Below are 57,671 nucleotides of genomic sequence, written 5' to 3' on the forward strand. Positions count from 1 at the left end.
GGCGGCGGTAAAACCGATTCGGTCGTTGATGGCCCGGGCGTTCCACGGCTCGCCGACACAAAAGCCGACCATGTTGCCAATGCGCATGTTCATCACCATCTGCGGCGGCGGCACCACCACCGTGCGCACGTCGTCAAAGGGGTTAATGCCCGCACTGGCCAGCCAGTAGTAGAGCCACATGGCGTGCGTCCCGGTCGGGAAAGTGTGCGCGAAGGTGTAGGTGCCGGGCGCCTGCTGCCCAATGAGCTTTTTCAGCCCGTCCAGGTCGCGAACGCCCTTATCCGCCAGATCGCTTGAAAGCGTAATCGCCTGGCCGTTCTGATTGAGCGTCATCAGGTTCGCCATCTGCTGCGGCTTGCCGGCGATGCCCAGCTCCAGGCCGTACAGCAGGCCGTAGAGAATGTGCGCGGCGTCGAGCTCGCCCGCCACCAGCTTGTCGCGCACCGCCGCCCAGCTCGCCTCTTTGGTGGGCACGATGGTAATACCGTATTTTTTATCAAAGCCTTTCAGCGCTGCGATAACCACCGGGGCGCAGTCGGTCAGCGGGATAAACCCGATGCGCACCGTTTCCTGCTCCGGTTTATCCGAGCCTGCCGCCCATGCGGCCTGCATGACACCCGGTAACAGCATTGCGCCACTCGCCAGCACGCTGGCCTGCAAAAAACGCCGTCTCGACAAATCCGCCATGACCACTCCTGAAAAAAAACCAAAAAAAAAGCGCCCACGGTGCCGAAGCACCAGTGGACGCCTTTATCCCGAAGACGCATGCGCCGCCGTTGGCGCATCGTCAAAAATGGTTAATCCGATAATGCAAAGTGAATGCCAGGTTTTAACCCGCTGTTTCCAGGGCGCTAACCGAACTCCCCTCGCCTGCACGCACCTTAATCAGGCACAAAATGCCCGCTGACCGTGCAGCTACTCCTTTGGTATTACCTGCCATAAATTCTTCACCATCAGCAGCGCGCGGGCGATATCCACCATCCTTTGGTTCTTGTCCATCGCCATTTTGCGCAGCGCCGTCCAGGCCTGTTCCTCACTCATATTCTGGTGGGTCATCAGCACGCTTTTCGCTTTATCAATGACTTTGCGCTCTTCAAGCGTGTCGCGCAGCGACGCAAGCTGGCGCGAGAGCTGTTCTATCTCGCGTGCCTGCTGGCGCACCAGGGTGAGCAACGGTTTTTCCGGATACTGTATCAGCGGATCGTCCCGCTCATCGGCGGGAGGCACGTACTCATCGTTACGGTAAATACGCTCCTCCACCGCCGTCATCAGATCGGCGATGAGCGTCTCCTCCAGCGTGCGCAGATGCTCAAGGCGCGCGGTTTGCAGAGCAAACCAGGCCAGAGCGGTAAGGCCATCATCCGCGGCAGGCTGGCGGGTACAGGCTACGCGCCGGAGTTGCTCCGTTTCACGATCGGGCTGGCAGTGCAGGGAAAAGGTGGTCTGGACGTCAGCATGGCTGTGCGAAAGAAAGATCTCAAAGCAGGCCTGCTGCCCGTCGATGCGGTCAACCAGCCTCTGGCGAGTCACATCATCGAAAAAGCCCTGCGTGAAGCCAATTGCCCCCAGGGCCCGTTCCTGTCCCGCCAGCTCTTTCCCCTGCATCAGGCTATAAAGGGCAACAAAACGCCCGGCGATTTGCGGATCGTCAATGCTGTCATTGAGCTGCGGCACGATACTGAGCAGATGGCGAAGCATGCGGGAGTAATGTTCCATCGCCTGCGGCGCCGTTACCGTTTGCTGAATAACACCGTCGCGCAGCGCGGGAAGCATATCAAGGTTCTGAAGCGCGCCGCCGATACGTTCACAGACGCTACTTCCCGCTATCGGCGACTGTTTTTCAAGAATGGCATAAAGTGCAGCGAGGTTTTCATCCACCAGCGCCCGGCTGGCTTTGCATTCGGGGGCGTAAAGCTTACCCTGTGAGCAGAGCCAGACGTTGGACGCCCCACGCTCGCACTGTAACATGTGCACCAGTTGGCTAATGCCGTGCACAAGTACGCCCAGCTGTGCCAGCTTGCTGAGCTGCTCCCGGCGCATCATCCTTGCGCGCTCGAGCCATTCGGCAGCGCCTGGCGAAATGCCAGCCATTAATGTCATGCTTACTCTCCAGAATAGCGAAACTCGGGAAAGCTAAGCAATATTCGTGCCTTTCTAAGAACAGGAGTCAACATGCAAAATATTGTGATCGTCGCCAACGGTGCGGCTTACGGCAGCGAATCCCTTTTCAACAGCCTGCGCCTGGCGATTGCGCTGCGTGAAAAAGAGAGTGGCCTGGCGTTACGACTCTTTTTGATGTCGGACGCGGTCACCGCGGGGCTGAAAGGTCAAAAACCGGCAGAAGGCTATAACATTCAGCAGATGCTGGAGATCCTCACCGCGCAAAACGTGCCGGTGAAGCTGTGCAAGACCTGCACCGACGGCCGTGGCATTACCGGTCTGCCGCTGATTGATGGCGTAGAAATCGGTACGCTGGTTGAGCTAGCCGAGTGGACGCTGTCCGCCGATAAAGTATTAACTTTTTAATAATAAACTCGTAAAAATATTATTTTCTTATGGACGCGGTTTCAGCATCAAGTTTACCTGCGGGGTTGCCGATAGGCATGGAAACAACACAGCAGGTATTTCACTTATGTTCAGATCGATTCGTGCACGCATCATCGCGACGACGGCAGGCTGTCTGGTCGTCGCCCTTCTCCTTAACACCGTTATCAACTTCCAGGTCACGCGCCAGGATAACCAGCAGTCCCAGCGCGATATTCTGACCAGCACCAGCGCCAGCCATAACATGGCGATTGCCGACTGGGTAAAAAGCAAGATGTCGGTGATCGCCTCCGCGCAGACCGTTGCGCTGAGTGACGACCCGGTTCCGGTGTTTAAACAGCTTGCGCAGGCGGGTGGATTCACCAACGTCTATGTTGGCTACGCCAGCAAAACGGCGAAATTCTCTGAACCGGCGGGCGTTCCGGCGGACTATGACCCCACTATTCGCCCGTGGTATCAGCAGGTGGTCAGCACGGACGGTCCGGTTGTCACCGCGCCCTACGTTGACGCGGGGACCGGTAAACTGGTGGTCACCTTTGCGGTGCCGGTGAAAGAAAATGGCACGCTAAAAGCGGTGGTGGCGGGCGATGTGGCGATGGACAGCGTGGTGGCTAACGTGCGCGGGATCCATCCAACCCCGGCCAGCAGCGGGCTGCTTCTGAACAGCGACGGCAGCGTGATTGCCGCTAACGATCCGGCTCTGACGCTGAAACCGTTTGGTGAGACGATCAAAGGCATTGATTTTGCTGCGCTGAAAAGCGGTAACCTCGTCGACGGAACGCTGAACGACGCTGAAAAAACCTTCGTGGCGACAGCCGTGCCGGGCACAAACTGGCTGTTAGTCGTCGCGCTCGACAGCGGTGACGCCACCTCCGGCATGCGTTCCCTGCTTAAAGCCTCGGGGATTTCGCTGGTGATCCTCGCACTGCTGAGCGGCGCCATTGTGCATTTCCTGATTGCCCGCTTGCTCAAGCGCTTGTCCGACATTCGCGACGCGATGCACAACATTGCTAACGGGACTAACGATCTGTCCCAGCGCCTGCCGGACAGCGGCGAAGATGAGGTTGCGCAGATTGCGCAGGCCTTTAACGCCTTCAGCGATAAGCTGTCGGTAGTGATGGTGCAGCTCCGTGACGCCAGCGAATCGGTGAAAAACGCCGCGCAGGAGATTGCCGCAGGTAACCAGGATCTTTCCGGACGTACCGAGCAGGCGGCATCCAGCCTGCGCGAGACGGCCAGCGCCGTGGAGCAGATCACCGCCTCCGTGACCCAGTCGAATGAATCGGCGGCAGAAGCGAACGATCAGGCGAGCAAAGCCTCAGCGGCCGCGGCGCGCGGCGGCGAGGTGGTATCGCAGGCGATCAGCACCATGCAGTCCATTGAAGTCGCGTCGGCTAAAATTGGCGATATCACCAGCGTGATTGACGGCATTGCTTTCCAGACCAACATCCTGGCGCTGAACGCCTCCGTCGAGGCGGCGCGTGCCGGTGAGCAGGGGCGCGGGTTTGCCGTCGTAGCTGGCGAAGTGCGTAACCTGGCGAGCCGTAGCGCTCAGGCGGCGAAAGAGATCAAATCCCTGATCGATTCCACCACCGACAGCGTGGCGACCGGCTCCCGCTACGTGCATCTGGCGGGGGAAAGCATGGATGAGATCCGCTCCAGCATCGGCAGCGTCTCCGGCATCATGCGCGAAATCTCCATCGCCACCAGCGAGCAGATGAAAGGGATTCATGAGATCAACCACGCGGTGACCCATCTCGACAGAATGGTTCAGCAGAACGCCGAGCTGGTGGTGGAATCCGCCGCCGCCGCGGGCGCTCTGCAGAGCCAGGCGGGCGACCTTGCTGAAACCGCAGGCCATTTCCGCATTTAATTTTCTTCTGGCGCGGGTTAACCGGGTAAAACACGCGCCAGCTGAATGCTTTCAGGTATTTTGTCATTTTTGTTTAAACGTTATGCCATTTTTTGATCAAAATCAGCATCCCACCCCCTCCCCTTTGGTGTTATGCCATGAGTGAATTGTGAACAATATCACGCTCGGGATGGGCAAAATCGACGGGGTAAAAAATGGCACTGGTGAAGACAAGTTTGAAACTGTTTGGCGGGGATACGGTCGTGGTACGTTGCTCAGAACGCTGCCGCATTCATCTCATGAGTTCAAAAGCGCAGAAGCAATCGCAGGCGGATATTCTGACGGTGCAGGATGACAAGGCGTGGCTGACCGTGCCTTATACTGGCACCTGGGATGTGCTGATCGACAGCCACAGCCAGTCGCTGGAGCATTCGGTTAGCTACGTTGCCGCATAAAACGAACGCCCGGTTTAGCCGGGCGTTTTTTCAGGCAAAACCCGGACGTAGCGGGTTATTAAGCAGGTTCCCTTCCAGCAGCGCCTTCACCTTCGCCACCAGCTCATTCAGACAATCGTCCTGCATCCCGAGGCGGGTCAATTCCTGATCGAGGGAGAAGAGATACTGCGCGTTGGTGCCCAGCGGCCCGCTCGCGGCGGCAATCAACGGGGCAATCACCTGCGTGCGGGTATCCGCTTCATACAGCGGATGGCGCGGGTCCATAATAAACACCAGCGCATTGACGGTGCGTCCGTCGTCCAGTTCCAGCTTGCACCAGCTCGGCATATAGCAGCCGGTGATCATCTCGCGCTTCCAGAGCAGCGTAAGCTCCTCTTCCAGCGTGGCATCAGGCAGGCGATACGCCACGCCCGTGGTGCGCCCGCCCTCTTTCAGTGCAAGCATGCGCCCCGGCTGGCACGCGCTACCGCGTCCGGCCGTCAGGCGCAGGCAAAATGCGCGATGCCAGCCAGGCAGCGTTCCCGTTGCCGATTCGACAAATTCGAGCGCCGGGTTCCACATCAGGGAGCCGTAGCCAAAAATCCATACCGGGCCATCATCCGGGCGGCAGGCAAGCGTGGCAGCGAGCGACGCCGCACGTTGTTCAGCTGACCAGAGAAGCGATTCCTCAATAGCACCAAATGCCGTCTTACAATCTGCCTTCATTAAGAAATCACGCGTTAACACTTTACACCTCCGCCACTGCATGCTTCCTTGCGACATCTGTAATTCGCCTTCCCGGCATTTTTTTGCTGGTCATTTTGCCAGCAGTTAAATAACGATAAGCAATTAGCGGACCAGTTGCAATACAACGGAAGTTCAACCGCCTGAAAAGTCAAAATGAAGGCAGCGAATCATTTCACGGCTATTTCTTTTTATGCCATTTATCGTCGTCTCCTTTCTCATATTCATGTTTTACTGCGGCCCAGGCGACCTTGTGGGCCGTCTCTTCACGGCTGGCATCATCCCGGCGATCGTCCTTGTCTTTGTACTGATCCCAGGCGCTGTTAAACGCCTCTTTGTAGATATCCTGCGCGTGAGCGGGCAGCACGTTTTGCACGTTATCCGGTAATTCACGTTTCGCTTTATAGGGCATCACTAACCTCTCTTCTGGTTAAAGAGATAAGTGTGGACGACGATACGCCATGGTGCCACCCGACAATAATTTATGAATACATTACATTTTTAATTTATTGTTATTTAATGATTAATAAATAAAAACACCGCATTATAGACATCAAGAATGAAAATAATGACAAAGGGTAAAATTAAGTAAAAAATAAAGGGTATTTAACAGAGATCTGTTAGTTTAATGACCTCAAAAATCTATCTATAATTACAAGCACCTGCATTGATGGAGAAGCACATGACAGCAACACACGAGGCGGTAAAGACCCGCCACAAGGAGACGTCACTCATTTTCCCGGTTCTGGCACTGGCTGTGCTGCTCTTCTGGGGAAGCAGTCAGTCACTGCCAGTGGTGGTTGGTATCAATATTCTTGCCCTGGTCGGCATCTTAACCAGCGCATTTAGCGTTGTTCGCCATGCGGACGTCCTGGCCCACCGTCTGGGCGAGCCGTACGGATCGTTAATTCTCAGCCTTTCCGTTGTTATTCTCGAAGTCAGCCTGATTTCCGCGCTTATGGCGACCGGCGATGCCGCGCCGACGCTGATGCGCGACACGCTCTACTCGATCATTATGATAGTGACGGGCGGCCTGGTGGGCTTCTCTCTGCTGCTGGGCGGGCGCAAATTTGCGACCCAGTATATGAACCTGTTCGGCATTAAACAGTATCTGATCGCCCTCTTCCCGCTGGCGATTATCGTGCTGGTCTTCCCGATGGCGCTGCCGGGTGCAAACTTCTCCACCGGTCAGGCGCTGCTGGTCGCCCTGATTTCCGCCGCGATGTACGGCGTGTTCCTGTTGATTCAGACCAAAACGCACCAGAGCCTGTTTGTGTACGAGCATGAAGATGACGGCGACGATGATGACCCGCACCACGGCAAGCCGTCGGCCCACAGCAGCGCGTGGCATACGGTTTGGCTGATCGTACATCTGATTGCGGTGATTGCCGTCACCAAGATGAACGCTAACCCGCTGGAGACGCTGTTAACCGAGCTGAATGCGCCGGTGGCGTTTACCGGCTTCCTGGTGGCCCTGCTGATTCTGTCGCCGGAAGGGCTGGGCGCGCTGAAAGCGGTGTTGAATAATCAGGTGCAGCGCGCAATGAACCTGTTCTTCGGCTCCGTACTGGCGACGATTTCACTCACCGTCCCGGTGGTAACGCTGATTGCCTTTATGACGGGCAACGAGCTGCAGTTTGCGCTGGGCGCGCCGGAGATGATTGTGATGGTCGCCTCGTTGCTGCTGTGCCAGATTTCGTTCTCAACCGGGCGTACCAACGTGCTGAACGGCGCGGCGCATATGGCCCTGTTTATTGCGTATCTGATGACGATATTTGCGTAATTTTATCCGGTGCGGGCTGAGGCCCTCACTCCAACCCTCTCCCACAGGGAGAGGGAAAACAAAAAACCCGCCGAAGCGGGTTTTTTTATTAGTTGCTGGTATCCAGCTCGTCGAAGCTCTTCACCAGATCGTCAATCGCTTTGATCTGCTTCAGGAACGGCTCCAGCTTGTCCAGCGGCAGCGCGGATGGGCCGTCGCATTTCGCGTTAGCCGGATCCGGGTGCGCTTCAATGAACAGGCCTGCCAGACCAGTCGCCATGCCGGCGCGCGCCAGCTCGGTCACCTGGGCGCGACGGCCGCCGGACGCGGCGCCGAACGGGTCGCGGCACTGCAGAGCGTGGGTCACGTCGAAAATCACCGGAGACTGGCCGGAGACATTTTTCATCACGCTGAAGCCCAGCATGTCGACAACCAGGTTGTCGTAGCCGAAGTTTGCGCCACGGTCGCACAGGATCACCTTGTCGTTGCCACCTTCGATAAACTTATCGACGATGTTACCCATCTGCCCAGGGCTTACAAACTGTGGTTTCTTCACGTTGATAACGGCACCAGTTTTCGCCATCGCCGCAACCAGGTCGGTCTGGCGAGCCAGGAATGCCGGGAGCTGAATCACGTCCACCACGTCTGCCACCGGTTGCGCCTGAGAGGCTTCATGCACGTCGGTGATCACTTTCACGCCAAAGGTCTGCTTCAGCTCCTGGAAAATCTTCATCCCTTCTTCCAGGCCCGGGCCACGGTAAGAGTTGATGGAGGAGCGGTTGGCTTTGTCAAAAGAGGCCTTAAACACGTACGGGATGCCCAGCTTCTGGGTCACGGTCACGTAGTGTTCGCAGATACGCATGGCGAGATCGCGGGATTCCAGCACGTTCATGCCGCCAAACAGTACGAACGGCAGGTCATTTGCTACCTTGATATCACCAATGCTAACCACTTTTTGTTTCATAGGATCGCCTTATTCAGGTGTGAATCGGAATTAAGATTAATGCAGTGTAATTTGTTTGTGCGAGATCGCGTTGATCTGCGCACGAATCATTTCGCTAATGGGGTCTTCCGGACACTGCTCGACGAAATAATTCAAATCGTTCAGCGCCACGTGCTCACAGTCGAGCTGCGCGTAGATCAGCCCGCGATCGCGAATTTCGTACGGATCTTCCGGGTTGAACTGCAGCAGCACTTCGCTGGCGCGCAACGCCAGCTCCATCTGACGCTCTTCCATTAACGCAGACTTCAGCGTATCCAGCAGCTTGCGGATCACTTCTGCGTTATCCGCCTCGTCGAGATCTTCGTTGAAGAGTTCAGCCACCGGGCTGATATTGCCTTTCAGCCACACGTCCAGCGTATGTTCATCCAGCGTGTCGCCGTTGAAAGGATTAATGAGCCACATTTCGCCGTCCAGCCACTCTGCACGCAGGATCATCTGCGTCGGGAAAATGACCGGGACCAGCGGAATATCCAGACGGTGCGCGACCCACAGCAAAATAGAGCCCAGCGCCACGGCGCTGCCCTGACGATTTTTTAAGACCTGGTCCAGCCATAACGCGTCAGACAGGCGATACACGCCCCGCGTGTCGCAGAAACCCCATTCGCCGTAGAAAAGCTCCAGCAGCTTCTCTAATTGCCAGTCTTGCGGGCGAGCCTGATTAATCTCTTCACGCGCCAGGCTGACCAGATTCTCCAGCTCATCGTAGACAAACTGCGACGTAAAATCGTCGCGAATCATCTCAGAAATCAGGATCATGCCATCGCAAAGCGGCACTTTATTAAATTCGAAATCGGCTAAGGACCTCATGACTTACCCCAGTAACGACTGAGCGAACAATGACGCTCAGGCGCGATAAAACTCAAAACGATGTAGATGATAACGCCAAACAGCTTTTCAGTCAGCCATGCGCCTTTATCAGTAAATGGCAGATAGCCTGTTTTCATGGCCACTGCCCCAGCGTCAGGCGTTCGTTGCCGCCGTAGTCGCGGCAGGTTTCGACAGCGGCGTAGCCAGCTTGCGTAAACAGTGCACGCACGGCTTCTCCCTGCGTCCAGCCATGCTCCACCAGCAGCCAGCCGCCGGGAAGCAAATGTTTACGTGACGTTGTCACAATGTGATCGAGATCGGCTAATCCCGCGTTGGCGGCCACGAGCGCCGTCAGCGGTTCGAAGCGCACGTCTCCCTGGGCAAGGTGCGGGTCATTTTCGTCGATGTAGGGAGGATTGCTGACAATCATCGCAAATGAGCGATTCTCCAGCGCGTTGAACCAGCTGCTATGCAGCACCGTCACGTTGCCGAGCCCGAGACGTTGCACGTTACGCTGCGCCAGCGCCACCGCATCGGGCATTACATCCACCGCCGTCACCGTACAGTCGGGCCGCTCGGTAGCGAGCGCCAGCGCGATAGCCCCGGTGCCGGTACCAAGATCGAGAATGCTGCAGGCCGCCGCAGGTAAACGCGCCAGCGCCTGCTCCACCAGACACTCGGTGTCCGGACGCGGGATCAGCGTCGCCGCCGAGACGTACAGCGGTAACGACCAGAACTCACGCTCACCGACAAGGTGCGCCACCGGCTCGCCGGTTTTACGGCGAGCAAGCAGCCCGGCGAGCTGCGCTTCCTGTTCCGCGGTCAGTTCGGTTTCGCCAAAAGCCAGCAGATACGTGCGGGCTTTACCCGCCACATGCTCAAGCAAAATCTCGGCGTCGCGTTTCGGGCTTTCGCTTTCTGAAAGCTCACCGGCAGCCTCGCGTAACCAGCGCTGAAAATCCATTATTCCTGCTCGGACAGCGCCGCCAGCTGGTCGGCCTGGTATTCCTGCACGATAGGCTCAATCAGCATATCCAGCTTGCCTTCCATCACTTCGTCCAGACGGTACAGCGTCAGGTTGATGCGGTGGTCGGTTACGCGGCCCTGCGGGAAGTTGTAGGTGCGGTTACGGTCGCTGCGATCGCCGCTGCCCAGCAGGTTACGGCGCGTAGACGCTTCCGCCTGCTGGCGTTTCGCCATTTCGGCTGCGTGGATACGCGCGCCCAGCACGGACAACGCTTTAGCTTTGTTTTTGTGCTGGGAACGCTCGTCCTGACATTCGACGACGATGCCGGTCGGCAGGTGGGTAATACGGATAGCGGAATCGGTGGTGTTAACGTGCTGACCGCCCGCGCCAGAGGAGCGGAACGTATCAATACGCAGGTCCGCCGGATTGATGTCCGGCAGTTCAGCTTCCGGCAGCTCCGGCATCACCGCAACCGTACAGGCGGAGGTGTGAATGCGGCCCTGAGATTCGGTAGCCGGTACGCGCTGCACGCGGTGACCGCCGGATTCAAACTTGAGACGACCGTACACGCCGTCGCCGCTGATCTTGGCGATAACCTCTTTGTAGCCACCATGTTCGCCTTCGTTGGCGCTCATGATCTCCACGCGCCAGCGACGCGATTCGGCGTAGCGGCTGTACATGCGGAACAGATCCCCGGCAAACAGCGCCGCTTCGTCACCGCCGGTACCGGCGCGCACTTCCACAAACGCGTTACGCTCATCGTCCGGATCTTTCGGCAGCAGAAGCACCTGAAGCTGCTGCTCCATCTCTTCAGAACGCGCTTTCGCATCCTGCAACTCTTCCTGCGCCATCTCGCGCATTTCAGGATCGTCGAGCATCATCTGCGCGGTTTCGATATCTTCCTGAACCTGTCGCCAGTCGGTAAAGCATTTAGAAACATCACTTAACTGCGCGTATTCACGCGAGAGCGCGCGAAAACGTTCCTGGTCCGCAATGGTCCCGGCATCCCCGAGCAGCGCCTGTACTTCTTCATGGCGCTCGTGCAGAGCTTCCAGTTTAGCGACGATAGAAGGCTTCATAGGCGTAAGTGCACCTTGTCTTAGAAAATGGGTATAGGGCGCTATTCCAGCCCGAGGCTGTTGCGCAGAATAGTCAGGCGTTCATCATCCCCGTCACGGGCGGCCTGCTGAAGAGATTTGGTTGGTGCATGGATCAGGCGGTTGGTCAGTTTCCACGCCAGGTCCTGCATAATCGCATTTGCGTCGCCGCCCTGTTCAAGGGCTGCTAACGCTTTGGCAGTCAGGTCATCACGCACCTGTTCCGCCTGCCCGCGGTACTCGCGGATGGTCTCGCTGACGCTTTGCGCGCGCAGCCAGGCCATAAACTCACTGGTTTCCTGCTCGACAATGGTTTCCGCCTGAACCGCCGCCGCTTTACGCTGAGCAAGGTTGTGCGAAATGATGCTTTGCAGGTCATCCACGCTGTAGAGATAGGCGTTAGGCAGCTTGCCCACTTCCGGCTCAACATCGCGCGGGACGGCGATATCCACCAGCAGCATCGGCTGATTACGGCGGGACTTCAGCGCACGCTCCACCATCCCTTTCCCGATAATCGGCAGCGGGCTGGCGGTAGAGCTGATAATAATGTCCGCCTCTTTCAGGCGTTCATCGATGTCGCTCAGGGCTACCACCTCTGCACCCACTTCATCCGCCAGCACCTGCGCGCGTTCGCGAGTGCGGTTAGCGATAATCATCTTTTTCACTTTATGCTCGCGCAGATGGCGCGCCACAAGTTCGATGGTTTCGCCCGCCCCCACCAGCATCACGGTGACGGTAGAAAGGGATTCAAAGATTTGGCGTGCAAGGGTGCAGGCCGCGAAAGCAACAGAAACCGCACTGGCACCAATGTCGGTTTCGGTTCGCACACGCTTCGCCACGGAGAACGACTTCTGGAACATGCGCTCCAGCTCGCTGGCCTTCAGATGTCCTTTTTGCGAATCCGCAAAGGCTTTTTTTACCTGACCCAGAATTTGCGGCTCGCCCAGCACCAGCGAATCCAGACCGCTGGCGACGCGCATCAGATGGCTGACGGCATCGTTGTCCTGATGCCAGTACAGGCTGTTGCGCAGCTCGTCTTCATTGAGATTGTGGTAATCACATAGCCAGCGGATCAGCGCTTCGTGCAGGTTGTCCTGCTCTTCCACGCTTAAATACAGCTCGGTACGGTTGCACGTCGAGAGCACCACGCCACCCTGCACCATAGGCTGTGCAAGAAGGCTATCCAACGCCAGGTCAAGCGTATCCGGCGAAAACGTTACGCGTTCTCGCAGCGAAACCGGAGCCGTTTTGTGGTTGATGCCGAGTGCTAATAGGGTCATGTTGAGCGGGAGTAGTACCAGCGTTAATAAGGTTAGCAGAACGCATCATACAGGATGCGCGAGATCAATAAAAGGGACTGCCCCCTTTCGGAGTAATAGGTTACACAACCCTTTGAGATAATTTGAACGTAGACGGTAGCCCCCTTCGACGCTAGCATTAACAGTTATAACTGCAACGTATCTCAAGGATTTGTCCTCATTATGACCCGACTGATTCGCCTGCTGCCGCTGGCAGCACTGGTTCTGACCGCCTGTACCGTCACCCAACCAAAAGGCCCGGGCAAAAGCCCTGATTCACCGCAGTGGCGTCAGCACCAGCAGGACGTCCGTAATTTGAACCAGTACCAGACCCGCGGCGCTTTCGCTTATCTCTCTGACGAACAGAAGGTTTATGCCCGCTTTTTCTGGCAGCAGACCGGTCAGGACAATTACCGCCTGCTGCTGCTGAACCCGCTGGGCAGCACCGAACTGGAGCTTATCGCCAAGCCGGGTGAAGCGCAGATCACCGATAACAAAGGCCAGCACTATACCGCGACCGATGCCGAAGAGATGATTGGCAAGCTGACCGGGATGCCAATCCCGCTCAACAGCCTGCGCCAGTGGATCCTTGGCCTGCCGGGTGATGCCACCGACTACACCCTGGACGATCAATATCGTCTGAGCCAGGTGAACTACACCCAGAACGGCAAAACCTGGAAAGTGGTGTACAGCGCCTATGACAGCAAGAGCAAACCGTCGCTGCCATCGAATATGGAACTGACCCAGGGCAGCCAGCGCATCAAGCTGAAAATGGACAACTGGATCGTTAAATGATGACCCACTGGCCCTCTCCGGCAAAGCTGAACCTGTTTTTATACATTACCGGCCAGCGTGCTGACGGTTATCACACCCTGCAGACGCTGTTTCAGTTTATTGACTATGGCGACACGATCTCCATTGAACTGCGCCAGGACGGGCAGATTTGCCTGCTAACGCCGGTCGAAGGCGTGGCGCATGAGGACAACCTGATCGTGCGCGCCGCGCGTCTGCTGATGAAAGCTGCGGCGGAATCAGGACGTCTGCCCGCGGGAAGCGGTGCGGATATCCGTATCGAGAAGCGCCTGCCGATGGGCGGCGGTCTGGGCGGCGGCTCATCCAATGCAGCCACCGTGCTGGTTGCGCTGAACCACCTCTGGGGCTGCGGGCTGTCGCAGGACGAACTGGCAGCCCTGGGCCTGACGCTGGGGGCGGATGTTCCGGTGTTTGTGCGCGGTCATGCGGCTTTTGCCGAGGGCGTGGGGGAAATCCTCTCCCCGGCTGAACCGCCGGAGAAGTGGTATCTGGTTGCCCATCCTGGCGTGAGTATTCCGACGCCGGTCATCTTTAAAGATCCTGACCTGAAAAGGAATACCCCGATTCGGTCAATAGAAACGTTATTAAATTGTGAATTCAGCAACGATTGCGAGGATATCGCAAGAAAACGTTTTCGCGAGGTTGATGCGGTGCTTTCCTGGCTGTTAGAATACGCGCCGTCGCGCCTGACTGGTACAGGGGCCTGTGTCTTTGCTGAATTTGACACCGAATCCGCCGCTCGTCAGGTGCTTGAGCAAGCGCCGGTTTGGCTGCATGGTTTTGTAGCACGCGGGATGAACACCTCCCCCCTACAGCAAGCCATTCTGGCGCAGACTGAGTTTCGGTGACAACGTCACCCTGTTCCAGACGTTGCATCGCGCTCTTTAATACACCGCCTGGATAGCCTTCGCCTGGCCCGCACAGTTTGCGGCGAACGCTATCCACCACTGGACGCATGCCTGAGGTTCTTCTCGTGCCTGATATGAAGCTTTTTGCTGGTAACGCCACCCCGGAACTAGCACAACGTATTGCCAACCGCCTGTACACTTCCCTCGGCGACGCCGCCGTAGGTCGCTTTAGCGACGGCGAAGTCAGCGTACAAATTAACGAAAATGTACGCGGTGGTGATATTTTCATCATCCAGTCCACCTGTGCTCCAACAAACGACAACCTGATGGAACTGGTTGTTATGGTCGACGCCCTGCGTCGCGCTTCCGCAGGCCGTATCACTGCTGTAATCCCTTACTTCGGCTATGCCCGTCAGGACCGTCGCGTCCGTTCCGCGCGTGTGCCAATTACCGCTAAAGTTGTCGCTGACTTCCTGTCCAGCGTCGGCGTTGACCGCGTACTGACCGTTGACCTGCACGCTGAGCAGATCCAGGGCTTCTTCGACGTTCCGGTTGATAACGTATTCGGCAGCCCAATCCTGCTGGAAGACATGCTGCAGCTGAACCTGGATAACCCAATCGTGGTTTCTCCGGACATCGGCGGCGTTGTACGTGCCCGTGCTATCGCTAAGCTGCTGAACGATACCGACATGGCAATCATCGATAAACGCCGTCCGCGCGCAAACGTTTCTCAGGTGATGCACATCATCGGTGACGTTGCTGGCCGTGACTGCGTTCTGGTTGATGACATGATCGATACCGGCGGTACGCTGTGTAAAGCCGCTGAAGCGCTGAAAGAGCGTGGTGCCAAGCGCGTATTCGCTTACGCGACTCACCCGATCTTCTCCGGTAACGCGGTAAACAACCTGCGCAACTCCGTCATTGACGAAGTGGTGGTATGCGATACCATTCCACTGAGCGACGAGATCAAAGCACTGCCAAACGTGCGCACGTTGACCCTGTCCGGGATGCTGGCCGAAGCGATTCGTCGTATCAGCAACGAAGAATCCATCTCAGCAATGTTCGAACACTAATCGAACACGGCCAAAAAACCCGCTGCGGCGGGTTTTTTTGTCTCCGGGTTTTATTTGTATGATTAATGCCTCCTTCACCTGCCATTCACATGACAGATGATGCGCATACGGATGATAGATAATTGTGAAAAACGTAGCCTCCTCACATGTTCTGCCCTTTCGCGCCCTCATCGACGCCTGCTGGAAAGAGAAGTACAACTCGTCACGCTTTGTCCGTGACCTGATTGCCGGGATCACCGTCGGCATTATCGCCATCCCGCTGGCGATGGCGCTGGCGATTGGCAGTGGCGTTGCGCCGCAGTACGGTCTGTACACCTCGGCCATTGCCGGGATAGTCATTGCCCTGACGGGCGGTTCGCGCTTCAGCGTTTCCGGCCCGACCGCCGCCTTCGTGGTGATCCTCTACCCGGTTTCGCAGCAGTTTGGTCTGGCAGGCCTGCTGGTCGCCACCCTGATGTCCGGCGTCTTTTTGATTTTATTTGGTCTGGCCCGCTTTGGTCGCCTGATTGAATATATTCCCCTTTCCGTGACGCTGGGGTTCACCTCGGGGATTGGTATCACCATCGGAACCATGCAGATCAAGGATTTCCTCGGCCTGCAAATGGCTCACGTTCCTGAACACTATCTGCAAAAAGTGGGGGCGCTGTTTATGGCGCTGCCGACGACCAATCTGGGCGATGCCGCCATCGGGATTGTGACGCTGGGCACGCTGATCGTCTGGCCTCGCCTCGGTATTCGTCTGCCGGGCCATCTGCCCGCGCTGCTGCTGGGCTGCGCGGTAATGGCTATCGTTAATATGTTCGGTGGTCACGTCGCGACTATCGGCTCGCAGTTCCACTATGTTCTGGCGGACGGCTCACAGGGTAGCGGCATTCCGCAACTGCTACCGCAGCTGGTGCTGCCGTGGGACATGCCCGGCTCCAGCTTCACCCTAAGCTGGGATTCCCTGCGCGCCCTGCTTCCCGCCGCCTTCTCTATGGCAATGCTGGGGGCGATTGAATCCCTGCTCTGCGCCGTCGTTCTGGACGGTATGACCGGCACCAAGCACAAAGCCAACAGCGAACTGGTCGGTCAGGGATTGGGCAACCTCGTCGCGCCGTTCTTCGGCGGAATTACCGCAACGGCAGCCATCGCCCGTTCTGCGGCCAACGTGCGCGCGGGGGCAACGTCACCCGTTTCGGCGGTTATCCACTCCGTGCTGGTGATTCTCGCCCTGCTGATCCTCGCCCCGCTGCTCTCCTGGCTACCGCTTTCCGCCATGGCCGCCCTGCTGCTGATGGTGGCATGGAACATGAGCGAGGCGCACAAGGTGGTGAACCTGCTGCGTCGCGCGCCGAAAGACGACATCATCGTGATGCTGATCTGCATGTCGCTGACCGTGCTGTTCGATATGGTTATCGCCATCAGCGTCGGGATCGTGCTGGCTTCCCTGATGTTTATGCGCCGCATCGCGCAGATGACGCGCCTCTCCCCGGTTAACGTCGAGGTGCCTGACGATGTGCTGGTGCTGCGCGTGATTGGCCCGCTGTTCTTCGCCGCGGCGGAAGGTCTGTTCAGCGATCTGGAGTCCCGCATCGCGGGCAAACGGGTTGTGGTGCTGAAATGGGATGCCGTACCGGTGCTGGATGCCGGCGGCCTGGATGCCTTCCAGCGCTTTGTGAAACGTCTGCCGGAAGGCTGCGAGCTGCGGGTGAGTAACCTGGAATTCCAGCCTCTGCGCACCATGGCGCGCGCGGGCGTGCAGCCGATCCCTGGCCGACTCTCCTTCTACCCTAACCGTGAAGCCGCGTTAGCGGATCTGTGAGTGACCTGATGCAGAGAAACGTCTCTGCATCATCACCCCGATCGCCTGCTGGAGCCATGCAAGCACGGCAGGCGTCATCCAGGTTCCTTTCATCAGGTGCGGCTCCTGCTGCATGGCAGCGCGAAACTTTTGCTGAGTTTCCGGGCTGGTGCCCGCGTAAGACTGGAACAATGCCAGCCAGTTTTCAGCCAGCTTTTGCGCCTCCTCCGAGGCGGGATCGGTATTTTCCCGCTGCGCCTGATGCAGTTTCGCCACCAGCGGCGGCCACTCCATCATACGGTCAAAGTAGTGTGCACGGGTAAAGGCTATCTCTTCGGCAGTGAGATACTTCTCCCATATGCAGAGCTTAGACTCCGCAAACGCGCGCGTGATGTAATCCGTCATCTCCGGCGTGATGCCGGTCTGCGCCTGCATCTGCGGTTCAACGCTGTGCATCTCGTTCAGCCGGGTGAGAAACTCCGGCTTGCCCGCCGTGTCTTGCTCCAGGCGTTCCATCCAGCGCGTCGCCAGATCCATCGCCCGCACGTCCGTAGCGGGTATGCGCTGCTCCAGTAGCGTGTTGGCCTCTGCAACCAGCCCTGACCAGATAGCCGCCAGCGCATCCTTCTGCACCGCAAACGGCAACTGCTGTAACTCTTCTTTGCTAAACCAGCGATCGTACATATTCATTAACTCCAGAGTCTGTAGCCAGGATTCCAGATCCGGCGTCGCATCGTCGAGAAGCCCGGTTCGCAGCTCCACCAGCCGGTCGCGCAGCGTATGTATGCTGCGCAGCTGTTTATCCAGCAGCGTGATTTGCGCATCGAGTAGCTCGGTTAACGACAGCGACTCCTGTTCCAGGAAATCCCTGATTTCAGCAAGTTCCAGCCCTGCTTTTGCCAGCGCCTGGATCATATGCAGACGCTGGACATCCGCCAGGTTGTATAGCCGGTAACCTGCCGCGCTCCTGGCAGAAGGCAGCAACAACCCTGTTTGCTCATAGTGGTGCAATGTCCGCACGGTGATCCCGGCGCGTTTCGCCAGCTCACCCACCTGAATCAACATAACTGCTCCTTTTTCTTTGCCAGTGGCGCCACTCTGGAGCCTTACGTTACGTGAGGGTCAACCCTTGATGCAAAAAAAAACGACTCCCTCGGGAGCCGTTTCGGCGTTCTTTATCAGGCACTAGCTGTGCTTATGCTGATCGCGACGACAGCGTTTGTCGTAGTGGCGCACCCACCAGTATTTATCGCAGACCTCCTCATGTCCGCTCACGCGCGCCCCGGCGAGCCACAATACCGCACCAACGAAGATGCTCAATATCGCCCCATGCGCGAAGTATTGCGGGAGGTCAATCTGAGGTAACTGGTTTAAGATGGAATAACCCACGCCGCCTACCATCACGAACAGCCCCAACCCCATCAGCACGTTACCGAGTAACGAAGCGTTTTTGCGTTTCATGTGTCACCTCCGGAACTTTGGGTTGTCAGGGGAAAAGCCCCTAATCCTTGTGTGTAAAGTATAGACAACGCCCCTTTTATGAGTTGCGTGAATGATCACAATTACAGATAAGTCCCAAACAAAAGTTTACAAATAAGACTTTGAACAGCTTGAAATTCTAATTGTTCAAACCAGAAATTATTCGTATTTCGGAGGGGAGATTGCAGAATTTTGTCAAGCGGCGCGCCAGACAGTAAACTACGCGCCAGATCTGGAACCCATTAGGAATTGAATCGTGACGATTAAACTGATTGTCGGCCTCGCCAACCCGGGCGCAGAATATGCGGCCACCCGCCACAACGCCGGGGCATGGTACGTCGATCTGCTGGCCGAGCGGTTACGTGCTCCCCTGCGTGAAGAACCTAAATTCTTCGGGTATACCTCACGTATTAACCTTGCTGGCGCGGATGTTCGCCTGCTGGTGCCCACCACCTTTATGAACCTGAGCGGCAAAGCGGTGGCGGCGATGGCGACGTTTTATCGCATCAATCCGGATGAAATTCTGGTCGCCCACGATGAGCTGGATCTCCCGCCCGGCGTGGCAAAATTCAAGCTGGGCGGCGGGCACGGCGGCCACAACGGCCTGAAAGACATCATTAGCAGGCTGGGCAATAACCCGAATTTCCACCGTTTGCGCGTTGGAATCGGCCATCCGGGCGATAAAAACAAAGTTGTCGGTTTCGTACTCGGTAAGCCCCCGGTTTCAGAGCAGAATCTGATTGACCAGGCGGTAGACGAAGCGGCGCGCTGCACTGAAATCTGGATGAAAGATGGGTTAACCAAAGCGACAAACCGCTTACACGCTTTCAAAGCGCAATAATCCGCCCGATCCGGCTTTTTTACCGCGCGTCATGCGGGTTACGTGTATAATAGGCGTAGTTATTTACTTTTCATCAATCGGTTAACGTTAACGGATTGATTATCAAGATATTAAGGTGATTTAGAAATGGGATTCAAATGCGGTATCGTCGGTCTGCCAAACGTGGGCAAATCCACCCTGTTTAACGCGCTTACCAAAGCGGGTATCGAAGCGGCGAACTTCCCGTTCTGTACCATCGAACCTAACACCGGCGTTGTGCCAATGCCGGACCCGCGTCTGGACCAGCTTGCGGAAATCGTGAAGCCGCAGCGCATTCTGCCAACCACCATGGAATTCGTGGACATCGCGGGCCTGGTAAAAGGCGCGTCCAAAGGTGAAGGCCTGGGTAACCAGTTTCTGACCAACATTCGTGAAACCGAAGCGATCGGCCACGTTGTGCGCTGCTTCGAAAACGACAACATCATCCACGTTAATAACAAAGTGGATCCGGCTGACGACATCGACGTCATCAACACCGAGCTGGCGCTCTCTGACCTCGACACCTGCGAACGCGCGATTCACCGCGTGCAGAAGAAAGCCAAAGGCGGCGACAAGGACGCGAAAGCGGAACTGGCTGCGCTGGAAAAATGTCTGCCACAGCTGGAAAACGCGGGCATGCTGCGCGCGCTGAAAAACCTGACTGAAGAAGACAAGGCGGCGATCAAATACCTGAGCTTCCTGACCCTGAAGCCAACCATGTACATCGCCAACGTTAACGAAGACGGTTTCGAGAACAACCCGTACCTGGACAAAGTGCGCGAAATCGCCGCGGCGGAAGGTTCTGTGGTTGTTGCCGTGTGCGCTGCCGTTGAATCCGACATCGCCGAGCTGGACGACGCCGACCGTGAAGAGTTCATGGCCGAGCTTGGTCTGGAAGAGCCGGGCCTGAACCGCGTAATTCGCGCAGGCTATGAGCTGCTGAACCTGCAGACCTACTTCACCGCTGGCGTGAAAGAAGTGCGTGCGTGGACCATCCCTGTAGGTGCAACTGCGCCTCAGGCGGCCGGTAAGATCCACACTGACTTCGAGAAAGGCTTTATTCGTGCGCAGACAATCGCGTTTGAAGACTTCATCACCTATAAGGGTGAGCAAGGCGCGAAAGAAGCAGGCAAGATGCGTGCGGAAGGGAAAGATTATATCGTTAAAGATGGCGACGTAATGAACTTCCTGTTTAACGTCTGATTCGTCTTGAATGAAAAAAATCCACGCCCTGGCGTGGATTTTTTTATTCCGGGGTTAAAACACATTTTCTAATAGTTCTGTTTTCATGCTGGGTTCAAAGGGAATGATTTCAACAGTCGCAAGCTTTAACGCCTGAAAAGGATCCTCTCGCAAGCGCTCCTCAAGAGAGGCAAGACTCTCACACTTAGCGAGAATGACCCCACCGTTTCTTGGGTTCCGTCTACCGGACGCCAGGAAAATCACCTCTGCGTACCTTTTTTTAAGCCACTCAACATGAGCAGGTATCGCTGCGTCAATCTCTTCGAGTGGTTTGATATAGGTTAAAATGACAATGTAAACCGCGCTCATCCTTTGCCTCTTAGCTCTGTTTTAAACCGCTTGTTGGAACTGCTTATGCAGCCCTCTTTTGCCACCGGTTATTGTTATGATTTTTTGGTGCTTTTGATGTTAATACGCAGGGCCCGATAGAGACAACGCGTTACGCTTCATATCCAGGAATAAAACCAATCATGCCAGCCGTTTTGCTTTTCCGCATAGCTACAGACCACAACCACTTGCTTTGACAGGTTGAAAGTTAAGTAATAGAAAGCTGCACCTTCAGGAGGCGCAGACCAAAATAGTTTTTCACCCTGCGCATTGAAGATGGTCAAAACGGTTGGTAATGGCTTTGGCTCGCTTAACGCAAAGACTAACTGGCGTGTCGAGTCGACCATTGTATAGTCTAAAAATGGCATACTAACCAGTATGTTACGTTCACCACATGCCCATTGAAGCAGGTCATTTTCTTTAATACAAATGAGATTTTCAATCATTGATAAACCTCAAATTACTTGATAACTATAAACCTGCGGGTTACCATCGAGTTTTACAAAGAAATCAACTCTATAATAATAGTCAACGCACTAAATAAAACGATAACTTTTTTCAAATATTAAAATCTAGAAAAGTTTCAATTTTAAATGAAAGAGCATTGTTTAACATTAAATTAATTAACTTTCCACGCACTATAATAAGATATTATCCTTATGAAAAGAAAGGCTTGTTTTTTCCTTCTCTAGTCTGAGTGGCTATAATAACCTCATAAGCATCATTTTCACTTTTCTGTGCTTTCAATGCCTCTTCCGGAGTAATTTTCGACTCCTTTTTAATCATAGCAATAGTTCCGGTATCATATTGGATAAAATATTCACCATTTCTTTTGATTATGTCAACACCAAAATCTGTAAAAATAACTTCATTCATTTTTCACACCTCTATTTATTTATAATTGGTGTAATCAAAGCATCACCGATAGGTGTTTAATCTATTACGGCCTCAGGGATGCCTCCCGACGTCTTACCACCAGGAATCCAAAAATCTTTGCCAGTTGTTGATTTAATATTTTATTGCCATACATTGAACAACTGCTTCCATATCTGCTGTTCCTCAATTGTAGGGACTCTATAATCCTGAGTCTTTCGCCTATATTTCATAAAACATGAATCTATAGCTCGAATAGCCACCATTTTTTCTTTTCGACAATCATCTAAAATAGATTGCATATCCTGTAGACAATTAGAATCAAGAATATATTTTTGAAAAAACAGTTCCAGAAAATCTAACACTTCATTATAAGATTGTAAATTTATCATGGTTCCTCTGGCAGAATATCAATCTTGTCGAAATTAATAACTCTATTTTCAGCATGCAGCTGTTGAACATTACCTTGGCCGTATTCAGGGTATGCCTTAGTAAACGGTTCAAGTGGCGCTCCTGGTCTATCGCCGAACATTCTCGGGGTTCGCACTTGCGGAACACCATTTTCATATAATTGAAGCGTATCAAACTCAGCTCTAAGACGTCCATCACTCCATGATTTATCCAAAGGATCAAGTGGATTCAATTTATCTGCTCCTTTGATCTGGAATGCATCTCTTACTGTGCGACCGGAGTCTAATTTATCAAAACCAAAACAATTGACTGGTGCGGATTTGGATTCAAATGTTTTAGGCACCCATGCGTTAATAGTACCGTCATCCTCAAGATACCTCAGATGTCATAGCGCCAGCGAATGCCGTTCAGCTGCGTCAGGCGGTTCTGTGTGACCTTCTCAGTAGACCCTTCCAGCGGGTTACCGGCAGCGTCCCGTCCTGAACGAGCAGGCGCCCGGCGCTGTCGTACTGCCAGCGGTACCAGCTGAAAGGGTTATCGTCCCGCTCTTCCCGGACCAGGTTATTGCGGTAGTCGCAATCCGAGCAGAGAAACCAGCGGCGCATCGCTGGGTGCGAAAGGTAAAGATTACATCATTAAAAATTACGATGTGATGAACTTCTTTTTTTATGTTCGATTTGTTTGAAAGAAAAAAATCCACGATTTAACGTGGATTTTCCCAATATACTGAACTAAGTTGTTTAATAAATAAAAAATTATAGCATAAATATGCTATTACTTTCTTTATCCATATCTAGGCTTCCTAACGCTCCAAGATCTAAAGAATAAATCTCATCAGTACCTTTGCGCAAATTCAAAAAGTACCCAAGATCACCATCTTGACCAATCAATAAAACGTCAGGCTCAACCTCTTGAATTGTATATGTATTATTTCTTTCAAGTAAATCAAAACAATTGAAAACATAAAGCTGGTCACCATTTGCTCGTTGAATTTCATAAGAGTCAGTGTCCTTGACGTTTTCAATCATAAAGCGCTTATATTCAGAAGGTAAAGACATGCGCATGAGTTTTTCAATTTCATTTAGCTGAACAATTAAATCCTGTTTTTCCATATCAACTTACCTTTAAGCCAATAAGTTATATATAAAATAAATATTATTGCTATTAGACTCTCTCTATTGATCGAAATATTTATACGAATCCCTAATCGATTTTATTGCCTGCTGTTTTGGAACACCTGAATCAATCATTTCTTAGTAACTGATATGAAACTCTTGTTTCAGCGTTGCATCCTAATCTCCAGGCGAAGCTCCACGGGTTCGCTGAGTAGAACATATATTAGCATATAGACTACCTGATGCGGATTTAAGTAACTTGATTGTTGCGAACCCGCGGCTGGGCGATGATTTCCGTCAGGCGGTTGTGCGTGACCTTCTCTTCAGATCCTTCAAGCGGGTTACCGTCCCGCTTTTCCTGTACCAAGTTATAGCGGTAGCAGTAATCCCTGCGGCTGATCCCCGCAGCGATGCCGTCGCCCAAGGCGGTCTTACTCGCTGCGGGGATCAGCCGCCACTGGGGGCTTTTCTCAGGGTAGAGTTGTTCGTCGCGAGTATACTGACAGCTTATTGAAGACAAGGGTAAGCAAGGCGCGAAAAAAGCAAGCAAGCAAGATGCGTGCAGAAGGAAAAAAGAATAGTGTTAAAAATGACTACGTGGTGAACTAATTAATTATTTAACATTTTTTTGGATGAAAAAATCCACGCCAGGGCGTGGATTTTCATTCAGAGATAAACACCCTCTTCTAATGAGTTTTCAGTAAACGTTGCTTTTGTAAAGGAAATTAGCACATCTGAACCATGCTTTTTATATTTAACCTCGTAACTACCTGGCTCTAAAGTAATAAACTCGCCTGAAATAGCATCTGAATCATCTGGCTCCAGATCTCCGCCAGTGACATCTTCTCCCGCCCCTATGAAAACCTTTCCCGTAGGTACGTTTAAAAATAACGATCCGGTATATTCACCAATATCATTTTTAATATCAACTTTATAGTTACCATCATCTCCAAGATTGAGAAATAACACATTCCCTTTATTTATTTCTTCAACTTCATCTTCTGGAAGACTCCACCAATCTGCATCATCATTTATCCTATGCTTTAATGACATCAAATCATAAATTACTAATGTGGCAGTATCCGTCTGTATATTAATGGATTTATTCATTTTACCCCCCCTACTGAAATATTATTTCACTGATGGCGTCTCCGGGCTGAAGCCCCGCCTTTCTGCCTGCATTTTTCAAAGAACTACCGACACTTTTATTAATAGTTTCATTCAGCATTTGTAATCTTTGTGTAGGCGAACCTCCAACAATTAAATCAACAGGATGATCAGCGTTTAACTTACTTAGATCAGGTGCTGAGCCAAACATTTTTTCAAAGCGCGCAGAAACAGCCTGCCTGTAAGAACTTTGCAAAGATGAAATCCTAACCTCATGGGTGCCCGGAGACCAAACTAACTCTCCTCGTTGAGCCGCTCGGTTTAAGGCATTCATTTTTTTCATAAACTGTCTTTCAAGGAATTTTCTCTCGGTTGAAGACAGCTTTGTGCTGCTTAAAATCTTCGGTTTATTGACAGTTAAGCGGGTACCTCCAGAACACCTACTCAACCCCCACGGATCCACCCACCCCAGCGCATTCGGCGCATACTGGTAAAGGTTTATCCCCCCCGCCAGCCCTATCGGGTCCTGCTGCGTAAACCGTCCGCAGTCTGGGTCGTAATACCGGAACAGATTGTAGTGCAGCCCTGTCTCACGGTCCAGGTATTGCCCCTGCATGCGCAGGTTCTGAGAATATCCTGATACCTGCGTCTCGCTTTCCCGCAGCAGCTTGCCCCAGGCGCTGTTTACCCCTTCCCAGCGCACCTGCCCTTCGATATCCGTCATCCGCTCCGGCGTGCCGTTGGGCTGGCAGTGGAACCAGAAGATCTCCGGAGCATCCACGCCATCAATACGCGCCAGCGGATCGAAGCTGTCCTGATCGCTGTAGACGTAGGTCAGCGGCACATCCCCGTGCACCTCCTGCAGCAGGCGGAAGCCTTCCCAGACAAACCGGGTGGTGACCGGCTTGCCGGTTGGCTGTCCGCCCAGCATCTGCCGTCGCGTTTTGCTGATGCGGCGACCAAGCGGATCGTAGCGGAAGCTTACCTGCGTCTGCGGTTTGTTGCGGTCCCGCGGCTGGCTGATGACCTCCGTCAGGCGATGTTCGCCGTCGTAGCGGTAGTGCCAGCGGGTCTGGCTGTTATCTTTCTCCACGGTGCGGCCGTGGATGTCATAGCGCCAGCGAATGCCGTTCAGCTGCGTCAGGCGGTTGTGCGTGACCTTCTCAGCAGATCCTTCGAGAGGGTTACCTGCAGCATCCCAGCGCCACTGCTCCTGGCCGGGCAGCGTACCGTCCTGAACGAGCAGGCGCCCGGCGCTGTCGTACTGCCAGCGGTACCAGCTGAACGGGTTATCGTCCCGCTCTTCCCGCACCAGGTTATTGCGATAGTCGTAATCCCAGCGGCGGGACCAGCGGCGCGGCGACGGGCGCTGGGCATTGCCGGTAAAGACGTCCCGGCGGTGCAGTCGGCCGAGGCGGTCGTACTCGCTGCGGGTGGTCAGCAGCCACGGGGGCTATTCTCAGGGGGGGATATTCGTCGCGAGTATAACGACCGCTAAGGGTAAGCAATGTGCAAAAAAAGCAAGCAAGATACGTGCGGAAGGGAAAGATTAAGTCGTTAAAGATAGCGATGTGAAGAACTTCTTGTTTAATGTTTGATTTGTTTTGAATGAAAAAAATCCACGCCTTGGCGTGGATTTTTTGCGCGTGATCTATCAATAGATGACTAGTTTGCCCGCTGGCCAAGTACCTGACCATCCACAGGGCATATGCCCAGCTTCATAAACATTAATTAATCCGTCAAAAAAGAATGGCTCTTGAAGAAAATTACTATACGCATCTTCAAGCAAGTAATTCACAAGATCCCATTTTAACGTCTCAGTCATTGAGCCTTTCACTGACTCCGGGAGGGTTATTTTTGGGATAATATCATTCTCTACAACATTCTTGGCTTCTTTGACCAAAGAATTCCAATATTGATATTTGTTAGTGTGTTTTTTTGCGAGATAACCCGTTATTTCATTACCAGCCGCCAGGGTGGCTCTTTCCCATTCATCGCTATTCAGCCCTTTTATAAATAAGCTAAAGGACTGAACTTGTATAACACCAGTGAGTGTCGTTGCCACACCAAGATTAACAAACCAATTAATATTATTTAACCTATATATTGCTAACCAGGATATCTTCATATTTTAACCTGATTTATTTTACCTAGGAACCTAGGTATGTTCATAACTCCAAGCAGCCATGCTGCTTTATAATAAAGCTCTATGAGCTGCGTCACAGAGCTTTATTAACAATATGAATATCAAAATAACAGCAATCGAATTAAATAAATCGATTAAATTTTTAAGTGTACTTTAAGAAAGATCCTCTTCTGCTACTAATTCGTTAACAAAGTTAGCAAATGAATTTGTCAGATATCTTTGAAGTTTTGTGTGATTCTCGTGCATAGTCAAATCCTCATCAAAAGAATCTGTAGCAAAATATACAATTGAGTAATTATCTAAATTCAGGCAGAAGAAATTCCCTCCCCAATCATTTGCGAAAGGAAGCAGGTTTTTAGGAATCACTTCCCTATCCACCATGCTGATATAGCAACCGTCAATTAAAGAGCCAGGGGCATTATTTGTATGACTATTATAAACAAACGGCTTAAACGCAGCCACCTCTATTGGCTCAAAATCTTCATCACCGTCCCACCAACTTTTCTCTGGGGTGCCACCATTAAATTGCAGATAATGTGAGACAAAATCATCCGGAAGAGTAATAGATAATTTATCTTCCGCTTTAGCAATATCTGCACGTCCAATATTTTTTTCACAGTTACTGAAATGATTCATTGATTTATACCTCACTGGTGACAGTTTGCACGCAATTTTTTCGGGACTCGCCCCTTCAACCAGCCTTTAGAATGAGAAACAGCAATGGCTTCTTGGGAACCATATTTTACGCCAAAATATTTCTCGAATTGTGAGACTGAGCCTTTATGTGGGAAAGTAGCTTCATGCGCAGAAGTTTTTACTAATTGCATTGTTGTCCTTCCTGTGGCTGGGTCAAAATCATCGACATGATGCCATGTATATCCGGTTGCTTCGCTTTTAGAAATACCGGCTGCCTTGAAAGCCTCGGTGAAATCTCTATCTCGAGTTCCTTGCATTGTAATAGATACAATATTCTGTTTCGTTCCATTGATAGGGAAAAGATCTGGACTTCCTGTAAAGTCAACTCCCTTTAATGCTAACCCCCACGGATCCACCCACCCCAGCGCATTCGGCGCATACTGGTAAAGGTTTATCCCCCCCGCCAGTCCTATCGGGTCCTGCTGCGTAAACCGCCCGCAGTCCGGGTCGTAATACCGGAACAGATTGTAGTGCAGCCCTGTCTCACGGTCCAGGTATTGCCCCTGCATCCGCAGGTTCTGAGAATATCCTGATACCTGCGTCTCGCTTTCCCGCAGCAGCTTGCCCCAGGCGCTGTTGACCCCTTCCCAGCGCACCTGCCCTTCGATATCGGTCATCCGCTCCGGCGTGCCGTTGGGCTGGCAGTGGAACCAGAAGATCTCCGGAGCATCCACACCATCAATACGTGCCAGCGGATCGTAGCTGTCCTGATCGCTGTAGACGTAGGTCAGCGGCACATCCCCGTGCAGCTCCTGCAGCAGACGGAACCCTTCCCAGACAAACTGGGTGGTGACCAGCTTACCGGTTGGCTGTCCGCCCAGCATCTGGCGTCGCGTTTTGCTGATGCGTCGCCCGAGCGGATCGTAGCGGAAGCTGACCTGCGTCTGCGGTTTATTGCGGTCCCGAGGCTGGCTGATGACCTCCGTCAGGCGATGCTCACCGTCGTAGCGGTAGTGCCAGCGGGTCTGGCCGTTATCTTTTTCCACGGTGCGGCCGTGGATGTCATAGCGCCAGCGAACGCCGTTCAGCTGCGTCAGGCGGTTGTGCGTAACCTTCTCTGCAGATCCTTCGAGCGGGTTACCGGCAGCGTCCCAGCGCCACTGCTCCTGTCCGGGCAGCGTGCCGTCCTGAACGAGCAGGCGCCCGGCGCTGTCGTACTGCCAGCGGTACCAGCTGAACGGGTTATCGTCCCGCTCTTCCCGCACCAGGTTATTGCGATAGTCGTAATCCCAGCGGCGGGACCAGCGGCGCGGCGACGGGCGCTGGGCATTGCCGGTAAAGACGTCCCGGCGATGCAGTCGCCCAAGACGATCGTATTCGCTGCGGGTGGTCAGCAGCCCCTGAGTGCGGCTGGTCTCCCGGTGGAGTTCGTCGCGGGTAAAATCGGAGACCGACAGCTTATCAAGAACAATGCTGAGCAGATGCCCGCTGCCGTAGTAAAACTGCTTGAGCTCGCGGCCGTCGGGCAGCGTGACGGAGGTCCGGTTGCCCAGCGCGTCATACTCCCACGCCAGCTCGCCGTGCTCGCCCGCCTCGCGCGTGACGCGACCGAGCGCGTCATACTCAAAGGCGAGCTCCTGCTCTGCTTCGGTGGTCCACGCGTCGGCTGCAAGCGCAGGATGCAGCCCAATCCGGCTTAACAGCCCGGACGGCGTGTAGTGATAGCGGGTCTTCCCCTCCGGCGTGGTGCGGGCGACCAGCTGGCCGCTCGCGCTCCAGGCGAAGGCGTGGGTGATGGCCTCCGGATGACCGGCGGCAAACGTGCGCGCTATCGTGCGCCCGCAGGCGTCGTAGCGATACTGCGAGGCTACGCCATCGAGCCCTACCTCTTCCAGCAGCAGCGAGTCCGCGCCCCAGCGGAACTGATATGCTTCGCCGTTTTCGTTTTCCAGGGCAATCAGACGCCCGCGGCTGTCCCAGCGGCGGCGTACCTCTTCACCCTGCGTATTACGGGTGGCGGTTAAGCGCCCTGCCTCATCATATCTGAACTCACTCTCTTTACCGTCGGCGCCCGCATGCTTCACCGGCAGGCCACGTTCGTTCCATTTGAGCGATTCCGTCCAGCCTTCCGGGCGATCGAGCTGCACCGGACGCCCTGCGGCGTCGTAGCGATAACGGGTCTCTTCCCCGTCGGCGCCAGTCTCGGCCACCAGCCAGCCCAGCGGATGGTAGCGGTAGCGGGTAATACGCCCGGAACAGTCCGTCGAACGAACGATCTGCCCGGCCTCGTTATACTCCTGGTAGCGGCTCTTTCCGGCGGCATCAACCTCTTCAACGACCTGGCCGAACGCGTCCCGGCGCAGCTGCGTGGTCTGCCCCATCGGGTCCACCACGCGCTTCAGCCCGTGATGTTCGTCGTACCAGAACCGGGTGGCGCTGCCGTCGGCTTCGATAATGGCCGCGGGAAGCGCGCGGTGCTCCAGCCAGGCGGTGGTGCGGGTATTGCCGTCAGCGTCGATCTCCTGAACCCGGTTACCCATTTCGTCGTAGACGAAGGTAACGGCATTGCCGAGCGGATCGATGCGGCGCGTCAGAAGCTCGTTGTCGTCCCACTCGTAGCGCCAGTTTTCACCGCGCTCGTCAACGTAGCGGACAATCAGATTCTGCGCGTTCCAGTAGTGGCGGCGCGTCTGGCCGTCGTAGTGCTCGACGGTCGTCAGCCCGGCGGCTAAATCGTAGTTAAAGCGGCACCCGTCGCCGGTGCTGGTGCGGTTTTCCACCACGCGCCAGTGATCGAATTTTTTCCAGCGGTATTCGCTCTCCAGACCGCCAGGCATCCGGTGCCAGACCATCAGCCCGTGCTCGTTATAGCGGTATTCACGCGTCACCACGCCGGAGGCATCCGTCGCGCTCGCCAGCTGTCCGCGCGCGTCATAGCCCCACTGCATCAGCGGCCAGGTTTGGCTGCCGTCGAAATGGCTGGCAGCGGTAACGCGCTGCGGGAAACGTTCATCGTCATAGCGCAGGGTGACGTCTATCGCCCGCGGCTCGTCGTGAAGGCCGACCAGCCTGCCGTGCTCGTCCCACTCTATCAGCAGCGCGTTGCTGTATTCGTCGCTGAGGGAGGCCAGACGCAGGATAGATGGATTCGCCCGGGTCGGTTTATACAGACGCCACACCGCACCGTCATCGTCGGCAATCGCCACGTCGCCGTTCTCATTACGGCGGATGATAATGCCTTCGCTGATGCTGTAAAACGCACGGTCGACAGGCGGCAGTTCAAAGCTCAGCTCGCGCCCGGTTTCATCGAACCAGGTCGCATTGTTATCTTCCAGCGTGAGATAGCTGTCAAAGATCGTTGCCCAGCCCAGGCCGAACAGCCCTTCGCGGGTGGTCAGGCTGTTGTAGCTGCGCTGCCAGCGAAGCGGGAAGCGCCCCGGCAGCGAGAAATCGAGCTCGTCGTCGTCATTCAGCACCTTCACGCCGGTGGCGGCGTGAACCGGGTGCGAGGAGCCAAACACGGCATTCACCGCCATATCGGCCAGCATCCCGCCGCCGGCCGCCGCCAGCGCACAAGGCATGTTTTTCAGGATCTTACCCGGACGCCCTCGCAGCAGGGAGAGCGCAATCATCCCCAGCGCCAGACCCGGCGTTTTACCGCTTTTGATATCGCGGACCGTGAGCGTGTCCCCGCCGATGATCACGTTCGGGGAGACGTCGTCGGAAACGGTGCCTTCGCAGGTGGTGCGATCTTTCGCGCGCACCGCGGGCTGCCCGTTGATAAAGACACTTTTAGAGCCTTCCGCCAGATACTGCGGCCCGGAGTGCTTTTCGCACGCCACCTTGTCTTCTTCCAGCGGTGAGGTTCCCGCGGCGGCAGAGGCCACGCTCGGCTGCCACATTTCGCTGCCAAACTGTCCGGCGGCGGAAAGCAGCATGCCCGCGTAATCGGCAAAGCTGCCCGGCGACTGCGGCTCAGGGGACGGCGTATCGGCGGGCGTCAGCGTGCCTGCCGCCCGCGCGGCGGGGATTGCGTTGGTGAGAACGTTGCTGGAACCAGTAGTGATTTTACCCGCAGGCGACGGCGGGAAAAGCGCATTGCCTAACCCCTCAGCGGCGTTGCTGATATCGTCGGTGATCCCCGCCACGTTCGCCAGCACGCCACCGATAATCCCGCTTAACAGACAGCTGGATCCAATTGCTGCCACGCCTGCAGCTGCTGCCCCGGCCCCCAGCAATGGCGCCGCTACGGTTGCTGCTGCGCCTACCGCCGCGCCGATCACCGCATAGGCGGCACCTTCCGCCACAATGCTGGTGATGTCAGCAAAAATGCTGGAGTGAATAATCTCGTCGCCCTTACGGGCCGCGTTGTTATCGCTCATGCCTTACACATTCCGGTTGTCGTTTAGCGTCAGACTCTGCTTAAGCGCGCTCCAGCGCACCTCGTCCTCTTCGGTGAACGCCCTGAGTGCCGAGAGGGTAAAAATCATCAATACCGGTTTGCCCGGCGTCTGCACGGCCAGCTGTTTTTGCCACAGGCGCTGCCCGTTACGGTCAAAGGTGGTCTCAACTTCCAGCCCGTTAATTTTTCCGTCAGGCCCGGCTTTTACGTTCCGGAATTCGCTCTGGGCAATTTCGCCCATCTGCGGACGCAGCACATCCCACTGGCGGTGGAACTCTTGTTCATAGTCGCTGCCATCGGGGATAACGCCGCGACTGACCACCACGGACAGCCCGCTTTCGTCATCGCGAATAATATTCATGCTGTTATCCTGCCAGGCAGCAGGAAAAAGGGAAAACGAACCTTCCTGGAGGGTGTATTTCATAAGTGAACTCGGGATGATTAATATTGTGAGAAACAAAAAGGCCAATCCATGCTGGCCCTTTGGCTGGCTGTTTTATTATTTACGCCATTGACCTGACTGTTCGACTAAAACCTGGCTGCCTTTGCTGACAACCAATTTCGCGGGTGCATACGTCACGGTGTAAGCGATATCGCCATTCTTGTACGTTGAGCCGATTATTTTACCTGCAGAGTCGTGCAACGTTTTTCCCTTTAAGGAGATCGTACTGTTATCACTTTTGCGCACGCCGAGATAAACCATCTGGTCACATTCGCTATCGAAATGGCCGCACCTGTTAATAAGAGAAATAGCGAACTTTTCGGTGTCGAGCTTTCTGGTTTCAGCGTTATGAACCGAAGCGGCTTTATGTAACGTATAACGCAGCGGAGCATAGTAATTTCCATTTTGAGGAGGAGTGGCTAAACGCCATTCCATTTCATCCCCCTTTATTTCCAGAACAGCACGTCCGCCTGTGCCGCCAAACGATGAGTTGAATTCAATATTGGCACGATTGCCATCGATCGTACCGGTAAGATTACGCTCATCATCTTCCGGGCAATCTATGCGGTTTCCTCTCTGGGAGATATAGCAATAAGACCCGGTGATACGGTTGCCTGATTCAGCTAACCGCAGGGTTAACGTCGAGTCGCTCCCGAATTCTCCAGCCCACTCCCCGTCAAACGCGAGGCCTGACTGGCTGTTCGTTGCAAAATGCATCGCATTGAATCTGGCGGCCCACTGCTGAATATCGGCATTTATAACCGGGCTATTATCAGAAGACTGGTAATGAATAACGTCCGACTCCGGAACCACCCAGGCCGCAAAGATTTTGCCGTCAGGATTGATGACCAGCGCGGACGCATTCTCCTGGTAGAGATCCTTTAGCCAGCCTTCAACAAACAATCCGCCACCTGTGGTGGTATGCGGTTCACCAAAGACATCAAAGTTATCAATAAAGGTCTGGTAATGATTTCCCAGCAACACCCTGAGATTATCTGTCACTTCGCTGTCGTTAACGATGCGGCTAACCGTATCGAGCTTATTGTATTGCGATAATACAAGCGCCGATGACGTTTCAAAGACGCCTGTCCATAAAGCGGTGAACAATACGACTGCCAGATATTTTTTGGTCATAAATCACTCTGAAGAACCATTGTCATAATTCATTGTTATTTTTACAACCTTACTGTCTTTAACCTCAAAAGAGAGTAATTTCTTACCCAATTCATAGGAAACCCACAGCTCCCCGGAATCATTTTCAACCTGGCCATCGCCGTATGCATTGTTCAGTGCTCTGATTGTTGAACCCACATGAACTCCACGCGGCGTAAAAATATCTGAGGCAGTCAGCGTAATCTGGGAGACGATATAATCATCAACGCTTCTTTCCGCTTTATCCCACCAGAGGTTGGAAGTGAATATTGCTAAACCAGCCTTTTGATGCTGGAAGAACTTATATTGGGTTCCGTCAAAAGGAACCTCACCGACAAAATGGCCTTCAAGCGGCACGTCAATTTTACGGGCAATATCAGGAGTCCATCTGTCGCCTAATGCGACAGGCTGGCCTTTAACCTTGACGGAAAAATCCTGTTTTGTCAGAACGGGCGACATAGCTTCTGCCAAAACCACATTGCTGCTCAGACAGATAAACATCAGGGCAGAACAAAGAAATGTCGGAGTGTGTTTTTTCACATTAGTTGTCATTCAATGAATATTTATTGCGCTTCTCACCACTGGAAACACCGCCAGGACATGGGAGCAGCGTTTCTTATTCGGCGCTTATGACGACTGAGCCCAGACAGTCAGGATTTTTCACGGTGAAACTGAAGCTCACCTTTTGTCCATTCATATCTTTTGGCGCTGTATAGCTGGTCACTTCGTTCTCCGAATGGCCGCGCGGATAATCAGTTAACCTCAGCTGCGGATAGCGCTTTTTAACGGTATCAAGCGTTATGCATTGACCTGAGGAGGATGAAAAATTCAGTAAAGGCGCCATGCCATCGTTATCATTGCTTAAACGTAACCCAATTGCGGTTATGTTCGTTCCATCAGCGAGTTTGATATCGTCGGCATTGTAGAAATTGATATATTCATTTTGCCTGGTCATTTTAAACGATAACGGCGCATTACTAAGGGTTGTAACGGATAACGTCTTAAGCGATGCACTCATCCCGGAAATGAACATCCAAAGATCCTTTTTCTGCGCATCTCCTCCAGCCATTCCCGTCGTTAGTAACGCGATAAGCACCGCACCTGCTTTACTCATCTTTGGCCGTAAATTTCGCCTGCACCGCCGCATCAATATCCCCTTTATGTCCGGAACCCGGCGCCGTGGTGCCCGGTTTTGTACCAGAGGTATTCAGATGCAGCTTACCGCCCGTGGTGATATACCCATCCCCTTCCACGAAGAAGTTAAACTCTTTGCCGATGAGGTTAATCTTGCCGTTAGCATTCAGCTCAATGGCGCTCTCGCCGGAGACCAGCCGCAGCTTCGTCCCGGAAGCAATGACGTACTGTTCCACCGCCGCATCCAGCTTGCCTTTACCCGTCAGGATCTCGGTTCCACCCTTCACGGCCTGAGTCTGGTTCGCTTCCACGCGATGTAGTTCATTTTTCTTGACGTAATGGCTGCGCGCCCCGCCGACGCTGTGCGTTTCATCGTTTTTAACGCTGGTGTCCATGTTGCGCTCGGCCTGGATCCACACCTGCTCTGCGCCCGCTTTATCCTCAAAGCGCAGGGCGTTGGCGTTGTCGACGGAACCGTCTTTTGTGCGGCTCATAAAGCCCATCTGCGTCGCCGCAGCCGGCAGCGCCCACGGCGGCATGCTCGCGTCGTTGTACACGCGACCGGTGATAATCGGACGGTCCGGGTCGCCGTTGATAAAGTCCACCACCACCTCATCACCCACACGCGGGATCTGCACCCCGCCGTAGCCCTGGCCCGCCCACGCGCTCGACACGCGCACCCAGCAGGAGCTGGTGTCATCGCCCTTCGCCAGGCGGTCCCAGTGGAACTTGACCTTCACGCGACCGTATTTGTCCGTCCAGATACTCTCGCCCTCCGGCCCGACCACCTTCGCGGTCTGCGGGCCGTAGGTGCGCGGCCACGCCGTGGACTGCGCCGGGCGGTACACTACCGCCGACGGGATGACCGTAAAATCGGTGCGGTGAAGGGTTTCACCCTCGCCGCTGGCGTAGCGGTTCTCTTCGAAGTGATAGCCCGCCGCCGTCACCAGATACTCCCCGTTGTCGCTGAAGAACGGCGCGTTGGTTAACGTGAAGGTGTGGCCCGGCACAATCCCCGCCGCCGTGGCGGTGGCCTGAATCTGCTGATGCTCAACCTGCCAGCGCTCCTGACGGATGCGGGCATAGAACTCCCCGTGCCCTTTGTCCACAAAGCGACCCGGCCAGTCGTACACGTCGATGCTGCCCGGCTTCGGCGACGCCGGATTCTGCTGGGCCTGGAACAGCCACGCGTTCGGCTTGCGGAAGTCATAGTCGTCGAGGCTGTAAATCCCCGGCGTCACGCTGTCCTCCAGCGCCCACTGGCTGATGCCCTCCTCATCCGTACTGCCGCCGGACGGCGTCTGGTGGTAAGGAATGACCTCATAGCCGCTGAACGGCTGATGCTGCGTGGCGGCGTCGGTGAGCACCAGGGTGTGCTTGTCCGCCTCATGGCGGAAGTGATAGGCAATCCCCTCCAGCTCCATCAGGCGGCTGATGAAGTCCAGGCTCGACTCCTGATACTGCACGCAGTAGTCCCACACCCGGTAGCTGCCGGTGAGTTTATCCTCAACGTTGACCTGATGCTCAGCCAGCAGGGTTTTGACAATCTGCGGCACCGTCTGCCCCTGGAAGATACGCAGGTTGCGGTCGCGCTTCATCGGCCACAGGTCCGGCTCCACCGTCAGCTGGTACACCGCATAGCGGGTGCCCGTCAGTTCGACGGCGCTGACCGCCACGCGGGTAATCTTGCCGTTAACATAGCGGGACGTCAGCAGGTTCTGCGTCGGGATGGTCACCGTGACCGGCTGGCCCAGCAGCTTGCTGCGGTCAATGCGCGCGTCCGTGCCGAGCACGGTCAGCGTCAGCGCGAACGACTCGGACATCGCCTCGCGGCCCGTCAGTTTCCAGAACAAAAGCCCCTCCACCGGGAGCTGAACGGTAATTCGGTTGAGCATAATCTTTATTCCACTATGGACTAATCTCGGTGTTCATTGAGATATTTTTTAAATCGTGCTTATTTAAGCCATAAACCTGAAAACATAAGGACGCTACCCAGGGAAACGACGCTTTTAGCAACGATAAGTAAGCCAGGCGTAACGACGCGTGTTATAGACGATATTGCTTCATAATTTTCAGCATTGTATTTTTTGTGCCCTCCTGTAATCCCGGAAAAGATCGTGCAGAGCAGCACAACGGTAATCTTTAAACCCCATACGCACAGGAAAGACATGGAAAAGATAATCGAATAGTGTTTCGCCGTTGCGACGGAGAATAATGACATTGACTGAGCGAGCCATTTCAACATAAAACCAATAACAACCGTAGCCACTAGCACCAGAACGAACATCAACCCAGCAAGGAACCATTGTTTTTTGCTGAACAAATCTTTTCCATTCCAGATAAGCGCTAGTGCCCAAACCAGAAAGAGAAGAAAGAAAAACCAATGCATCTTAACATTCCACATTTATATATCATATCATTTTCGGCATCCATCTAACCTATTCGCATCAGACTGTTTTGCCAAACCAAACCCAATAAGCGCACTAACAGCACGATCTCGCAATTCTGCTAGTGAGATGTTACATAATGGTGTTAAGTCCCATTATTTTTTGTGTATCGCAATCAAAAGATGATTCTAATAGTTTGTCATTATATTTATACTGCATTTTCTGCTGACCTGAAAGATTGCTAACAGGTAAGTACTTACGATATCTATCTACATATTTTAACAACACATTCAAATTAGCATGTAAATCAATCACCATTCACCCATAATAAAATATATTTAATATGAACGCTAAAATTCATCAGGGTATTTCATTTTAAGATTTTGTTGTTTTATTCTGTAATTGGCATCAACCTCATGCGGGAGTCTAACCTTTAATCCTCGGCGGATTTGATCAACAATAAACCAGGCATCCGACAACCTTTCAAAAAACAACTCATCCGAATTATCAAACTCCTTCGCTGCATACATACCGAACGTCATCTTCCATAATTTCGCCTTATCCTTTTCCTTGCCTTCGATTAAATCCCGTAGAAATAACAATTGTTGCACAATAGAGTCGTACATTTGTAAAAGCGAGGAATTAGGATTGAGATTTTTGACCTCAGCACATCTCTTCTTTGCTAAAGTTAATGCTTTTTCAACATAATCCAAGACTGTTATTTCATTCATTATATTGAGTTAAATTATTAGATGAGAATACGTTTATTATATCCTACCACTTCCACTTTACAATATTAATCACCGCCTTTTATTTAAGAAAATAAGAGAGGCAAGAGGACAAATTAAAAATCACCTTTTATCAATGAGTGATTATCATTAAGAATGGCACGCTACAATAGCCGTGCAATAGGAATCATACAATTATAAAAAATTGTCCTCAGGTGCTCTATCGAATAACTCACCTGCCATTGTGGCGATACGTTCGTGTTGCACGAGTTTATTTTTCCACTCTTGGGGAATACCGGAATAACCATATAATGCTCCAGCTATTTGCCCCGCCGCCGCCGCAACGCTGTCAGCGTCATCGGCAAGATTGGCGGCCAGCAGAATTGCATCGCGGAAATTATCCGTATTCCATACCGACCACATCGCGGCCTCAAGCGTATCGATAACATAACCACTTGAACGAATCTCATCGCGAGTTTTTTGCTTATACTCACCCGCGTTAATGATCATTACACGCGCGCATAATGGGAAAACATGAGGCGAAAAAGCTTGTTCTTTTTGATAACCATTAATTAAATAGTGCAATACTAATCCGAGAAATTGACATGCATTAATTGACTCTACTGCACCATGAGTTGCTCGACTCTGAGCCTGGGATTCGAAGTAAATCGCACGCAACGATTTTCGACGAAAGATAGATACCGGGGCTTGACGAATAACACCAGCATTACCAGTCGTGTGCTTTTCTGTATTACCATACCAGGAAGGCCCAACGCGCATATACTCTCCAAGCGCAAATCGTGTCGTGTTCCCTATGTCAAAACAACGACCATTACTGCTATTATCCCCATTTAGGTACCATTTCAGGAGATATTGTCTAAGTACATCGGTATGCATTCTGTTTTCTGAAAGATAAGTTTCCGCCAGACATAATGCCATGGACGTATCATCTGTCCATTCCCCAGGTTTTAATTGAAAAGGCCCACCGCCAATCATATCCACTACATGTTCACTGTCTCTTTTCTTAAACTCAAGAGTAGTGCCGACTGCATCCCCAACAGCCAAACCCACCAGCGCCCCAAGCGCTTTATCACGTGAAACATCTTCAGTTGTGACTAAAGGCAATGTTACATCCCATGGGAGAGATGAATTCGACGTATCTATACTATTGCTTCTTATTCCCCTACGGAAATTAATTGGCATGTAGATATGATAACGATCGGCGTAATGATTGATTACTGAGTCTTTGCTGTGAAGATCTTCCATCATGCATTCTTTAAAAACGGATTAATCCAGAGAAACTTAACATGGATGTTATAAAGCATCACTTCCTCTTATTTCCCCGAGAAATCAAACTGCTTAATTACTTTGCATATGGAGATTGATAGCAAGTATTTATTATAGTCAGAGTAAAAAAAATCTTTAGACATCAGCATAATCACATTTAAACCTTTCATCAAAAATTACTTATCACTTGCGATATCTTTTTTGCCTTTTCAGGTACTCTACGTCTTGCTCATGCGGAAGAATGATCTTTAATCCTTGCCCCATCTGCGAAGCAATATAATTAGCATTAGACAAATGCTGAGCAAGTTCTGCATCGGTGGTATCAAACTCTTTGGATGCAAGCACTCCAAGATTCAATGTGTGCAATTTACTTTTATCTTTTTCAGCACCAGTTAGAATAGATTTAATATAATCCAACTGATTCTTCGCCATAACATATAAAGAAAATGTAGGATTTTTTTCTAATCGATGATTTATTGCATCAATAGCATCATCGATATAATCCAGCGCGGTGTAATTTTCTTTACTCATGAGTCACCTTAAATATATCCTTTTCGCTTGAAAGCATTTGTATTGCCCCACCTTTTGTCTGATAGGGTACATCTTTCACTGACCAAGTATCAAGCGCGGGCAAAGAAGTACTACGTAACATCTCGACTTTTTGCTGTGAAACATAAGGTTTTGCTACTTTATCAACAACTTGATCAGTGCCATAAATGGTACCTTTTGGATTGATGCCCAACTCTGTTGGTTTAACATCTTCTCGAAGAGCATACCAGTTTCCCTGTCGACCACCTGGCACCTGGTTTTGATAGAGTGTTTTATTTCTATTTATCGTTTCAACACTCACTCTGTTTGTATAATCAATACCATTATCAAAGTCACGAATCTGTTGTGGTGTGAACCCCTTAGATTCGAGCCAGTTTCTTGCCAGTTCTTTATTTCCTCTTGCTGTAATATCCCTATTGAGATCACCCGTGCGTCCAAATTTTTCATTAAGTTCAGCTCTTCGGGCCGAGATATTTGGCTTAACCGGTTCGAGAACAGGCTTACCAGCCCGCCACGCATCAAACCTTGCCCCGCCCTTCATGCCAGCCCCGCCGCCGATAACCGAGCCGATCAGCATCCCCCATTTCTGACCGTCGCTACCTTCGCCAAACAGCATTCCCCCCGCAAAACTACCGACTGTCCCACCGCCCATCGCACCGAGGGTGCTCAGAAGTGCGATTGCCGGACTGGCCAGCACCGCCATCGCTCCTGCACCAACGGCGAGCATCGTCCAGTTCACCCATTCCGGGATTTCAGGACTTATTTCATCGGTCTGGACCTTGCTTCCGCCGATGATAACATTACGCGATCCCTGGCTAATTTCAGCGCTGCATGTCAACTTATCGCCCGTGCGAGAGGCGGGAAAGTTGTTGATGTAAACTTTTATCGAACCTTCCGCAACCCGTTGCAGGCTACCGCTGTGCTCATCACAGTCTCCGGCTGACAGATGAGCGCGGATAGCCTTTCGGCTGTTGATAAAGACATTGGGTGAACCTACTTTTAGCGTACCGGTAGTCTGGCGTGGAGCCCATGACATACTGCCGAGGAGCTCCCCCAAGCCACCCGCAGCACACGCCCCAGCCGCAACGGCGGAAACAGCAACCAGCGCGGTCCCTCCGGTGACGACTACGGCAGCTGCACCCAGAATTGCCCCACCAACCAATCCTGCGATCATCCAGCCTTTTGAGGCTGTATGAGCAATCTCATCATCTACGCGAGCGGCCAGACATTCGGACATAACTATTCGGCTCGCTGTGCCATCAGATACCCACGTATCCGATCGGGTGTATTAAGTTGGTCAGAACCAGAGACCTGGCGGCATACGGAAAGCTGTGAAAGCAAGTGATGTGATTTGTCTGAGGAAGCCGTCCAGAGCGCGTAACGAAGGGGTTGGCTGTCCGGAACGGGTGCAATACTGAGTGGTTTACCCTGCTTTTCAAAAAGCAAATATTGCCCCTCTTTCGCCCGCTGAAGCGAAAGGTGTCCATACAGTTCCTGAATGTTTTCAAAGACACTCAATACCTTACTCTCACTATCAAGCGCAAAAAATGGCCCCTGGCTGTCGGCAGCAAGCATTTCCCGGGTTTCAGTCTGAGCCGGTTTGTGGAACTTAATACTGCGGATAATTTCCTGATATTGATTATGATAATAATCGCTAAACTCGCCCGGGCAAGTACCGATATAACACACCATCTTTTGGCCGCCAGGATGGTCACCGAGCAAAATAACGGTCTGCCTCTGGAAAATGATCGCATTATCATTTTTGAACTGATAAAAAAGCTCAACCGCCGGGAGACCATCAACAGAGGTCATCTGAGAGGATTCGAGACGAAAGTCGGGCACCGTAATTTCCAGTTCACGTACCAGACGAGTTGCCGCATCATGGACTTTGTCTTCGTTTTTAGCACTTGCACGAGAAACAACAAAAGTAAACTCGCTGGCTCCGTTATCACTCAGGGTAAATAAATTCATGGTTCTGTCTTTAAATACATCGGGTAAAGCAAGGGATGCTTCCTGAAGAATATATTCAGCCATTCGGGTTACTCTTACTTATTGCCATTAATAACAAAAAAACTATCCACTTCCTGCTGGATTTCACCCTGAAGGGATGCGCCAGGCGGATCGATGACATTTTGTCCATCATCAGGGTTCAAGTGTAATTCGCCGGAAAGCGTATTAATTTGCGCATTCTGTTTCGCAGTAAAGTTAAAGTTATTACCAATGATATGGACGCTGCCGTCTTTTGATAGCTCGATGGCGCTTTCACCACATTCCAGTCTCAGCGTATTTCCTGCGGAAAGTATAAAATTATTAACGACTTTATCGTTTCGACTGTTCCCCGTCAGGCATACCACATCACCTTTAATCCCTGATTTCTGATTTTTCGCTACCCGTAAGGTTTCATCTTCGCCAACAAACTGGGTTCGATTTTTTTCAGTAGAATGTGTTTCGTCGTTTTTGACGTTAATATCAAGATTGCGCTCGGCCTGGATCCACACCTGCTCTGCACCCGCTTTATCCTCAAACCGCAGGGCGTTGGCGTTGTCCACGGAACCGTCTTTTGTGCGGCTCATAAAACCCATCTGCGTCGCCGCAGCCGGCAGCGCCCACGGCGGCATGCTCGCGTCGTTGTACACGCGACCGGTGATAATCGGACGGTCCGGGTCGCCGTTGATAAAGTCCACCACCACCTCATCACCCACGCGCGGGATCTGCACCCCGCCGTAGCCCTGGCCCGCCCACGCGCTCGACACGCGCACCCAGCAGGAGCTGGTGTCATCGCCCTTCGCCAGACGGTCCCAGTGGAACTTCACCTTCACGCGACCGTATTTGTCCGTCCAGATACTCTCGCCGTTCGGGCCCACAACCTTCGCGGTCTGCGGGCCGTAGGTGCGCGGCCACGCCGTGGACTGCGCCGGGCGGTAGACCACCGCCGACGGGATGACCGTAAAATCGGTGCGGTGAAGGGTTTCCCCCTCGCCGCTGGCGTAGCGGTTCTCTTCGAAGTGGTAACCCGCCGCCGTCACCAGATACTCCCCGTTGTCGCTGAAGAACGGCGCGTTGGTTAACGTGAAGGTGTGCCCGGGCGCAATCCCTGCCGCCGTCGCGGTGGCCTGAATCTGCTGATGCTCCACCTGCCAGCGCTCCTGACGGATGCGGGCATAGAACTCCCCGTGCCCTTTGTCCACAAAGCGACCCGGCCAGTCGTACACGTCAATGCTGCCCGGCTTCGGCGACGCCGGGTTCTGCTGGGCCTGGAACAGCCACGCGTTCGGCTTGCGGAAGTCATAGTCGTCGAGGCTGTAAATCCCCGGCGTCACGCTGTCCTCCAGCGCCCACTGGCTGATGCCCTCCTCATCCGTACTGCCGCCTGACGGCGTCTGGTGGTAAGGAATGACCTCATAGCCGCTGAACGGCTGATGCTGCGTCGCGGCGTCGGTCAGCACCAGGGTGTGCTTGTCCGCCTCGTGGCGGAAGTGATACGCAATCCCCTCCAGCTCCATCAGGCGGCTGATGAAGTCCAGGCTCGACTCCTGATACTGCACGCAGTAGTCCCACACCCGGTAGCTGCCGGTGAGTTTATCCTCAACGTTGACCTGATGCTCAGCCAGCAGGGTTTTGACAATCTGCGGCACCGTCTGCCCCTGGAAGATACGCAGGTTGCGGTCGCGCTTCATCGGCCACAGGTCCGGCTCCACCGTCAGCTGGTACACCGCATAGCGGGTGCCCGTCAGTTCGACGGCGCTGACCGCCACGCGGGTAATCTTGCCGTTAACATAGCGGGACGTCAGCAGGTTCTGCGTCGGGATGGTCACCGTGACCGGCTGGCCCAGCAGCTTGCTGCGGTCAATGCGCGCGTCCGTGCCGAGCACGGTCAGCGTCAGCGCGAACGACTCGGACATCGCCTCGCGGCCCGTCAGTTTCCAGAACAAAAGCCCCTCCACCGGGAGCTGAACGGTAATTCGGTTGAGCATAATCGTTAATCCATATGGCTTATGCGATACAAAGGATTTCTGTAACAAACCTGCCGTGCTGAATACTCTTCAAACCCAGGCATTTAATTTATGCAGGCTGTTTTTTATTAAAATAAATCAGCGAATAGATCTTTAAAAATTCCGACAACACAAACAACCCCAAATTTAGCCAAACATTCGAAACACCAAACATGCTTACTAATACAGGGAATAGTGGCACTGAAAATCTGAACGAGATGAGGCGGAAAACTTCCTGAAACAGTGCAAATTTAATTGCGTAGGTCTTTCTTTTAAAGAAAAACCAGGCTGATGCAATAAGCGATAGTAAAAGAATCAGATCTAAAATGAAAAAGAGCGTTACCAGTCCGCCGCCCGAGACATCGTTCGTCAGGCTGTTAAAAGCCATAATATCTGAAATAAACGGAACTCTATCCTGCCGCAGTGCATTAATGCAGTAAAGTAAGACCGCCAGAACATCCATACATCCCCAGAAATACCATAACTTACTTTTTAAACTCATAATCTTCTTCTCTTACTCCTGGGATCCAATGCCATGATTTACCGCCAATAGCCCAGGCATCATCCCCTTCCTGATACTTTTGGTAAATAGAACGCTTTTCTCCATAACGTCTGATGACAGACTGTTCAGAGAGTAATGCCCGCGAAGTGCTATCCAACTCTGCGGGTAAAGGGGTCCATTGTTGAATTTTGTCACGTGAGGTATTCATATAATCTTTACCGTCCGATCCAAAAACTCGCCCCTCATCCCCCATGCTTGTTAAACGGTTTATCACCATTACCAGAACATTTTTCGTGCCATGATAATCATTGTCTACCGTTTTCCAGTATCCCGGACCATAGTGAGCCGTTAGAGGAACAAATGTATCTCTCGTTGGCGCGGGTTTGCCGAACAGAGCAACATTATTACGATAACGCTCAAGGACATAATTTATATAAGCAGAGTTATAACGCGTTTCATCAACACAAAATAACTCTCCTGATTCTGATATGAAAAAAGGATAAGTCGCCTTTGTCCGTTGCCGCCGGTCAATTAACACTACTGCACCCGTGTCAATTAAGCGCTCGATCTTATTAAGATTTTGTGCATACAGCGGATCAAAAACCGCGTTAGGATTAAATTCGTAGCGATGTCGTAACGTCAAACCCTCTATGCTGTGGAAAGGATTTGACACCCCGCGCACCACAACAAACTCGCGTCCTACATCGCTCCGGGCATAAACAGGAGAGACAATCTTTTCAAATTCCTTTGGATGAAGCCTTTGGTTTCGAAGATCGTACACTTCCATAAAATCTCCTGTTTATCTATTTACGGATTCACCAGCCAGGTGCCCGGCTTGGTAATATCCAGCGTCTGGCCACGCGTTCTTCCGTTGCCCTGCAGTTCAATCTTCACCTCACCGGCCGGCAGCTTGAGTGATGCATAGCCGTTGGTCGCCGGACGCAGCGCTTTTGGCTCGCCGTTCACTTTCAGCGTTTCGCCGTCGAGGATGCGGATATAGACCAGCGCAACAGGGCTCTCGACAGGCTGCGGAGTCTGCTGGGCAGTCGCCTGCTCGTTAACCTTCGCCGTTTCCGGCTTCACGTCCGGCGCGTTTGCGGCGGTCTCAGTCGGACGCGTCTCTGCCGGCGCCTGTGCAGCCTGCTCGGGAGCATCGTTACCGCTGCTGAACAGCATCGCCCCGGCGACAATACCCACCAGCACGCCTGCGGCAACCATGCCCGGGATCTTGTAGCGGCGCCAGTCGAGCAGCGAAGCCGGTTTTTCGTCTTCGACCGGAACCAGCATCGTGCCGGGCTTTTTCGCCGTCAGCACGTCGTTAATCCCGGCGACCGGCATCTCAATCAGCGCGGCGAACTCGTCGATTGACTGCGGACGGTCCTCCATGTGCAGCGCCAGCGCGCGGTCGATGGCCTGCAGCAGCGGAATGGAATAGCCCTGCGGCATAATTTCCACCAGCGGTTTGCAGGTATCCTGAATCGAGCGCACCACGCTGACCGGCGGCGGAGAACCCACAATCAGGGTACGCAGCACCGCGCCGAGGGCGTAAATATCCGTCCACGGGCCCTGCTCGCTTTCGTTGTCGTCGGTGTACTGCTCGATCGGCGCAAAGCCCGGGCGCAGCATGGTTTCCGTTTCGTCGGAGAGGTTACCGATGGTGCGGCGCGCGGAGCCGAAATCAAGCAGCACCGGCAGGCCGTTATCCTGGATCTGGATGTTATCCAGAGAGATGTCGCGGTGCAGGTAGCCTTCGTCGTGGATGGTCTTGATCGCACCGAACAGCATCGGCAGCGTGCGGCGGATCCAGGCCTCGTTAATCAGCTCCGGCTTTTCTTCGCGCAGGCGCGAAAGCGTGGTGCCGCTGTAAAACAGCGTCCCCATGTAGGCCGTGTCGTTTTGCACCCAGAAACGCAGAACGTGCAGCAGGTTCGGGTGGTTAAAGCGCGCCAGCAGACGCGCCTCCTGAATAAAGCTGTTCAGGCCCGCTGAAAACGCTTTGCCAAAACGCTCGCTTCGCAGCACCAGGGTCATGTCGTCGCCGCGCACGGCGAGCGAGGAAGGCATAAATTCTTTGATAGCGATAGTGCGTTCGAGCTGGTGATCCCACGCGCGATAGACGATGCCAAAACCGCCGCCGCCGATCACCTCTTTGATTTCAAACTCGTTGAAGCGGTACCCGACCGGGAGCGCGTTTGGGACAGTCCGATTGTTATCATTATCCGTCATCTTTTACAGTTCTCTTGATGATTATTACGCGGCAAACTGACAGTGAAACTCGCCCTGCTCGCAGGTGACGTGCAGACGTCGGTACTGCTCGTCGCTGCGGCTGGCGGTAAGTAAGATCTGGCTCATCTGAGGCAGCAAGGTGTTGGTCAGAATAGCATCCACCATGCGGCCGCCGGACTCCACCTCGGTACAGCGCTGAACAATCTGTTCCACCACGCTGTCGTCAAACTCAGAAATAATGCTGTGATTCTCTTCCAGACGACGCTGAATGCGCTTGAGCTGCAGGCGAACAATCTGCCCCAGCATCTCGTCGCTGAGCGGGTAGTACGGCACCACCAGAAGGCGGCCCAGCAGCGCCGGTGGGAAGACCTCCAGCAGCGGCTGGCGCAGAGCGCCGCTTAACGCGTCAGGCTCCGGCATCAGCTCCGGATCGGCGCACATGGCGCTAATCAGCTCGGTGCCCACGTTGGAGGTCAGAATAATGATGGTGTTACGGAAATCGATGTGGCGCCCCTCGCCGTCTTCCATCCAGCCTTTATCAAAGACCTGGAAGAAGATCTCGTGGACGTCCGGGTGCGCTTTTTCAATTTCGTCCAGCAGCACCACGCTGTACGGGCGGCGGCGTACGGCCTCGGTCAACACGCCACCTTCACCATACCCTACGTACCCCGGAGGCGCACCTTTTAAGGTGGAAACGGTGTGCGCTTCCTGGAACTCGCTCATGTTGATGGTGATAACGTTCTGCTCGCCGCCGTAGAGGGATTCGGCGAGCGCCAGCGCGGTTTCAGTTTTACCGACGCCGGACGGGCCACACAGCATAAAGACGCCCACCGGTTTGTTGGGATCGTCCAGCTTCGCCCGCGAGGTTTTCACGCGGCGGGCAATGAGATCCAGACCGTGACGCTGGCCGATAACGCGCTGGTTTAGCGTGTCGGCGAGGTTGAGCACCGCGTCGATCTCGTTTTTCACCATCCGGCCCAGCGGGATCCCGGTCCAGTCAGAGACCACCGCGGCAACCACGTTTTCATCCACCGCCGCAAACAGCAGCGGTTCATCGCCCTGCAGGGCGTTCAGCGCCTGCTGCTGTTCCGCCAGCTGGCCGCGCAGCTCAGCGCTATCTTCCTCGCCCGCCGCGAACAGCGCCGCGCGCAGGCGAATGATCTCCTGCACCAGGCTGCGCTCTTCTTCCCAGCGCCGGGACAGGGCTTCGCGTTTTGCTTCATACGCGTCGCGGACGGCGAGTAAAGCGGTCACGCGATCGGCATCACCGGCCCCCACGCGCGCTTCGCGTTCAGCAATCTCAATTTCCACATCCAGCGCGGCAAGGTGGCGCAGGCAGTCTTCCAGCTGCGCAGGGGGGGCGCTCTGACTAACCGCGACGCGGGCGCAGGCGGTGTCGAGCAGCGCAACGGCTTTATCCGGCAGTTGACGCGCCGGGATGTAACGATGCGACAGCTTCACCGCCGCGCTGACCGCTTCGTCGAGCAGCAGCACCTGGTGATGCGTCTCCAGCGGCGACACGGTGCTGCGCAGCATCAGAATGGCTTTCGCTTCGTCCGGCTCGTGAACCTGCACCGTCTGGAAACGGCGGGTCAGCGCCGGGTCTTTCTCGATGTATTTTTTGTATTCCGCCCAGGTGGTGGCGCCGATGGTGCGCAGTTGACCGCGCGCCAGGGCGGGCTTCAGCAGGTTCGCCGCATCGCCGGTTCCCTGCTGGCCGCCTGCGCCAATCAGGGTGTGGATCTCATCGATAAACAGAATGATCGGCGTGGCGCTGGACTGGACCTCATTGATTAACGCCTGCAGACGGGCCTCGAACTCGCCTTTCATGCCTGCGCCTGCCTGCAGCATGCCAATATCCAGCAGCCACAGCTGAATATTTTGCAGCGGCTCCGGCACGTCGCCGTCGGCAATACGCAGCGCCAGCCCTTCCACCACCGCCGTTTTCCCGACCCCGGCTTCCCCGGTCAGCAGCGGGTTGTTCTGGCGGCGACGCATCAGGATATCCACCATCTGGCGGATCTCCTCGTCGCGCCCGACAACCGGGTCAATCTTCCCTTCGCGGGCGCGGGCGGTCAGGTCCTGACCGTACTGGGCCAGCGTCCCCTGCGCCGCCGGTACCGCACCCGCCGGTGAGTCGACGGCGGCAGCAGCCTGTTGCGTCTCTTTGCTGTTGGCGCAGATAGCGTCGAACTGCTCAATCAGCACCTCGACGTTAAGGCGGGTGAACTGCGACGAGATGCTTTTCAGCACGTTCGCCAGGTTCCAGGTTTTAAGCATGCCGATCAGCAAATGGCCGCCGCGAATACGGCTGACGCCAAACTTCAGCGATCCAAACACCCAGGCGCGCTCCACGGCGCTGTCGATATGCTCGGAGAGATCGGAAACGGAACTGGCGCCACGCGGAAGGACATCCAGCGCCGCAACTATATCGCGCGTCAGCTGCTGTTCATCGAGGGCAAAGTGGCGGATGACCTGCTGCAGATCGCCATCCTGCTGCTGCATCAGCTGATGCAGCCAGTGCACCAGCTCAACATAGGGGTTGCCGCGCAGCTTGCAGAACGCAGTGGCGCTTTCCAGAGAGGTAAATAACAGCGTATCCAGTTTGCCGAAAAGCACGGCACGGCTAATTTCTGACATGTTAGTTTCCATTAACAATGATTCGGTATACGGAAGGATTACCGCTCTGCGCGATACACCAGATCGCCACGCGGGACGGGCTGCGGCTGAAGGCCCAGCCAGGTGTTATAGCCTAATCGCCCATTGCTGCCGAGCGTGGTGCCCTGCACCGCGTCTTCACGCAGGATCACCCGCGTTTCCCATTCAAACTCCACCCCGGCGTACTGACGCACCCAGTCGCGCAGCTCGGTGACCCACGCTTCCCCCGGCAGAAAACGGTTGTACTCCTCCGCGCTCAGCGGGCCAATCTCGATGCGAAACTTATGCTGCACGTCGCGGACGGCGACGCCGAGAAAGGCGGAATCCCCCATGCGCGGCATGCGGCGCCCTGCTCCCAGCTTCGCCTGCTCGCGCGTGGAGAGCGGCATCCACTGCGGCACGTTGCTGACCAGCTTAACCGGCGCCTTAAAATAGCTGCGCAGGATCTTCTCCAGTCCCTCCGGATCCCGCCCGTGGCGGGTCAGGTGTCCGGCGTGGGTAAATCGCGCGTGCGAGCTCAGGCTGCCTTTGTTCATCTGCCCCGGCTGGCCCATGCCAATCAGCGACGCCAGATACCCCTCAAAGCGCCTGTTATCAGCGCGATCCAGAGAGACCGCCGGCTGCGCATCCGCCCAGGCGCGGTAAAACAGCAGCGTCAGGCGATGATGGAACAGGTCGGCAAACGCGCTGAGGCTGGTGTCCTGATGATGATAAATACGCTCGCGGGCGTATTCGGTCATGTGGACCGGCAGCGGGCCGTTCGGGCCAAACAGGCCGAAGCTGAGGATAGACACCTCGTGCAGCCCGCTCACCTCCCGCTGGCGGACCTGAGCCAGCGTCGACGGCGCAAAACTCATCGACGGCTGCTGGCCGATGCGCAGCGGTTCAAATTTCGGCAGCGGCGCGCGTCCCAGCGGGTAGCGCTCGCCGCCCTGGGCATCAATGCGCCTTAACAGCTGAAACAGATCGTAGCGCCAGGGCGTCTCACGGACTCCGTGCCAGAACGCGTCCGGCAGCCGGGTCAGGCGATGCACGCGCAGCGGTGCAGTGGCAGCGTCACTCATATCAGCGCCCTTTTACCCATGCGCGGCGCCCAGTAGCCAATCTCGCCGCGCTGCTGACTCTTCAGGGTGAATTCCGTAAAGCTGTTGATGGATACCAGGCGGGCAAAGAGACGCTCCATCACGCTGCCAAAGAGCCACGGGCTGGCGCCGGAAAAGGCTCGCTCATCCACCGTCAGGGTAATGCCGATCCCGCGGGCGAAAACGACCGGGCCGGGTTCGGGCACGCGGCGGTGAACCGGCTCCAGCACGCAGTGGCGTACCCCCTCCACCTGACGCGCCACGGGCGTTTCGGCCAGGTTGGCGTACAGCCCTAACAGCTGGCGCAGCGCGGCCGCGCCGTCTTCGTTTTCGCTGTCCATCAGGCTGAGGTAGTTCATCTGCAGCTGGCTGATGAGCCGCCAGGTGCTGAACCCTTCCGCCAGCGCCGGACGCGGTGGCGTCGGCCCTTTACGCAGGGTGAGGGATTTCACCGGCATGGAGTCGGCTACAATGAACTGCCCGAGCTCCTGCTGCAGCATCAGCGGCAGATCGCGGCTGGTGCAGAGCACCTCGGCAGAGATATAGCGCAGGTTTTCCTGCCACGGAGCGTGCTGTTCATCCACCAGCGAAACAAACACCTCCGAGCCGATATAGCCGGTGCGGGTGCCGTAGCGCAGGGCGTGCTCGGACAGCACGCGCTGTTCGCGGCGCAGGGAAAAATAGGCCCCGTAGTTGCCCGCATCGCCGCTCCAGGTGCTCCAGAATGGACGAAACGTCTGGTCATCGCGCTGACCGTCCGCGCTGCCATAGATTTTTTTGACCGCGTAAATTTCATAATCCAGCGGACGAATGTTATCGACGACCAGATGGTATTCATGCTGGCCTTCATTCAGCTTCTGACGCGCCGCGACCTTTGGGAAAAGGTTGATGACCGGCGTACAGTGCAGCGCCAGATGGCTGGCATCGACCACCCGCTCCAGCTGTTCATCCGACTTATCCAGCAGAATGAAGATGTCGAAGGCTTTTTCGCCTTCACAGCGCTGGATAAGCTTGCCCAGACCGCTCAGGCTAATGAAGCGGAAGCGGGCCGGAAACGCAAAGTACTCCTGCAGCAGGCGATAGCCGTCAAAGTTGCGCAGATCGTCCGGAAGCAGCGCCTGGTCAGGATCAAAGCCCTCCTGGCGCAGCGCGTCCGACGCCAGCAGCTGTCGCTGCGGCTGCGGGCTGACCGTCTGACAGACGATCCCGGCGTGGTGCTCCATCACCAGCTCCAGCAGCTTCAGCGCTTCAATGTCCGGACCGCCGAGGAAGAATTCCAGACGGTCGAAATCCAGGTGCCCGAGGTTTTGCGGGCCGTCGCAGGCGATGCGGATCCGCAAGGCGCTGCCGATCCCCTGCTGGCTCAGCCCCAGCTGCGCCAGCGGCAAATCGGCTGGCACGCCGCCCAGTTCGACCTTGTCGATTTTTAGCGGCAGCAGGTTGACCTCGTGCGCCGTGGTATAGCTGCAGGTCACGCCGGTTTTTTTCAGCGCCAGGCTGTCCATCATGGTGCCGCGCGGCACAATGAAGCCCTTGCTCAGGTCGCCCCGGCTGCTGTCGGGCTCAATCTCCGCGATCGCCATCGACGGCGTGGGCGCGAGATAGTTAGGCGCAATCATCTCCAGCAGACGCTGGGAGAAGCGCGGAAACTCCGCGTCCATTTTCATCTGCACGCGGGAGGTCAGGAAGGCGAAGCCCTCCATCAGACGTTCGGTATACGGGTCCGCCACTTCGATGCCGCGCATGCCCAGCCGTCCGGCGACTTTTGGGTAGCGTTCGGCAAACTCGGCCCCCATTTCGCGCAGGTAGGCCAGCTCGCGGTTGTAATATTCGAGCAGTTTACTTTCCATGATTACCCCGCATCTTTCAGTTCAAAATGGCCGTTTTCCAGATCGACATCGGTACGAAACAGAAACTCCAGCGGGTACGGCACGCACCATAAACGCCCTTTGATCTCGATGGAGAGCACGTTGTGCAGATCCAACGAGGAGGTATCCGACACGCAGCGGACCTGCAGCCCCTGCGGCAAAATGCGCGGCTCAAAATTGATGATGGCCTCGGTGAGCTTGCGCTGGATATCGTGCCATTCGATATCCGACATTCTCTTTCCGGCCAGCGGCGCGACGCCGAAGTTGACCACCGAGCGGTTCACGTGCGGCAAGGCGCTCAAGTCGCCGGAGGCATCGTGGTTGATGGTGTTAAACAGCCACTGCAGATCGCGCAGGACGTTGCGGCGCAGGGCGGCGTGGGTGATCAGATTGCTGTTGGCCGACTCGCGCTTTTTGTCCGGGTCGTTATCGGTGAGACGATCCAGCAGCGAGGGCTGCATTTTGTCGCGCGCCCCCACCTTCTCCTGCTTGCTGCGGGCTTGCCAGCCGCTGCGCAGCAGATCGCCTTCGCCAGCGGGATTACTCATCGGCTCCATCCGTCGCAAACGTCACGAGGCTTAAGGACAGCAGCGGGTATTCGCTTTGCTCGCTTAGCCAGGCTTTCTGGCCCCTGCCTTCGTACAGGGTGCCGTCTTCGTCGAGCGGCTGCCATTCGGTGGTGCGGCCCAGCTTGACCGCATCAGTGGCATCGGCTGCAAACGGGTAACGCGCCGGGATCTGACACACCTGCTCCGTCCCGTCCGTCAGGCGCACCAGCGCGTGACGCCAGACCAGATCGGTCACGCTGGCGGGCGCCTGGAAACGGAACTCCGCGATGGCGCTGAACGGCAGCCAGAAATAACGGCCGTTCACGATGGTTTCGCAGACCGGGCCGAGACGGGCATCGCCATCCATCAGCCACTCGAAAGCCTGCGTTTCCTCGTTTTCGAGGATAATCTGGCCGGCAGTAGCCTCAGCCCGATCGAGGGCTTCCAGACGCAGCGCCCGGGCGCGCTCGCCCTCCTCGCTCAGCGCCGCGGCCAGGGTCGTCAGCCACGGCCACTGGGTTTCTGGCATGGCCGGACGCGCCTGTCCCGCCATCACCTGGGCGCGCTGCAGCTCGCCCTGAATGGATTGCTCCAGCAGCGTGACGGTGGGCTTCGCCTGCGGCTTCAGCGCCAGCCAGCTTTTCAGCTGGGTCAGCGCGCGCGTCCAGTTGCCGCTGAGGGTTAAAAACTGCACGAACGCGGCGCGGAGGTCGGCATCCGCCGGACGGGCTTTGATTTCAGCTTCAAGACGCGCCAGCGCATCGCTGAGCGACTCGCCCGCCAGGTGTTGATAGAGCGTATTCATAGCCATTCCTTAATTCGCCGCGCGCCATGCGCCGATGGCCGGGTCGCGCAGCTGAGGACGCAGGGTGTCAATCAGGACGATATTCAGCGGCGTGCCGGGTGCAACCCAGGCGCTCCAGGTTTTTTTCACCGCCGCAATACGCGCCTGCAGTTTTGCATCGTCGCTGGCGATTTCGCGGGAAATCTCCACCGCTACGGTGCCGTTGCTTTTCCAGCTGTTCAGGGCGCTATCGTAAGGCAGGATCATCCAGCTCTGGTCGCTGTTTGGGGTGCTAAATACCATGCGCTCTTTGTTGACGGAGGTGATCAGCGCGTTTTCAGGATCGGCGCTTTGATTCAGCCCGGTCACCGGGAAGCCGTGGATGTAGGTCACCGCCATCTCTTTCTGTCCGCCGTTGCGGGACTGCGAAACCACGGTGTGTCCGCTCAGCCAGCTGCCGTTACCGCAGCGGGTGGTGTCAGAATCTGGAATAAAGAGCGCCGGAGCGGAAGCGCCACCTTCCCAGAAGGTGCGCAGGTGGCAGCCGTCCTGCAGGGTAAATTCCTGCCACGGCGTGCGGTCAGCGGCAACCGTGCGGGAAGCCACGTTCTGGTCCGGCGGCAGCAGCGCGCCGCTGGCTGGGGTTGCGGTGACGGTCGCAGCAGGCGCGGCCTGCTCCTGTTTCACCACCAGCGCCCAGTCCTGCGCTTTGCCTGCCGTACCCTGCGCCAGCGTGGTACCCGCCGGATCGTTGAGCGTCCAGCTAAGCTTATTCACTTTGCTGCACTGGTGTTCCAGCAGGGAGCCAAGGCGCGGCACAAAGTTCTCCAGCACGGAGACGTCTTTCTTGCCGTTCGCCACAATGCGCAGCGCCACCTCAGGCTTACACCAGCTCTGCGGCGTGTTGTCTTTGATGTTGTCGATCCAGATATCCAGCTTCTGCGCAGGAGACTGCACGATGCGGAAATTCTCAGCCTGCGCGGTGGAGGTGACCGCCAGAAGTGCCAAACCCGATAGCCAAAGTTTCATATCGTTCCTTGTGTGTCTAATCAGTTCCGCAGGGAAGAAATTGTGCTGCGTCAGAGAGTGTGTGCAGCAAAGTGGTGTCCTGAGGGTTGCCCATCCATACCGCCAGGGCAGTATAGTTATCCTGAGCATTCCCCTCCTGTTCGCCATTCTTTTGAATGATTTGGTTCATTAAGGTCAGCCACTCCTGCGGCGTATTGACCATATGCAGCGACTGCTTCATTTGCTCTTCGCTAACGCCGTGCCAGAACCCGTCGGTGCAGAGTAAGAATGCATCGCCGTCTTCAACCTGCACCACGTCGCTGTAGCTCGCTTCCGGCCCGCCGTTTTCAATCCCGAGCGCCAGATAGAGCAGATTGCTGTTCAGGTTGTCGGTCTGGTGTCCGGCATCTTTCATCTGCTGCACCAGGCTGTGATCGGTGGTCACATGCCACAGCCATCCCCGGCGAAACAGGTACAGGCGGCTGTCTCCGGCGTGCGCCCAGTAGGCCAGCCCGTAATCACGGTCAATGAACAGGCTGACCAGCGTCGTGCCCATCCGGCGATAGTCCTGAACGGCCTGCTGTTCGCTGAGGATGGTGCGGTTCGCCGTCTGCACGTAGTCGCGGATGTGCTGCGCATTAAGATGTTTGTCGCCATCGAAGCGGGAGATAATGCTGTTGCGGGCCAGCTCTGCAGCCACCTCACCGCCCGGCAGGCCCGCGATGCCGTCGCAGACGACAAAGCAGGCCGAACGTTCCCCTATGGTTTCTCCCGTCTGATCCTGGTTGCTGGCGCGCGTCCCCTGGCGGGAGAGAGAAGCCGTTGCGATATTCATTTGTCTTCCGATCCGCTCTGTGAGTCTTTGTACTGATTCACCTCCATGTCGTACGCATGAAGGAAAGCCTCGCCGAACAGGGTGTGGAAGTCATCCTCAATCTCGCCAGCCGTCTCGCCATAGCTGCGAACAAAATAGTCCCACAGGGCGGCTTTGCGGCTGCCCGGCAGCGCCAGACGCGAGGTCATCCCGTTCTGCTTCGCCTGCTCTTCCAGCTGTTCCGGGTTAAAGGACTGCAGCATCGCGGCGATAATGGCGCGGATACCGGAGATCATGCCCAGCTGGTGCGCCTGCAGATCGATCAGCGCGTCGCGCACGGATTTGGTCGGCGGCATAAAGCCCGGCATCGGGGTGCCGAACATCTGGATCAGCACGGTTTTGCCGGTCGGCAGCAGCTTGAACGGGTTGTTGGCATCGTCCAGCACCATGGTCATGTCGGCCTTCACGCCCCGCTTGAGGATGGATCGCGAGGAGAGCAGCGCCACGGTCCCCTGAGAGAACATGCCGAGGATCTGCCCCAGCTGACGCATATTTTCACGGTCAAACTGCGGGACGGGCTGCATTTCGCTCAGCCCCATCCCCTCCAGCAGCGCCTCCAGCAGCTCGCCCTGCAGCACTTCGCCCTTATCACCGCTGTTTGCCGTGGCGGCTGGGGCGGCGGCGTTATTAACCGGGTCAATGCGCAGACGGCCTTTCGGTGCCTGAGCGCTGCTGCGCGCCACAGCCTGCGGCGTTGGCATGGTGAAGCCAGCGTAATCTGGTCGCGCGGGCTCTTCTTCAGCACGCGGATCTTCCTGCGGCTCAGGGGCGAACAGCGGAGAATCGGCCAGCACGTCCTCTTCCTGCTCGGGTTCAGGCACTGGCGCAGGCTTTTCGGCAATAATGTCATCCGGATGGGTTAATGGCGCGCCGCCCATCAGCCCGAGCGGGTCGTCATTACGCGCGGCTGGCGCGCTGGCCTTACCGCCAAACAGGGCCAGCGGATCGAGCTCGTCCGTCGCCTCGTCTTCTGGCTTCACGGGGCTATTCTCGCCCGGCGGCACCAGCGTTGACGGGGTGACGTCGTCAAAAATACTCTCTTTTTTGAACAACGCTTCGTCGCTGAACAGCGTGTCCGGGTCAACGTTCTTACGCTCAAGCTTTGGATCGCTGTCGTTAAACATCGCCAGCGGATCTTCCGCGTTACGCTCCGGGGTCGCAGGCTGGGAGAACGGATCGTGCGATGCAGCAGGCTGCGGTTTTGTACGGTTGCTGGAGATGCTGTCGGAGATGGAGAACTCCTGCATCAGGCTATCCCAGATTTCCGTTGGCACGGCGGTTGGCTCGGCCTTCCCGCGCGGTGCGGCGCTCGCCGGCTTCGGTTGCGGAGCGGGCGCGGACGCGGCTGCCGGACGCGCCTGCTGATGCATACTGGCCGCCATACGGCTCACGGGCTGGGTATCGTGGATCAGTTCGGTGACTTCGATACGGTAGTCATCAATACCGAGAATGTCGCCATCCTGCAGCTCAACCTGACGCCCTCGCTCCAGCGGAATGTCATTTAATACCACGCGGGTGACGCTGCCACGGTTGGTCACGCGGCATTCGCCCTGGGCGTCAACGTGAACAATGGCCTGCAGACGAGAGATGGTGCGGTCATTGTCCGGCAACACCAGATTGTTATCCGTACCGCGCCCAATGGTGCCGCCCGGGGCGTAAAAATCACAGCTGCTTTGCGGCGGCTGATGACCGGGTTTCGTAGAAATAATCGTGAATCGCATGGCGTATTCCTGCTGGTATGATTAGCGCTCAAACGCTGCCGCTCTCGGGGCGAGAACGGCGGCGTTTGAGAAATTGAATATCAAAAACTATTTAATGAAGGTAATAAAATATAATCCAACAATGAGCCATAGAGTGAATATTAACGCCTGTAACTTATAACGGCGATGTAATTTTAGCATCCAACCAATTCTTTCTTCAGGTAACGACTGTACATATTTATAAGCATCTTCCTGAACAAGCCTTTCACGCGTGAATTTCATTTCAACGCCTTTATAAAGGCGGACAAACCAGATTATTTTTTGATAATTGGCCAGCGAACCAAAAAAAGAAGCATAGTTGGTTACAAGATCCAGATCATATCCCTTGCGCCGATAGTCTGAAAGTAACTGATTATAATCAGCCTCGTGTTTTTTGAAATAACGAGAACTGAACAGATCCATAATTACAACAACCAGCAATAAAACGACGATAAGAAATAATGATAAATTCTCTATATTCACCATATTTTATCCATCATATACTCAGTCGCTCCGCCCGCTATCTCGCCACCAACGTATCCACCAGCAGCAGCCCCAACAATGGAGCAGGCGAGCAGTCCTACGCCCCCCGTCGCAACACCAAGCGCAACGCAGACACCAGCACCTGCCATTGCTCCGTATTTACCACCGTAAATACCCCCTGCCAGGCTTGCACCAAAGCTGCTGTATTTTTTCACAGCGACTTTAGAGCAACTCTGCTCTCGTCCTACGGTGCAGGCATTGTAAACTTCATTAGTGGTATTTGCACCTGCAAAACCTATTGCAAGCCACCCTCCCGCTTTAAGAAAACGAGCGGCCTTAGAGGCATTATCGATATAAGTTGAATAACCACGAATAGAGGCGACCCCGGCTGTACTCCATTCATGTACAATGGATCTGCTTGACAAGCCTAATGCATGCTTCAATTCGTTATAGGGTTTCATCTTTAAGGTCAGTCGGGACAATTTGTTTAATAAACCATCCAACTCAGAAAAGAGGCGCTGACGCTCAACAAAAAACTGTTGGCTTATCAATGTCCCTTGTGCTCTGTACTGATTCTGGTAAGCCAATTCAATGGATTTAAGTTTT

Annotated in this window: 57 protein-coding genes and 3 pseudogenes (2 of these 60 cut by a window edge); 10 read left to right on the forward strand and 50 right to left on the reverse strand. The window is 54.7% G+C overall.

Features of this window, described 5'->3' with window-relative positions; translation table 11 throughout:
* Both F0320_RS12380 and nasR read right to left on the reverse strand, forming a co-directional pair.
* Positions 1–687 carry the 5' portion of a CmpA/NrtA family ABC transporter substrate-binding protein gene (locus tag F0320_RS12380; RefSeq protein WP_126328769.1) on the reverse strand. Its footprint begins 561 nt before the window's first position, so the window shows 687 of its 1,248 coding nt (coding positions 1–687); its start codon is at positions 685–687; its stop codon lies off the left edge, out of view.
* A 228-nt stretch (positions 688–915) separates the two neighbouring features.
* A complete protein-coding gene (gene nasR, locus F0320_RS12385; protein WP_126328770.1) occupies positions 916–2,100 on the reverse strand; it encodes a nitrate regulatory protein NasR in 1,185 nt (394 codons plus the stop codon).
* A 72-nt stretch (positions 2,101–2,172) separates the two neighbouring features.
* Between nasR and F0320_RS12390 the strand changes: the two genes are divergently transcribed.
* The 3 genes from F0320_RS12390 to F0320_RS12400 all read left to right on the forward strand — a co-directional run bounded on the left by F0320_RS12390 (position 2,173) and on the right by F0320_RS12400 (position 4,851).
* On the forward strand, positions 2,173–2,526 hold the full coding sequence (locus tag F0320_RS12390; protein WP_126328771.1) for a DsrE/DsrF/TusD sulfur relay family protein: 354 nt from the start codon (positions 2,173–2,175) through the stop codon (positions 2,524–2,526).
* A gap of 106 nt (positions 2,527–2,632) precedes the next feature.
* Positions 2,633–4,417: a methyl-accepting chemotaxis protein gene (locus tag F0320_RS12395; RefSeq protein WP_047651178.1), complete on the forward strand. Its 1,785-nt coding sequence runs from the start codon at positions 2,633–2,635 to the stop codon at positions 4,415–4,417.
* Positions 4,418–4,611: 194 nt separating this feature from the next.
* Positions 4,612–4,851, forward strand: coding sequence for a DUF1883 domain-containing protein (locus F0320_RS12400; protein WP_010432930.1), 240 nt, complete (start codon positions 4,612–4,614; stop codon positions 4,849–4,851).
* 30 nt (positions 4,852–4,881) lie between these two features.
* Here the strand turns inward: F0320_RS12400 and F0320_RS12405 are convergent, their stop codons facing one another.
* The gene (locus F0320_RS12405; RefSeq protein ID WP_126328772.1) at positions 4,882–5,577 is read right to left on the reverse strand and encodes a gamma-glutamylcyclotransferase; all 696 of its coding nucleotides are present in this window, start codon (positions 5,575–5,577) and stop codon (positions 4,882–4,884) included.
* 178 nt (positions 5,578–5,755) lie between these two features.
* Positions 5,756–5,986, reverse strand: a complete 231-nt coding sequence (gene chaB / locus F0320_RS12410) for a putative cation transport regulator ChaB (RefSeq protein WP_023312121.1) — start codon at positions 5,984–5,986, stop codon at positions 5,756–5,758.
* Between the two features lie 270 nt (positions 5,987–6,256).
* Here chaB and chaA point away from each other — a divergent pair, with 270 nt between their 5' ends.
* Entirely contained in the window at positions 6,257–7,357 is a 1,101-nt protein-coding gene (chaA, locus tag F0320_RS12415) for a sodium-potassium/proton antiporter ChaA (protein WP_023312122.1), read from the forward strand.
* An 88-nt stretch (positions 7,358–7,445) separates the two neighbouring features.
* Here the strand turns inward: chaA and kdsA are convergent, their stop codons facing one another.
* The 6 genes and pseudogenes from kdsA to hemA form a co-directional block, all read right to left on the reverse strand.
* Entirely contained in the window at positions 7,446–8,300 is an 855-nt protein-coding gene (gene kdsA / locus F0320_RS12420; RefSeq protein WP_029741601.1) for a 3-deoxy-8-phosphooctulonate synthase, read from the reverse strand.
* A gap of 36 nt (positions 8,301–8,336) precedes the next feature.
* Entirely contained in the window at positions 8,337–9,146 is an 810-nt protein-coding gene (sirB1, locus tag F0320_RS12425; protein WP_023312124.1) for an invasion regulator SirB1, read from the reverse strand.
* Positions 9,147–9,187: 41 nt separating this feature from the next.
* Positions 9,188–9,277, reverse strand: a pseudogene (locus tag F0320_RS12430) (siroheme synthase); the annotation flags it as partial.
* Positions 9,278–9,279: 2 nt separating this feature from the next.
* Positions 9,280–10,110, reverse strand: coding sequence for a peptide chain release factor N(5)-glutamine methyltransferase (prmC, locus tag F0320_RS12435; protein WP_126328773.1), 831 nt, complete (start codon positions 10,108–10,110; stop codon positions 9,280–9,282).
* A complete protein-coding gene (gene prfA / locus F0320_RS12440) occupies positions 10,110–11,192 on the reverse strand; it encodes a peptide chain release factor 1 (protein WP_021240360.1) in 1,083 nt (360 codons plus the stop codon). The genes prmC and prfA overlap by 1 nt, the downstream gene beginning before the upstream one ends.
* A gap of 41 nt (positions 11,193–11,233) precedes the next feature.
* Entirely contained in the window at positions 11,234–12,490 is a 1,257-nt protein-coding gene (gene hemA, locus F0320_RS12445) for a glutamyl-tRNA reductase (protein WP_023335999.1), read from the reverse strand.
* Positions 12,491–12,691: 201 nt separating this feature from the next.
* Between hemA and lolB the strand changes: the two genes are divergently transcribed.
* The 4 genes from lolB (at position 12,692) to dauA (ending at position 17,046) form a co-directional block, all read left to right on the forward strand.
* Entirely contained in the window at positions 12,692–13,303 is a 612-nt protein-coding gene (gene lolB, locus F0320_RS12450; RefSeq protein WP_047651182.1) for a lipoprotein insertase outer membrane protein LolB, read from the forward strand.
* Positions 13,300–14,169, forward strand: a complete 870-nt coding sequence (gene ispE, locus F0320_RS12455; protein WP_126328774.1) for a 4-(cytidine 5'-diphospho)-2-C-methyl-D-erythritol kinase — start codon at positions 13,300–13,302, stop codon at positions 14,167–14,169. Before lolB ends, ispE begins: the two co-directional genes overlap by 4 nt.
* 125 nt (positions 14,170–14,294) lie before the next feature.
* Entirely contained in the window at positions 14,295–15,242 is a 948-nt protein-coding gene (prs, locus tag F0320_RS12460; RefSeq protein ID WP_003856663.1) for a ribose-phosphate diphosphokinase, read from the forward strand.
* A gap of 124 nt (positions 15,243–15,366) precedes the next feature.
* Positions 15,367–17,046: a C4-dicarboxylic acid transporter DauA gene (dauA, locus tag F0320_RS12465; RefSeq protein ID WP_126328775.1), complete on the forward strand. Its 1,680-nt coding sequence runs from the start codon at positions 15,367–15,369 to the stop codon at positions 17,044–17,046.
* Here dauA and F0320_RS12470 read toward each other — a convergent pair.
* Positions 17,032–18,090 (reverse strand): MerR family transcriptional regulator, encoded by a 1,059-nt coding sequence (locus F0320_RS12470; protein ID WP_126328776.1) that lies wholly within the window; start codon positions 18,088–18,090, stop codon positions 17,032–17,034. The genes dauA and F0320_RS12470 overlap by 15 nt on opposite strands.
* Before the next feature lie 120 nt (positions 18,091–18,210).
* A complete protein-coding gene (ychH, locus tag F0320_RS12475; RefSeq protein WP_039263594.1) occupies positions 18,211–18,486 on the reverse strand; it encodes a stress-induced protein YchH in 276 nt (91 codons plus the stop codon).
* 274 nt (positions 18,487–18,760) lie between these two features.
* Between ychH and pth the strand changes: the two genes are divergently transcribed.
* Together pth and ychF are read left to right on the forward strand one after the other, a co-directional pair.
* On the forward strand, positions 18,761–19,345 hold the full coding sequence (gene pth, locus F0320_RS12480; RefSeq protein WP_126328777.1) for an aminoacyl-tRNA hydrolase: 585 nt from the start codon (positions 18,761–18,763) through the stop codon (positions 19,343–19,345).
* A gap of 126 nt (positions 19,346–19,471) precedes the next feature.
* On the forward strand, positions 19,472–20,566 hold the full coding sequence (gene ychF, locus F0320_RS12485; protein WP_010432886.1) for a redox-regulated ATPase YchF: 1,095 nt from the start codon (positions 19,472–19,474) through the stop codon (positions 20,564–20,566).
* Positions 20,567–20,620: 54 nt separating this feature from the next.
* On the opposite strand, the gene F0320_RS12490 is transcribed toward ychF, so the two are convergent.
* From F0320_RS12490 to F0320_RS12665, 38 genes and pseudogenes are all read right to left on the reverse strand, one after another.
* Entirely contained in the window at positions 20,621–20,914 is a 294-nt protein-coding gene (locus F0320_RS12490; protein ID WP_149323984.1) for a YciI family protein, read from the reverse strand.
* A 137-nt stretch (positions 20,915–21,051) separates the two neighbouring features.
* Positions 21,052–21,378, reverse strand: coding sequence for a hypothetical protein (locus tag F0320_RS12495; RefSeq protein WP_233443222.1), 327 nt, complete (start codon positions 21,376–21,378; stop codon positions 21,052–21,054).
* Between the two features lie 211 nt (positions 21,379–21,589).
* On the reverse strand, positions 21,590–21,808 hold the full coding sequence (locus F0320_RS12500) for a hypothetical protein (protein WP_047652244.1): 219 nt from the start codon (positions 21,806–21,808) through the stop codon (positions 21,590–21,592).
* A 385-nt stretch (positions 21,809–22,193) separates the two neighbouring features.
* Positions 22,194–22,559, reverse strand: coding sequence for a hypothetical protein (locus F0320_RS12505; protein ID WP_233443223.1), 366 nt, complete (start codon positions 22,557–22,559; stop codon positions 22,194–22,196).
* 38 nt (positions 22,560–22,597) lie between these two features.
* A pseudogene (locus F0320_RS21795) lies at positions 22,598–22,827 on the reverse strand (RHS repeat domain-containing protein); the annotation flags it as partial.
* A 144-nt stretch (positions 22,828–22,971) separates the two neighbouring features.
* Entirely contained in the window at positions 22,972–23,328 is a 357-nt protein-coding gene (locus tag F0320_RS12510) for a hypothetical protein (RefSeq protein ID WP_047652246.1), read from the reverse strand.
* Between the two features lie 63 nt (positions 23,329–23,391).
* On the reverse strand, positions 23,392–23,466 hold the full coding sequence (locus tag F0320_RS21800) for a hypothetical protein (RefSeq protein WP_396349943.1): 75 nt from the start codon (positions 23,464–23,466) through the stop codon (positions 23,392–23,394).
* A gap of 115 nt (positions 23,467–23,581) precedes the next feature.
* Positions 23,582–23,755 carry a hypothetical protein gene (locus F0320_RS12515; RefSeq protein WP_161785597.1) on the reverse strand — a complete coding sequence of 58 codons (174 nt, stop codon included), beginning with the start codon at positions 23,753–23,755 and terminating at the stop codon, positions 23,582–23,584.
* A gap of 242 nt (positions 23,756–23,997) precedes the next feature.
* Positions 23,998–24,441, reverse strand: coding sequence for a DUF6386 family protein (locus F0320_RS12520; RefSeq protein ID WP_047652248.1), 444 nt, complete (start codon positions 24,439–24,441; stop codon positions 23,998–24,000).
* 10 nt (positions 24,442–24,451) lie between these two features.
* Positions 24,452–25,882: pseudogene (locus F0320_RS12525) on the reverse strand (RHS repeat domain-containing protein); the annotation flags it as partial.
* Positions 25,883–26,092: 210 nt separating this feature from the next.
* Positions 26,093–26,566, reverse strand: a complete 474-nt coding sequence (locus F0320_RS12530) for a hypothetical protein (protein WP_126331336.1) — start codon at positions 26,564–26,566, stop codon at positions 26,093–26,095.
* A 171-nt stretch (positions 26,567–26,737) separates the two neighbouring features.
* Positions 26,738–27,220 carry an SMI1/KNR4 family protein gene (locus tag F0320_RS12535; RefSeq protein ID WP_047652251.1) on the reverse strand — a complete coding sequence of 161 codons (483 nt, stop codon included), beginning with the start codon at positions 27,218–27,220 and terminating at the stop codon, positions 26,738–26,740.
* Positions 27,221–27,231: 11 nt separating this feature from the next.
* The gene (locus F0320_RS12540; RefSeq protein ID WP_047652252.1) at positions 27,232–31,602 is read right to left on the reverse strand and encodes an RHS repeat-associated core domain-containing protein; all 4,371 of its coding nucleotides are present in this window, start codon (positions 31,600–31,602) and stop codon (positions 27,232–27,234) included.
* 3 nt (positions 31,603–31,605) lie between these two features.
* A complete protein-coding gene (locus F0320_RS12545; protein ID WP_023330599.1) occupies positions 31,606–32,046 on the reverse strand; it encodes a DcrB-related protein in 441 nt (146 codons plus the stop codon).
* A gap of 75 nt (positions 32,047–32,121) precedes the next feature.
* Positions 32,122–33,198, reverse strand: a complete 1,077-nt coding sequence (locus tag F0320_RS12550) for a hypothetical protein (RefSeq protein WP_047652253.1) — start codon at positions 33,196–33,198, stop codon at positions 32,122–32,124.
* A 3-nt stretch (positions 33,199–33,201) separates the two neighbouring features.
* Positions 33,202–33,756, reverse strand: coding sequence for a hypothetical protein (locus F0320_RS12555; protein WP_233443263.1), 555 nt, complete (start codon positions 33,754–33,756; stop codon positions 33,202–33,204).
* Positions 33,757–33,832: 76 nt separating this feature from the next.
* Positions 33,833–34,330, reverse strand: a complete 498-nt coding sequence (locus F0320_RS12560) for a hypothetical protein (RefSeq protein WP_233443262.1) — start codon at positions 34,328–34,330, stop codon at positions 33,833–33,835.
* Positions 34,323–36,245 (reverse strand): type VI secretion system Vgr family protein, encoded by a 1,923-nt coding sequence (locus F0320_RS12565; RefSeq protein ID WP_149410102.1) that lies wholly within the window; start codon positions 36,243–36,245, stop codon positions 34,323–34,325. The genes F0320_RS12560 and F0320_RS12565 overlap by 8 nt, the downstream gene beginning before the upstream one ends.
* 59 nt (positions 36,246–36,304) lie before the next feature.
* Positions 36,305–36,739 carry a hypothetical protein gene (locus tag F0320_RS12570; protein WP_233443264.1) on the reverse strand — a complete coding sequence of 145 codons (435 nt, stop codon included), beginning with the start codon at positions 36,737–36,739 and terminating at the stop codon, positions 36,305–36,307.
* 348 nt (positions 36,740–37,087) lie between these two features.
* The gene (locus tag F0320_RS12575) at positions 37,088–37,468 is read right to left on the reverse strand and encodes an immunity protein Tsi6 family protein (protein ID WP_047652258.1); all 381 of its coding nucleotides are present in this window, start codon (positions 37,466–37,468) and stop codon (positions 37,088–37,090) included.
* A gap of 192 nt (positions 37,469–37,660) precedes the next feature.
* Positions 37,661–38,731: an ADP-ribosylarginine hydrolase Tri1 gene (gene tri1 / locus F0320_RS12580; RefSeq protein WP_126331334.1), complete on the reverse strand. Its 1,071-nt coding sequence runs from the start codon at positions 38,729–38,731 to the stop codon at positions 37,661–37,663.
* A gap of 204 nt (positions 38,732–38,935) precedes the next feature.
* Positions 38,936–39,283 carry an immunity protein Tsi6 family protein gene (locus F0320_RS12585; RefSeq protein WP_045630822.1) on the reverse strand — a complete coding sequence of 116 codons (348 nt, stop codon included), beginning with the start codon at positions 39,281–39,283 and terminating at the stop codon, positions 38,936–38,938.
* Positions 39,276–40,538, reverse strand: a complete 1,263-nt coding sequence (locus F0320_RS12590; protein WP_126331328.1) for a polymorphic toxin type 46 domain-containing protein — start codon at positions 40,536–40,538, stop codon at positions 39,276–39,278. Before F0320_RS12590 ends, F0320_RS12585 begins: the two co-directional genes overlap by 8 nt.
* A 2-nt stretch (positions 40,539–40,540) precedes the next feature.
* A complete protein-coding gene (locus tag F0320_RS12595; RefSeq protein ID WP_126331326.1) occupies positions 40,541–41,335 on the reverse strand; it encodes a DcrB-related protein in 795 nt (264 codons plus the stop codon).
* A gap of 11 nt (positions 41,336–41,346) precedes the next feature.
* Positions 41,347–43,275: a type VI secretion system Vgr family protein gene (locus F0320_RS12600; RefSeq protein ID WP_149410101.1), complete on the reverse strand. Its 1,929-nt coding sequence runs from the start codon at positions 43,273–43,275 to the stop codon at positions 41,347–41,349.
* 88 nt (positions 43,276–43,363) lie between these two features.
* A complete protein-coding gene (locus F0320_RS12605) occupies positions 43,364–43,795 on the reverse strand; it encodes a hypothetical protein (RefSeq protein WP_047652260.1) in 432 nt (143 codons plus the stop codon).
* Positions 43,779–44,582, reverse strand: a complete 804-nt coding sequence (locus F0320_RS12610) for a hypothetical protein (protein ID WP_126330051.1) — start codon at positions 44,580–44,582, stop codon at positions 43,779–43,781. Before F0320_RS12610 ends, F0320_RS12605 begins: the two co-directional genes overlap by 17 nt.
* A 20-nt stretch (positions 44,583–44,602) precedes the next feature.
* Complete coding sequence (locus tag F0320_RS12615) at positions 44,603–46,021, reverse strand: serine/threonine protein kinase (protein WP_126330053.1); 1,419 nt, start codon at positions 46,019–46,021, stop codon at positions 44,603–44,605.
* 24 nt (positions 46,022–46,045) lie between these two features.
* Positions 46,046–48,661 (reverse strand): type VI secretion system ATPase TssH, encoded by a 2,616-nt coding sequence (gene tssH / locus F0320_RS12620; protein ID WP_126330055.1) that lies wholly within the window; start codon positions 48,659–48,661, stop codon positions 46,046–46,048.
* A gap of 38 nt (positions 48,662–48,699) precedes the next feature.
* Positions 48,700–49,743 (reverse strand): type VI secretion system baseplate subunit TssG, encoded by a 1,044-nt coding sequence (gene tssG / locus F0320_RS12625; RefSeq protein ID WP_126330058.1) that lies wholly within the window; start codon positions 49,741–49,743, stop codon positions 48,700–48,702.
* On the reverse strand, positions 49,740–51,611 hold the full coding sequence (gene tssF, locus F0320_RS12630; protein WP_126330060.1) for a type VI secretion system baseplate subunit TssF: 1,872 nt from the start codon (positions 51,609–51,611) through the stop codon (positions 49,740–49,742). Before tssF ends, tssG begins: the two co-directional genes overlap by 4 nt.
* Before the next feature lie 2 nt (positions 51,612–51,613).
* Entirely contained in the window at positions 51,614–52,177 is a 564-nt protein-coding gene (gene tssE / locus F0320_RS12635; RefSeq protein ID WP_047652264.1) for a type VI secretion system baseplate subunit TssE, read from the reverse strand.
* A complete protein-coding gene (locus F0320_RS12640) occupies positions 52,170–52,982 on the reverse strand; it encodes a type VI secretion system accessory protein TagJ (RefSeq protein ID WP_126330062.1) in 813 nt (270 codons plus the stop codon). Before F0320_RS12640 ends, tssE begins: the two co-directional genes overlap by 8 nt.
* A gap of 9 nt (positions 52,983–52,991) precedes the next feature.
* Positions 52,992–53,990, reverse strand: coding sequence for a hypothetical protein (locus tag F0320_RS12645; protein WP_047652266.1), 999 nt, complete (start codon positions 53,988–53,990; stop codon positions 52,992–52,994).
* A 16-nt stretch (positions 53,991–54,006) separates the two neighbouring features.
* Entirely contained in the window at positions 54,007–54,804 is a 798-nt protein-coding gene (locus F0320_RS12650) for a PP2C family protein-serine/threonine phosphatase (protein WP_014884226.1), read from the reverse strand.
* Complete coding sequence (gene tagH / locus F0320_RS12655; protein ID WP_126330064.1) at positions 54,801–56,564, reverse strand: type VI secretion system-associated FHA domain protein TagH; 1,764 nt, start codon at positions 56,562–56,564, stop codon at positions 54,801–54,803. The genes F0320_RS12650 and tagH overlap by 4 nt, the downstream gene beginning before the upstream one ends.
* Before the next feature lie 87 nt (positions 56,565–56,651).
* Complete coding sequence (locus F0320_RS12660; protein ID WP_126330066.1) at positions 56,652–57,068, reverse strand: hypothetical protein; 417 nt, start codon at positions 57,066–57,068, stop codon at positions 56,652–56,654.
* Positions 57,062–57,671, reverse strand: partial view of a hypothetical protein gene (locus F0320_RS12665; RefSeq protein ID WP_047652270.1) — the 3' portion only. 380 nt of this gene lie beyond the right edge of the window; only the last 610 of its 990 coding nucleotides appear in the window; the start codon falls outside the window, past its right edge; the stop codon is at positions 57,062–57,064. Before F0320_RS12665 ends, F0320_RS12660 begins: the two co-directional genes overlap by 7 nt.

It is taken from the genome of Enterobacter dykesii (assembly GCF_008364625.2).
Taxonomy (GTDB): Bacteria; Pseudomonadota; Gammaproteobacteria; order Enterobacterales; family Enterobacteriaceae; genus Enterobacter; species Enterobacter dykesii.

Coding starts and splice junctions, on each gene's coding strand:
- F0320_RS12645 (WP_047652266.1), bottom strand. CDS start 53,990: ATGAAACTTTGGCTATCGGGTTTGGCACTTCTGGCGGTCACCTCCACC.
- ychF (WP_010432886.1), top strand. CDS start 19,472: ATGGGATTCAAATGCGGTATCGTCGGTCTGCCAAACGTGGGCAAATCC.
- F0320_RS12520 (WP_047652248.1), bottom strand. CDS start 24,441: ATGAATAAATCCATTAATATACAGACGGATACTGCCACATTAGTAATT.
- lolB (WP_047651182.1), top strand. CDS start 12,692: ATGACCCGACTGATTCGCCTGCTGCCGCTGGCAGCACTGGTTCTGACC.
- tssE (WP_047652264.1), bottom strand. CDS start 52,177: ATGAGTAATCCCGCTGGCGAAGGCGATCTGCTGCGCAGCGGCTGGCAA.
- F0320_RS12585 (WP_045630822.1), bottom strand. CDS start 39,283: ATGAGTAAAGAAAATTACACCGCGCTGGATTATATCGATGATGCTATT.
- F0320_RS12600 (WP_149410101.1), bottom strand. CDS start 43,275: ATGCTCAACCGAATTACCGTTCAGCTCCCGGTGGAGGGGCTTTTGTTC.
- sirB1 (WP_023312124.1), bottom strand. CDS start 9,146: ATGAGGTCCTTAGCCGATTTCGAATTTAATAAAGTGCCGCTTTGCGAT.
- F0320_RS12495 (WP_233443222.1), bottom strand. CDS start 21,378: ATGATTGAAAATCTCATTTGTATTAAAGAAAATGACCTGCTTCAATGG.
- F0320_RS12565 (WP_149410102.1), bottom strand. CDS start 36,245: ATGCTCAACCGAATTACCGTTCAGCTCCCGGTGGAGGGGCTTTTGTTC.
- kdsA (WP_029741601.1), bottom strand. CDS start 8,300: ATGAAACAAAAAGTGGTTAGCATTGGTGATATCAAGGTAGCAAATGAC.
- chaB (WP_023312121.1), bottom strand. CDS start 5,986: ATGCCCTATAAAGCGAAACGTGAATTACCGGATAACGTGCAAAACGTG.
- F0320_RS12395 (WP_047651178.1), top strand. CDS start 2,633: ATGTTCAGATCGATTCGTGCACGCATCATCGCGACGACGGCAGGCTGT.
- tri1 (WP_126331334.1), bottom strand. CDS start 38,731: ATGGAAGATCTTCACAGCAAAGACTCAGTAATCAATCATTACGCCGAT.
- tagH (WP_126330064.1), bottom strand. CDS start 56,564: ATGCGATTCACGATTATTTCTACGAAACCCGGTCATCAGCCGCCGCAA.
- F0320_RS12550 (WP_047652253.1), bottom strand. CDS start 33,198: ATGACCAAAAAATATCTGGCAGTCGTATTGTTCACCGCTTTATGGACA.
- tssG (WP_126330058.1), bottom strand. CDS start 49,743: ATGAGTGACGCTGCCACTGCACCGCTGCGCGTGCATCGCCTGACCCGG.
- tssF (WP_126330060.1), bottom strand. CDS start 51,611: ATGGAAAGTAAACTGCTCGAATATTACAACCGCGAGCTGGCCTACCTG.
- F0320_RS12390 (WP_126328771.1), top strand. CDS start 2,173: ATGCAAAATATTGTGATCGTCGCCAACGGTGCGGCTTACGGCAGCGAA.
- ispE (WP_126328774.1), top strand. CDS start 13,300: ATGATGACCCACTGGCCCTCTCCGGCAAAGCTGAACCTGTTTTTATAC.
- F0320_RS12560 (WP_233443262.1), bottom strand. CDS start 34,330: ATGAGTAAAGCAGGTGCGGTGCTTATCGCGTTACTAACGACGGGAATG.
- hemA (WP_023335999.1), bottom strand. CDS start 12,490: ATGACCCTATTAGCACTCGGCATCAACCACAAAACGGCTCCGGTTTCG.
- F0320_RS12575 (WP_047652258.1), bottom strand. CDS start 37,468: ATGAATGAAATAACAGTCTTGGATTATGTTGAAAAAGCATTAACTTTA.
- F0320_RS12660 (WP_126330066.1), bottom strand. CDS start 57,068: ATGGTGAATATAGAGAATTTATCATTATTTCTTATCGTCGTTTTATTG.
- nasR (WP_126328770.1), bottom strand. CDS start 2,100: ATGACATTAATGGCTGGCATTTCGCCAGGCGCTGCCGAATGGCTCGAG.
- F0320_RS12500 (WP_047652244.1), bottom strand. CDS start 21,808: ATGAATGAAGTTATTTTTACAGATTTTGGTGTTGACATAATCAAAAGA.
- tssH (WP_126330055.1), bottom strand. CDS start 48,661: ATGTCAGAAATTAGCCGTGCCGTGCTTTTCGGCAAACTGGATACGCTG.
- ychH (WP_039263594.1), bottom strand. CDS start 18,486: ATGAAACGCAAAAACGCTTCGTTACTCGGTAACGTGCTGATGGGGTTG.
- F0320_RS12650 (WP_014884226.1), bottom strand. CDS start 54,804: ATGAATATCGCAACGGCTTCTCTCTCCCGCCAGGGGACGCGCGCCAGC.
- F0320_RS12535 (WP_047652251.1), bottom strand. CDS start 27,220: ATGAATCATTTCAGTAACTGTGAAAAAAATATTGGACGTGCAGATATT.
- F0320_RS12545 (WP_023330599.1), bottom strand. CDS start 32,046: ATGAAATACACCCTCCAGGAAGGTTCGTTTTCCCTTTTTCCTGCTGCC.
- F0320_RS12640 (WP_126330062.1), bottom strand. CDS start 52,982: ATGAATACGCTCTATCAACACCTGGCGGGCGAGTCGCTCAGCGATGCG.
- F0320_RS12530 (WP_126331336.1), bottom strand. CDS start 26,566: ATGAAGATATCCTGGTTAGCAATATATAGGTTAAATAATATTAATTGG.
- F0320_RS12605 (WP_047652260.1), bottom strand. CDS start 43,795: ATGAGTTTAAAAAGTAAGTTATGGTATTTCTGGGGATGTATGGATGTT.
- chaA (WP_023312122.1), top strand. CDS start 6,257: ATGACAGCAACACACGAGGCGGTAAAGACCCGCCACAAGGAGACGTCA.
- F0320_RS12595 (WP_126331326.1), bottom strand. CDS start 41,335: ATGGCTGAATATATTCTTCAGGAAGCATCCCTTGCTTTACCCGATGTA.
- F0320_RS12610 (WP_126330051.1), bottom strand. CDS start 44,582: ATGGAAGTGTACGATCTTCGAAACCAAAGGCTTCATCCAAAGGAATTT.
- F0320_RS12540 (WP_047652252.1), bottom strand. CDS start 31,602: ATGAGCGATAACAACGCGGCCCGTAAGGGCGACGAGATTATTCACTCC.
- F0320_RS12590 (WP_126331328.1), bottom strand. CDS start 40,538: ATGTCCGAATGTCTGGCCGCTCGCGTAGATGATGAGATTGCTCATACA.
- prfA (WP_021240360.1), bottom strand. CDS start 11,192: ATGAAGCCTTCTATCGTCGCTAAACTGGAAGCTCTGCACGAGCGCCAT.
- F0320_RS12400 (WP_010432930.1), top strand. CDS start 4,612: ATGGCACTGGTGAAGACAAGTTTGAAACTGTTTGGCGGGGATACGGTC.
- F0320_RS12615 (WP_126330053.1), bottom strand. CDS start 46,021: ATGACGGATAATGATAACAATCGGACTGTCCCAAACGCGCTCCCGGTC.
- F0320_RS12470 (WP_126328776.1), bottom strand. CDS start 18,090: ATGTTGATTCAGGTGGGTGAGCTGGCGAAACGCGCCGGGATCACCGTG.
- F0320_RS12490 (WP_149323984.1), bottom strand. CDS start 20,914: ATGAGCGCGGTTTACATTGTCATTTTAACCTATATCAAACCACTCGAA.
- F0320_RS12570 (WP_233443264.1), bottom strand. CDS start 36,739: ATGCATTGGTTTTTCTTTCTTCTCTTTCTGGTTTGGGCACTAGCGCTT.
- F0320_RS12510 (WP_047652246.1), bottom strand. CDS start 23,328: ATGGAAAAACAGGATTTAATTGTTCAGCTAAATGAAATTGAAAAACTC.
- prmC (WP_126328773.1), bottom strand. CDS start 10,110: ATGGATTTTCAGCGCTGGTTACGCGAGGCTGCCGGTGAGCTTTCAGAA.